Source organism: Cupriavidus phytohabitans, assembly GCF_000426345.1.
Lineage (GTDB): Bacteria > Pseudomonadota > Gammaproteobacteria > Burkholderiales > Burkholderiaceae > Cupriavidus.
On record NZ_AUFE01000016.1, the window covers coordinates 56,086 to 113,756 of the forward strand.

Annotated in this window: 46 protein-coding genes and 1 pseudogene (2 of these 47 only partly in view); 22 read left to right on the forward strand and 25 right to left on the reverse strand. The window is 67.4% G+C overall.

Annotated features, from left to right (window positions below):
* From K309_RS0114355 to K309_RS0114365, 3 genes are all read left to right on the forward strand, one after another.
* Positions 1 to 391: the 3' portion of a tripartite tricarboxylate transporter TctB family protein gene (locus K309_RS0114355; protein ID WP_029047073.1), read on the forward strand. It extends 71 nt beyond the left edge of the window; 391 of the gene's 462 nt are visible here — the last part of the coding sequence; the start codon falls outside the window, past its left edge; it ends in the stop codon at positions 389 to 391.
* 10 nt (positions 392 to 401) lie between these two features.
* Entirely contained in the window at positions 402 to 1,904 is a 1,503-nt protein-coding gene (locus K309_RS0114360) for a tripartite tricarboxylate transporter permease (RefSeq protein ID WP_029047074.1), read from the forward strand.
* 302 nt (positions 1,905 to 2,206) lie between these two features.
* Positions 2,207 to 4,306 carry a catalase gene (locus K309_RS0114365; RefSeq protein ID WP_232232384.1) on the forward strand — a complete coding sequence of 700 codons (2,100 nt, stop codon included), beginning with the start codon at positions 2,207 to 2,209 and terminating at the stop codon, positions 4,304 to 4,306.
* 614 nt (positions 4,307 to 4,920) lie between these two features.
* Here K309_RS0114365 and K309_RS0114370 read toward each other — a convergent pair.
* The 4 genes from K309_RS0114370 to K309_RS0114385 all read right to left on the reverse strand — a co-directional run bounded on the left by K309_RS0114370 (position 4,921) and on the right by K309_RS0114385 (position 8,385).
* Positions 4,921 to 6,300, reverse strand: a complete 1,380-nt coding sequence (locus K309_RS0114370) for a DUF1329 domain-containing protein (RefSeq protein WP_029047076.1) — start codon at positions 6,298 to 6,300, stop codon at positions 4,921 to 4,923.
* 75 nt (positions 6,301 to 6,375) lie between these two features.
* Positions 6,376 to 7,362, reverse strand: coding sequence for an NADP-dependent oxidoreductase (locus K309_RS0114375; protein WP_029047077.1), 987 nt, complete (start codon positions 7,360 to 7,362; stop codon positions 6,376 to 6,378).
* 29 nt (positions 7,363 to 7,391) lie between these two features.
* Positions 7,392 to 8,051, reverse strand: a complete 660-nt coding sequence (locus tag K309_RS0114380) for a Dabb family protein (protein WP_029047078.1) — start codon at positions 8,049 to 8,051, stop codon at positions 7,392 to 7,394.
* On the reverse strand, positions 8,041 to 8,385 hold the full coding sequence (locus K309_RS0114385; RefSeq protein WP_029047079.1) for a hypothetical protein: 345 nt from the start codon (positions 8,383 to 8,385) through the stop codon (positions 8,041 to 8,043). Before K309_RS0114385 ends, K309_RS0114380 begins: the two co-directional genes overlap by 11 nt.
* 265 nt (positions 8,386 to 8,650) lie before the next feature.
* Here K309_RS0114385 and K309_RS0114390 point away from each other — a divergent pair, with 265 nt between their 5' ends.
* From K309_RS0114390 to K309_RS0114400, 3 genes are all read left to right on the forward strand, one after another.
* Complete coding sequence (locus tag K309_RS0114390; protein WP_232232385.1) at positions 8,651 to 9,661, forward strand: AraC family transcriptional regulator; 1,011 nt, start codon at positions 8,651 to 8,653, stop codon at positions 9,659 to 9,661.
* Positions 9,662 to 9,761: 100 nt separating this feature from the next.
* Positions 9,762 to 10,742 carry a threo-3-hydroxy-L-aspartate ammonia-lyase gene (locus tag K309_RS0114395; RefSeq protein ID WP_029047081.1) on the forward strand — a complete coding sequence of 327 codons (981 nt, stop codon included), beginning with the start codon at positions 9,762 to 9,764 and terminating at the stop codon, positions 10,740 to 10,742.
* A 75-nt stretch (positions 10,743 to 10,817) separates the two neighbouring features.
* Positions 10,818 to 12,047, forward strand: a complete 1,230-nt coding sequence (locus K309_RS0114400) for an RtcB family protein (RefSeq protein ID WP_029047082.1) — start codon at positions 10,818 to 10,820, stop codon at positions 12,045 to 12,047.
* A gap of 199 nt (positions 12,048 to 12,246) precedes the next feature.
* Here K309_RS0114400 and K309_RS0114405 read toward each other — a convergent pair whose 3' ends face one another.
* On the reverse strand, positions 12,247 to 13,239 hold the full coding sequence (locus tag K309_RS0114405) for a tripartite tricarboxylate transporter substrate binding protein (RefSeq protein WP_029047083.1): 993 nt from the start codon (positions 13,237 to 13,239) through the stop codon (positions 12,247 to 12,249).
* A gap of 43 nt (positions 13,240 to 13,282) precedes the next feature.
* Positions 13,283 to 15,088: a phosphonate metabolism protein/1,5-bisphosphokinase (PRPP-forming) PhnN gene (phnN, locus tag K309_RS0114410; protein ID WP_029047084.1), complete on the reverse strand. Its 1,806-nt coding sequence runs from the start codon at positions 15,086 to 15,088 to the stop codon at positions 13,283 to 13,285.
* A gap of 352 nt (positions 15,089 to 15,440) precedes the next feature.
* Between phnN and K309_RS0114415 the strand changes: the two genes are divergently transcribed.
* Positions 15,441 to 15,986 carry a MarR family winged helix-turn-helix transcriptional regulator gene (locus tag K309_RS0114415; protein WP_029047085.1) on the forward strand — a complete coding sequence of 182 codons (546 nt, stop codon included), beginning with the start codon at positions 15,441 to 15,443 and terminating at the stop codon, positions 15,984 to 15,986.
* Positions 15,987 to 16,097: 111 nt separating this feature from the next.
* Here K309_RS0114415 and nadC read toward each other — a convergent pair whose 3' ends face one another.
* From nadC to fliL, 8 genes are all read right to left on the reverse strand, one after another.
* A complete protein-coding gene (gene nadC / locus K309_RS0114420) occupies positions 16,098 to 16,931 on the reverse strand; it encodes a carboxylating nicotinate-nucleotide diphosphorylase (protein ID WP_029047086.1) in 834 nt (277 codons plus the stop codon).
* A 178-nt stretch (positions 16,932 to 17,109) separates the two neighbouring features.
* A complete protein-coding gene (gene fliR / locus K309_RS0114425; RefSeq protein ID WP_029047087.1) occupies positions 17,110 to 17,895 on the reverse strand; it encodes a flagellar biosynthetic protein FliR in 786 nt (261 codons plus the stop codon).
* Positions 17,896 to 17,938: 43 nt separating this feature from the next.
* Entirely contained in the window at positions 17,939 to 18,208 is a 270-nt protein-coding gene (fliQ, locus tag K309_RS0114430) for a flagellar biosynthesis protein FliQ (protein ID WP_029047088.1), read from the reverse strand.
* Between the two features lie 46 nt (positions 18,209 to 18,254).
* Positions 18,255 to 19,076: a flagellar type III secretion system pore protein FliP gene (gene fliP / locus K309_RS0114435; protein ID WP_029047089.1), complete on the reverse strand. Its 822-nt coding sequence runs from the start codon at positions 19,074 to 19,076 to the stop codon at positions 18,255 to 18,257.
* On the reverse strand, positions 19,073 to 19,561 hold the full coding sequence (gene fliO, locus K309_RS0114440) for a flagellar biosynthetic protein FliO (protein WP_084402431.1): 489 nt from the start codon (positions 19,559 to 19,561) through the stop codon (positions 19,073 to 19,075). The genes fliP and fliO overlap by 4 nt, the downstream gene beginning before the upstream one ends.
* A 2-nt stretch (positions 19,562 to 19,563) precedes the next feature.
* On the reverse strand, positions 19,564 to 20,010 hold the full coding sequence (gene fliN / locus K309_RS0114445) for a flagellar motor switch protein FliN (RefSeq protein WP_029047091.1): 447 nt from the start codon (positions 20,008 to 20,010) through the stop codon (positions 19,564 to 19,566).
* Positions 20,003 to 21,022 carry a flagellar motor switch protein FliM gene (gene fliM, locus K309_RS0114450; protein WP_029047092.1) on the reverse strand — a complete coding sequence of 340 codons (1,020 nt, stop codon included), beginning with the start codon at positions 21,020 to 21,022 and terminating at the stop codon, positions 20,003 to 20,005. The genes fliN and fliM overlap by 8 nt, the downstream gene beginning before the upstream one ends.
* A gap of 169 nt (positions 21,023 to 21,191) precedes the next feature.
* Complete coding sequence (gene fliL / locus K309_RS0114455; protein WP_029047093.1) at positions 21,192 to 21,686, reverse strand: flagellar basal body-associated protein FliL; 495 nt, start codon at positions 21,684 to 21,686, stop codon at positions 21,192 to 21,194.
* Between the two features lie 1,185 nt (positions 21,687 to 22,871).
* Between fliL and acnB the strand changes: the two genes are divergently transcribed.
* The 7 genes from acnB (at position 22,872) to K309_RS0114490 (ending at position 31,276) form a co-directional block, all read left to right on the forward strand.
* Positions 22,872 to 25,463: a bifunctional aconitate hydratase 2/2-methylisocitrate dehydratase gene (gene acnB, locus K309_RS0114460; protein ID WP_029047094.1), complete on the forward strand. Its 2,592-nt coding sequence runs from the start codon at positions 22,872 to 22,874 to the stop codon at positions 25,461 to 25,463.
* 158 nt (positions 25,464 to 25,621) lie between these two features.
* Positions 25,622 to 26,326: a glutathione S-transferase N-terminal domain-containing protein gene (locus K309_RS0114465; protein WP_029047095.1), complete on the forward strand. Its 705-nt coding sequence runs from the start codon at positions 25,622 to 25,624 to the stop codon at positions 26,324 to 26,326.
* 132 nt (positions 26,327 to 26,458) lie between these two features.
* Positions 26,459 to 27,814, forward strand: a complete 1,356-nt coding sequence (locus K309_RS0114470; protein ID WP_051320459.1) for a PQQ-dependent sugar dehydrogenase — start codon at positions 26,459 to 26,461, stop codon at positions 27,812 to 27,814.
* Between the two features lie 99 nt (positions 27,815 to 27,913).
* The gene (locus K309_RS0114475; protein WP_029047097.1) at positions 27,914 to 28,762 is read left to right on the forward strand and encodes an EamA family transporter; all 849 of its coding nucleotides are present in this window, start codon (positions 27,914 to 27,916) and stop codon (positions 28,760 to 28,762) included.
* 155 nt (positions 28,763 to 28,917) lie between these two features.
* Positions 28,918 to 29,742, forward strand: a complete 825-nt coding sequence (locus K309_RS0114480; RefSeq protein WP_029047098.1) for a class I SAM-dependent methyltransferase — start codon at positions 28,918 to 28,920, stop codon at positions 29,740 to 29,742.
* Positions 29,743 to 29,952: 210 nt separating this feature from the next.
* A complete protein-coding gene (locus tag K309_RS0114485; protein WP_029047099.1) occupies positions 29,953 to 30,315 on the forward strand; it encodes a hypothetical protein in 363 nt (120 codons plus the stop codon).
* Positions 30,316 to 30,415: 100 nt separating this feature from the next.
* The gene (locus tag K309_RS0114490; RefSeq protein WP_029047100.1) at positions 30,416 to 31,276 is read left to right on the forward strand and encodes a LysR family transcriptional regulator; all 861 of its coding nucleotides are present in this window, start codon (positions 30,416 to 30,418) and stop codon (positions 31,274 to 31,276) included.
* 15 nt (positions 31,277 to 31,291) lie between these two features.
* Here K309_RS0114490 and K309_RS0114495 read toward each other — a convergent pair whose 3' ends face one another.
* Entirely contained in the window at positions 31,292 to 31,546 is a 255-nt protein-coding gene (locus K309_RS0114495; RefSeq protein ID WP_029047101.1) for a hypothetical protein, read from the reverse strand.
* 236 nt (positions 31,547 to 31,782) lie between these two features.
* Here K309_RS0114495 and K309_RS0114500 point away from each other — a divergent pair, with 236 nt between their 5' ends.
* From K309_RS0114500 to K309_RS0114530, 7 genes are all read left to right on the forward strand, one after another.
* Positions 31,783 to 32,940, forward strand: coding sequence for an acyl-CoA dehydrogenase family protein (locus K309_RS0114500; RefSeq protein WP_029047102.1), 1,158 nt, complete (start codon positions 31,783 to 31,785; stop codon positions 32,938 to 32,940).
* Between the two features lie 375 nt (positions 32,941 to 33,315).
* Positions 33,316 to 34,704: a TolC family protein gene (locus K309_RS0114505; protein ID WP_029047103.1), complete on the forward strand. Its 1,389-nt coding sequence runs from the start codon at positions 33,316 to 33,318 to the stop codon at positions 34,702 to 34,704.
* A gap of 24 nt (positions 34,705 to 34,728) precedes the next feature.
* Entirely contained in the window at positions 34,729 to 35,961 is a 1,233-nt protein-coding gene (locus tag K309_RS0114510; protein ID WP_232232386.1) for an efflux RND transporter periplasmic adaptor subunit, read from the forward strand.
* A 13-nt stretch (positions 35,962 to 35,974) separates the two neighbouring features.
* Complete coding sequence (locus tag K309_RS0114515) at positions 35,975 to 39,097, forward strand: efflux RND transporter permease subunit (protein ID WP_029047105.1); 3,123 nt, start codon at positions 35,975 to 35,977, stop codon at positions 39,095 to 39,097.
* A 254-nt stretch (positions 39,098 to 39,351) separates the two neighbouring features.
* Positions 39,352 to 39,963: a hypothetical protein gene (locus K309_RS0114520; protein WP_029047106.1), complete on the forward strand. Its 612-nt coding sequence runs from the start codon at positions 39,352 to 39,354 to the stop codon at positions 39,961 to 39,963.
* Positions 39,964 to 40,100: 137 nt separating this feature from the next.
* The gene (locus tag K309_RS0114525; RefSeq protein ID WP_029047107.1) at positions 40,101 to 40,304 is read left to right on the forward strand and encodes a CsbD family protein; all 204 of its coding nucleotides are present in this window, start codon (positions 40,101 to 40,103) and stop codon (positions 40,302 to 40,304) included.
* Positions 40,305 to 40,590: 286 nt separating this feature from the next.
* The gene (locus K309_RS0114530) at positions 40,591 to 42,009 is read left to right on the forward strand and encodes a sensor histidine kinase (protein WP_029047108.1); all 1,419 of its coding nucleotides are present in this window, start codon (positions 40,591 to 40,593) and stop codon (positions 42,007 to 42,009) included.
* Between the two features lie 91 nt (positions 42,010 to 42,100).
* Here K309_RS0114530 and K309_RS0114535 read toward each other — a convergent pair whose 3' ends face one another.
* Complete coding sequence (locus K309_RS0114535; protein ID WP_029047109.1) at positions 42,101 to 42,598, reverse strand: acyl-CoA thioesterase; 498 nt, start codon at positions 42,596 to 42,598, stop codon at positions 42,101 to 42,103.
* A gap of 206 nt (positions 42,599 to 42,804) precedes the next feature.
* Here K309_RS0114535 and K309_RS39940 point away from each other — a divergent pair.
* Positions 42,805 to 43,123, forward strand: a pseudogene (locus tag K309_RS39940) (thiamine pyrophosphate-binding protein); the annotation flags it as partial.
* Positions 43,124 to 43,352: 229 nt separating this feature from the next.
* Here K309_RS39940 and bcsR read toward each other — a convergent pair.
* The 9 genes in view from bcsR to bcsB are tightly spaced (at most 42 nt apart) and all read right to left on the reverse strand, a layout consistent with a single transcriptional unit that may run on beyond the window.
* The gene (gene bcsR, locus K309_RS0114545) at positions 43,353 to 43,562 is read right to left on the reverse strand and encodes a BcsR/BcsP family cellulose biosynthesis protein (RefSeq protein WP_029047111.1); all 210 of its coding nucleotides are present in this window, start codon (positions 43,560 to 43,562) and stop codon (positions 43,353 to 43,355) included.
* Complete coding sequence (gene bcsG, locus K309_RS0114550; RefSeq protein WP_029047112.1) at positions 43,559 to 45,166, reverse strand: cellulose biosynthesis protein BcsG; 1,608 nt, start codon at positions 45,164 to 45,166, stop codon at positions 43,559 to 43,561. Before bcsG ends, bcsR begins: the two co-directional genes overlap by 4 nt.
* A 42-nt stretch (positions 45,167 to 45,208) precedes the next feature.
* Entirely contained in the window at positions 45,209 to 47,800 is a 2,592-nt protein-coding gene (gene bcsA / locus K309_RS0114555; RefSeq protein ID WP_084402430.1) for a UDP-forming cellulose synthase catalytic subunit, read from the reverse strand.
* Entirely contained in the window at positions 47,800 to 48,612 is an 813-nt protein-coding gene (bcsQ, locus tag K309_RS36560; RefSeq protein ID WP_051320460.1) for a cellulose biosynthesis protein BcsQ, read from the reverse strand. The genes bcsA and bcsQ overlap by 1 nt, the downstream gene beginning before the upstream one ends.
* Complete coding sequence (locus tag K309_RS0114565) at positions 48,609 to 48,812, reverse strand: hypothetical protein (RefSeq protein ID WP_029047114.1); 204 nt, start codon at positions 48,810 to 48,812, stop codon at positions 48,609 to 48,611. Before K309_RS0114565 ends, bcsQ begins: the two co-directional genes overlap by 4 nt.
* Positions 48,813 to 48,833: 21 nt before the next feature.
* Positions 48,834 to 50,570 carry a cellulose biosynthesis protein BcsE gene (gene bcsE, locus K309_RS0114570; RefSeq protein ID WP_029047115.1) on the reverse strand — a complete coding sequence of 579 codons (1,737 nt, stop codon included), beginning with the start codon at positions 50,568 to 50,570 and terminating at the stop codon, positions 48,834 to 48,836.
* A 16-nt stretch (positions 50,571 to 50,586) separates the two neighbouring features.
* Positions 50,587 to 54,450 (reverse strand): cellulose synthase subunit BcsC-related outer membrane protein, encoded by a 3,864-nt coding sequence (locus K309_RS0114575; RefSeq protein ID WP_029047116.1) that lies wholly within the window; start codon positions 54,448 to 54,450, stop codon positions 50,587 to 50,589.
* Positions 54,435 to 55,655, reverse strand: a complete 1,221-nt coding sequence (gene bcsZ, locus K309_RS0114580) for a cellulose synthase complex periplasmic endoglucanase BcsZ (protein WP_029047117.1) — start codon at positions 55,653 to 55,655, stop codon at positions 54,435 to 54,437. The genes K309_RS0114575 and bcsZ overlap by 16 nt, the downstream gene beginning before the upstream one ends.
* A 1-nt stretch (position 55,656) precedes the next feature.
* Positions 55,657 to 57,671, reverse strand: the 3' portion of a protein-coding gene (bcsB, locus tag K309_RS0114585) for a cellulose biosynthesis cyclic di-GMP-binding regulatory protein BcsB (RefSeq protein ID WP_084402432.1). Its footprint extends 319 nt past the window's final position; the window shows 2,015 of its 2,334 coding nt (coding positions 320–2,334); its start codon lies off the right edge, out of view — the gene reads right to left on this strand; it ends in the stop codon at positions 55,657 to 55,659.

Here is a 57,671-nt window from a genome sequence, read left to right on the forward strand (position 1 = left end):
CGTCGCCCGTGGCTACTCCATGGGCACCGCCGCCCGGATGGGCCCCGGATATTTCCCGTTCTGGCTCGGCATCGTGCTGGCGCTGCTCGGCGCCGTGGTGGCGTTCGGCGCCATGTCGAAAGAAGGCGATGCCGACCATATGGCCCGCTGGGACATCAAGACGCTGCTATGGATCCTCGGCTCGGTCGTGCTGTTCGGCCTCGTGCTCAAGCCGCTGGGCATGGTGCTGTCGGTGCTGGCCCTGGTGCTGGTGTCGTCGATGGCCAGCCATGAATTCACCTGGAAGGGCGCCATCCTGAACGCGGTGGTGCTGGTGGCGATCAGCACGGTTGCCTTCGTCTACGGCATCAACCTGCAGATGCCGGTGTGGCCGGCGATCTTCACCAACTAGGAAACCCCCGATGGAACTTCTCAGTCATCTCGCACTCGGGTTCTCTACCGCGCTGTCGCTGCAGAACCTTGCCTATGCCTTCCTCGGCTGCGTGCTGGGCACGCTGATCGGCGTGCTGCCGGGGCTGGGGCCGCTGGCCACCATCGCCATGCTGCTGCCGATCACCTACACGCTGCCGCCGGTGGCCGCGCTGATCATGCTGGCCGGCATCTACTACGGCGCGCAGTATGGCGGCTCGACCACCGCCATCCTGGTCAACCTGCCGGGCGAGTCCTCGGCGGTGGTGACCACGCTCGACGGCTACCAGATGGCGCGGCGCGGGCGGGCCGGCGTGGCGCTTGCCACCGCGGGCATCGGCTCGTTCTTCGCGGGCAGCGTGGCCACGCTGATCCTGGCCGCGTTCGCCACGCCGCTGTCGGAGCTGGCCTTCAAGTTCGGTCCCGCCGAGTATTTCTCGCTGATGGTGCTCGGGCTGATTGGCGCCGTGGTGCTGGCGTCGGGCTCGCTGGTCAAGGCGGTGGCGATGATCGTGCTGGGGCTGCTGCTGGGCCTGGTTGGCACCGACGTGAACTCGGGCGCGGCGCGCTTCTCGTTCGACGTGCCGGAACTGACCGATGGCATCAGCATCACCGCGCTCGCGATGGGCCTGTTCGGGTTTGCCGAGATCATCGCCAACCTGGAGCAAAGGGAGCACCGCGAGACCTTTACCGACCGCGTCACCGGCCTGTTTCCGAACAAGGAAGACTTCAGGCGCATGATCCCGGCCGTGCTGCGCGGCACCGTGCTGGGCTCGTCGCTGGGCATCCTGCCGGGCGGCGGCGCGTCGCTGGCATCCTTCGCCGCTTATTCGCTGGAGAAGAAGACGTCGAAGCATCCGCATGAATTCGGCAAGGGCGCGATCGAAGGCGTGGCCGGTCCGGAATCGGCCAACAATGCCGCGGCGCAGACCTCGTTCATTCCGCTGCTGACGCTGGGCATTCCGCCCAATGCGGTGATGGCGCTGATGGTGGGAGCGATGACGATCCACAACATCCAGCCGGGGCCGCAGGTCATGACCAGCAACCCGGCGCTGTTCTGGGGCCTGATCGCCTCGATGTGGATCGGCAACCTGATGCTGGTGGTGCTGAACCTGCCGCTGATCGGCATCTGGGTCAAGCTGCTGACCGTGCCGTATCGCTTCCTGTACCCGGCCATCCTGACGTTCTGCTGCATTGGCGTCTATTCGGTCAACAACACGGTCTTTGATGTCTTCGCCGCGGCCGCGTGCGGCCTGATCGGCTACATCTTCCACAAGCTGCGTTGCGAACCCGCGCCGCTGCTGCTGGGCTTCGTGCTTGGGCCGATGATGGAGGAGAACTTCCGCCGTACCTTGCTGCTGTCGCGAGGGGACTTCTCGGTGTTCACCACGCGCCCGCTGTCGCTGGGCTTGCTGGTGGCCGCCGCGGCGCTGGTGGCCGTGGTGGCGCTGCCGTCGATCAAGGCGAAGCGGGAGGAGGCTTTTCAGGAGGAGTAGGACAACGGTCCAGCCCTTCCTCACGCCGGCACGCGGGCATTGCGCCTCCCGTGCCGGTTTTTTTGCCAGTTAAGAAGGCTGACGCGAAGCACATTCGGCGTCCTTGGGTTTGCAGCCACGCGTTCCATATCGGCAGGCCCGGCAATTGCTGGCAGTTGGATGGCCATGTTATCGGCGTAAGGCACTCAATAGATATAAACTATCTGGCCGATAGCAAGCCCCGATCGCGAAGGTTCCCATTCCTCCCGTCCTCCAACTACCAGCGCAAGGAGATCGATATGGCCGACAAACAGGCAAAGCCCATGGCAAACAACGCTGCAGGCCAGCCGGCAGCAGGCACGCCGGCGGGCTACGGCGACGCCCGGCGCGGCACCGGCGGTGAACTGCACCAGACCGCCGGCGGCAGCCATCCGCCGCTGACCACCGCGCAAGGCATTCCCGTCCCGGACAACCAGAACTCGCTCAGGGCAAATCCGCGCGGCCCCACCTTGCTCGAAGATTTCATCCTGCGGGAAAAAATTACACACTTCGACCATGAGCGCATCCCGGAACGGATCGTCCATGCACGCGGTTCGGCCGCGCATGGCTACTTCGAGCTGACCGAGTCGCTTGCGCCTTACACCACTGCCCGGATGCTCACCGAAGTCGGGGAGAAGACGCCGGTCTTCACCCGCTTCTCCACCGTGGCCGGCGGCGCCGGTTCGGTCGACACGCCGCGTGACGTGCGCGGCTTCGCGGTCAAGTTCTATACCAAGGAAGGCAACTGGGACCTGGTCGGGAACAACATCCCGGTGTTCTTTATCCAGGACGCAATGAAATTCCCCGACGTGGTCCACTCGGTCAAGATGGAGCCGGACCGCGGCTTCCCGCAATCTGCCAGCGCGCACGACACCTTCTGGGATTTCATCTCGCTCACGCCCGAGTCGATGCACATGGTGATGTGGATCATGTCGGACCGCACCATCCCGCGCTCGCTGCGCATGATCGAAGGCTTTGGCGTGCACAGCTTCAGGCTGCTCGATGCGCAAGGCAACTCCACCTTCGTCAAGTTCCACTGGCGGCCCAAGCTGGGGCTGCAGTCGACGGTGTGGGACGAGGCGGTCAAGATCGCCGGCGCCGATCCCGACTTCCATCGCCGCGACCTGTTCAACGCGATCCAGTCGGGCAACTTTCCGGAATGGGAGCTCGGCGTGCAGCTGTTCACCGAGGACGACGCGGCGAAATTCCCGTTCGATCACCTGGATCCCACCAAGATCATCCCGGAAGAGACGGTGCCGCTGAAGATCATCGGCCGCATGGTGCTCGACCGCTGGCCCGACAACTTCTTTGCCGAGACCGAGCAGGTGGCGTTCTGCCCGGCCAACATCGTGCCGGGGGTGGACTTCTCCAACGACCCGCTGCTGCAGGGGCGGCTGTTCTCTTACCTCGACACGCAGTTGCTGCGGCTGGGCTCGCCGAACTTCCACCAGATCCCGGTCAACGCGCCCAAGTGCCCGTTCGCCCACCACCAGCGCGATGGCCATATGCAGATGGAGGTGCCGCGCGGACGCGTGGCCTACGATCCCAGCTCGCTCGACGACGCATCCCCGCGCGAGGCGCCCGACCTGGGCTTCCCCAGCGCGCGCGCGCCCGAGCAGGGCGACAAGGGCCGCATCCGCGCCGAGAGCTTTGCCGACCACTACAGCCAGGCGCGCATGTTCTTCCGCAGCCAGACCCGCGCAGAGCAGGCGCATATCGCCTCTGCGCTGGTGTTCGAATTGTCCAAGGTCGAGCATGTGCACGTGCGCGAGCGCATGGTGGCGCACCTGCGCAATATCGACGACGGATTGGGCCGGCGCGTCGCCGATGGCCTGGCGCTGGACCAGTTGCCCGATCCGCTGCCCGCCGCCGCACCGGTGCAGGATCTGCCGCCGTCGCCGGCACTGCAGATCATCGGCCGCATGAAAGACACGCTGGAGGGGCGCGAGGTCGGCATCCTGGTTGCCGATGGCTCCGATGGCGCCACCGTCGAGGCCATCCGGCAGGCAGCCATCGCCGCCGGCGCCACGGTCAAGATCGTCGCGCCCAGGGTTGGCGGCGCGGTGCTGGCCGACGGCACCAGGCTGGCCGCGGACGGCCAGCTTGCCGGTACCCCTTCTGTGATGTTCGATGCGGTGGCGGTGATACTGTCTGCCGACGGCGCGGCCCAGCTGGCGCAGGAAAGTGCGGCGCTGGACTTCGTTTGCTTTGCCTATGCGCACCTGAAGGCCATCGCGGCCGATGGCGGCGGCGAAGCGCTGCTGGCGCAGGCCAACCTCAAGCCCGACAACGGGGTGGTGCCGGCCAGCGATACGGCGCGCTTTATCGCGGTGGCCAAGACGCGGCAGTGGGACCGGGAGCCGTTGGTGCGGATGCTGGCGTAACGCCGGGCGGGACTGCAATACAACGCCGGCCGTCGCGCGCCGGCGTTGTATTGGCGCGCTGGCGATCATGGCAACGCCGCTCGGCACGTTGGAACCGTTGCCAGGACCGTGCGCTGATCGGGCCGGAGCGGCAGTCTCCGTGCCGCCCCGAAGTGCCGGATCGGTGCTTTGGCGCCTCTTGTCAGGCATTTCCTACGGACGATTCAGTGCATCCTGATGCGTATTGTTGTCCCTGACTGAAGGCGTTGGCGATGTTGCGCAACTAACCTTGAAATCAAGGACGTGCCGAATGCAGCGTGCGTTACCAGTGAGGCGTGCCTCGGAAGGAGTGACACGATGCGCAGGACAGCTAATTCGCTACACGCGTTGGTAGAAAAGTGGTTGTCGCCTACCAACGCCAGCCCGGCCCGGGTCGCCTGCTTCAGGCACCTTGCGAACCATAAGGGTTGCGTCGTGTGTGTGGAGTCGACCCAAACCACGCGGCGCCTGTCCATTGCCTTCTTCCGTCACCGCAATGGCGCGTGGTACGTGTTTCCGCCGATCACCGGCTAACGCACCTATGCAGGCCTCTTGAGCCGGCTCAGTCAGGTGCGTCAGCAATAGCAGTCTGGCAGTCAATGCCCCGACCCCCGGATCGAATCCGGGGAAAAATACGCTTCGCCAAACTGCGGACTGCTGTTCAGGCGTACCGGCTTCCCTTCATTGGTGAGCCGGTCCGCCAGATAGGAGCCCGCAGTGAGGTCATGGTAGAACGCCACCGCCGGGTAGTAGCGCCGCGCATCGTAGGCGTAAAGCGACGATTGCATATTGGTTCGCCATAGCTGGCCGCGGGCATCGTAGTTGTCGGCAAGGACTGCCATCCAGGTGTCTTCGTCCAGGTACAGGACACGCTTCGCATACTGATGCCGGAAGCCTTGCTTCAGTCTGGCTTCGAGTACCCAGACGCGGTGCAGTTCGTAGCGGATCAGTTCAGGGGCCGCATGGTTCGGGCCCAGCAGCTCGGCGTACTTGACGCCGGGATCGACCAGCTTGTAGTTGTGGTAGGGGATATAGATTTCCCGCTTGCCGACAATCTTCCAGTCGTAGCGTTCGCCAGAGCCATTGAACAGGCGATCGTCGTCCACCGTACGGAAGCCTCCCGGCCCCAACGGCTGGTCGAAGCCGAACTCGGGGGCCTGCCGCACGCGACGGGTACCGGGATTGTATTGCCAGGTTCTCGCCGTATCCGAGCCTTCACGATCCCAAAAGTTGTGGGAAACAATGATATTGCCGCGTTCGCGCAAGGGCAGTTCGGTTTCCACGCGAGCGAAGGTCCGGTTGACCAGCGGCGAGCCTTTCTCAAACGCGGTGCCGTTGACCGGTGACCAGATGTCATATTTCCACTTGCCCCATGCGATCTTGCCGTCGCGATACACAACTGCCTGGTCGTAGACGGCTGACTCTTCGGCAATGGCGGAAGAGAAGCGAAGATTCCACATCAGCTCCAGCCCACTCTTGGGGACAGGAAACGGCGCGGTAGGCGGATAGTCCTTGAGGCCGTTCGCGTCCGTCGTCAGCTGCGTTCTGGGGGCGTGGTGCTGGATCGCCTTGTAGACGCCATCGCCGTAGCGGAAGTCGCGATGGCTGGGATAGATCGCCATCTTGAATGTCGTCGGGTACAGCTTGAACATGGCGAGCTGGCCGTCGCTCAGGTGGGCACGGTACTGCTCCACGTTCTGCGCCGTGATCGTTGCGAGCGGTTGTTCCGACGCATAGGGATCAGGATAGGCGTCGCCCGGCCGGAAAGTCAGGCCCGCGGGCGCCGACTGCCATCTTCCGCTCCACGCGGGGATGCTGCCGTCCTTGTTGGCGGAACGTTCGGCGCCCATTGGCGTGAGCGGGCCGTCCAGGCGCCTGACTTCGTCAGGCGTCATCGCGGCAAAGGACGGTATGTTCAGCTGTGAGGCGGCTAGCACCGCACCGGCTATCGTGCACAGCAAGGCCTTGGTCTTCATTGTCTCTCCTCCGGTTTTCATGGTGTGATGGTCGTGCACCATCGGGCTGACAGGCTGGCGTTGCACCGCCTGCGATCAGGCATTGCTCAGCTCGGCGATGCGCAGCACCAGCTTGCCTGGCGCCTTGCCCGACTGGACCAGGTCGAGCGCGCGTCCGGCCTGTTCCAGCGGCAGGCACGCGATGCGAGGCGGTCGCACGCGCTCGCTTGCGATCAGCGAAGCGATCTCGCGCAGCCGCGCGCCGCCGGGCATCTTGCTGTACGCCACGGCGGTGCGCATGCCCCGCCGCGTGGCTTCGGCGGAATCCGGGCCGTTGTCGCCATTGACTAGGGTCAGGATGGCGACAAGGATGCCGCCGGGCCTGAGCAGGTCGATGCCGTTCGGCAGGGTGCCGCAGCCAACGCAGTCCAGGACCACGTCGACGCCAGCCGGCGCCCATGCCGCCAGGGAGCCAGCGATGTCGCTGGAACGGTAGTCAATGGCCCTGTCGCAGCCGAGCGCCATCAGTTCATCCTGGCGTGCTGTGCTGCAAGTGGCGGCAACGGAAGCGCCGGCTGCCGTTGCCAGTTGCACAGCAAACGTGCCAACCGCCCCGGCGCCACCATGCACCAGCACCGTCTGGCCCGGCTTGAGGCCGCCTTCGTCGAAGAGTCCCGTCCAGGCCGCCAGCGCCGGTGTCGGGACGGCGGCGGCTTCGGCAAATCCCAGGTTGTCTGGTATCGGCACCACGCAATCCTGCGAGACCGCAACGTACTCGGCATAGGAACCCCATTTGCCTGCGCCAACCTCCGTTTGCGCGAACACGCGCTGGCCCGGGACGAAGTCCTTGACGCAAGCCCCCACGGCTGCCACGACGCCACTGGCATCGAAGCCGATCACGAACGGGAAGCGGTATGGCATGAAGCGACTCAGATAGCCTTCACGGCATTTCCAGTCCGCGGGGTTCACACCCGCGCAGGCTACGCGGATCAGGATTTCGCCGGCAGCGGGTTCCGGCGTCGGGACGTCCGCAAGCCTGAGTACATCCGGCCCGCCGGTGCGGTCGATGACGACAGCGCGCATGTTCTTCTCCATCGGTTTCCCGTGTCCGTTCATGGCGCGTATTCCTCTCTGCGGTTGTGGTTGGCAATCAGGCTGGTTGCAAGTGGACAGAAAGCATGGGATATCGCCTGGACTGTCCATTCGGGAAACTCGGGATCGAACCATCGGTCGACGTGGCCCCAATGGAAGGGGTGCATCAGGTATTCGCCCAGGAGGTCCTCAGCGCTGGCGAACTCTTGCTGCCAGACGTGGGTCCATGTGCCGGGCGACACGACGCGGGCGAGCCGCCAGTTGAGGATGCCGGGCATGTACTCAGGCATGCGCAGCAGATCCTGCTCAAGGCTGCGGACCTGGCAGTCGGGTGCTTCGGGCCGGACTCGAAACATCAGCGTGCGCCAGATCCCCTGGCGCAGCTGAGGTGCCCGCAGTCCGTCCGAGATCGGGCTATAGGCGACGCGGTCTACTTGTGCCACGCCCTCCAGCGCGGCAGCCAGGCCGTCGTCGTGACCGGTCGAGCCGGATGGCGCCGGGTCGAATCGCAGGTCGAGCGTGTAGTCCCCGGCCCCCCAGCTTCCCGCCAGGTTCCGGCCAATCGCAACCTGGCGCAGGCCTGGCAGGGATTCGATCCTGGCAAGCAGTGCCTGCTCCTGGGTGCTCTTCCCGGTGCAGTGGTTGGTGTGAATCCGTATCTGGGCTGTCTCAAGCCGCATCGCAATACTCCTTGTGCCGGGACAGGCCACATGCCGCATCGGCCATTACATGGCGCCGGCGGGTATCACACAGCGTGTTGACGATTGACCAGAAGGCGAGGGCCGGAGCATCGATGCTGGCGCGCATGGCGTAGTAGGCTGGCGCATCCGCCACCTGCCACAGCAGCCATAACGTATTGGGCGCATCTTCTATCGCCACGGGCGGAGAAACCCAGCGCTGCAGCAGCACCAGGCCCCTGGTGGCGCTGCCGGGCAGGTATTGGCTTTCCAGCTGGGTCAGCACAGTGGGCAGGTGCTCGGGCGCGAGCACGATTTCATCGAGTATGTGGATCATGGCTGTGTCTCGCGCGGATCAGGCAGGGTGCAGCAAGGCTGCGAGATCGACGCCGGAGATTTGCGGGCGGAATGCGCGGTCATGGGTGTCCCGTGGGTTGTCCCGTATGGGCAAGGCGTTCATGGCGTGGCAACCTCCATGGCCCGGGCCGCGCGCATCTTTTTGCGTGGGCGGAAGTGCCTGGATGATTATGTGAGGCCCGGCCGCACGGGATCCCTACCCGGATGATCAACAACCGCTACCGAAGCAATCAGGACGAGCGCCCATGAATGCCTCCTACATACCCGGGAATCCCGTACCAGTTCCGCATGGCATGGTGCAGCGCCTGCTAGACGAACTGAAGCGGCAGGGCGTCGAGGTGCCTCCTGCCGCCGGCGCATCCGGGCAGGCGCCGCCCGCGCAGTTCACCGCGCTCTATCGCGCCGCGATCGAGCAGCTGGAAGCCCTGGTCGCAAAAGGCAATGGCCACCCTCCAATGCGCAAGCAGGAAGTGGACTTGCTGTGCCGTTGTGTGTTGAGCAGCCGGACGCTAAGGGAGGCGATCCGCTGCGCTGCGGACTTCTGCGCGATGCTGTATCCGCGCGCCGGGGCGCTCAGCCTGGGGCAAAGCGCAGGCCAGGCGGTGTTCCGCATGGACTCACTGCGGCGCGCAAAGAGTTCTGCGGCTTGTCTGGTGGACCTGACAGGGCTCTTCTTCTACATGCTCTTGTTCGGCTGGCTGATTGGCCAGCCGGTACGTCCGACCCACGTCTACCTGGCGCATCCCAGGCGTGAGGACGCCATGCCTTTCCTTGGCTTGTTCCATGCCGTTGTGACGTCCGGCGCTCAGACCTACGGGTTTGAATTCGATGAGGCATTGCTCGACCGGCCGGTTGTGCGCCAGGCGGCGGAACTCGATGCCTTTCTGGAAGATTTTCCTTACCGGCTGATCGGGGCGCCAGTCGAGGTCGTATCACTGAGCCAGCAGGTGCGCGGCATCCTGCATGCGGCGCTGGTACATGGGGCGCGGCTGCCAACATTGGCTGAGTTGGCCGAACGCTTTGATGTGAGTGAACCCACGCTGCGCCGCCGCCTCGCTGCCGACGGCAGCAGTTACCGGCTACTGCGCGAGCACAACCTGCAGGAGTACGCCGAACAATGCCTGTGTACGACCAACTGGTCGATCGGCAGGATCGCGGAGCAGCTTGGCTTTGCCAGTGAGGAAGCGTTTCGCCGGGCGTTTCAGCGCTGGACCGGGCATGCGCCGACGCGGTTCAGGCGGGAAAGCAGAGGGTGAGGCAAAACGCGGGCGGCAGATGCAGCGGGGGACCGGGACGGGTAGACTTGCCTGTTCCACGTCCCTTTCCACCGCCACCGCCACCGACACCGTCACCGCCATGCCCGACCTGCCGATTTCCTTCGAAGACATCGCCGCCGCCCACGAGCGTATCCGCGCCGCGGCCCACCGCACGCCCGTGCTGACTTCCTCGACCGCGGACGCGGCCACCGGCGCGCAGCTGTTCTTCAAGTGCGAAAATTTCCAGCGCATCGGCGCCTTCAAGTTCCGCGGCGCCTATAACGCCATCGCCCAGTTCACGCCGCAGCAGAAGGCCGGCGGGGTGCTGGCGTTCTCCTCCGGCAACCACGCGCAGGCAATTGCGCTGTCGGCCCGGCTGCTGGGCGTGCAGGCGGTGATCGTGATGCCGCAGGACGCGCCGGCGATCAAGATCGAGGCCACGCGCGGCTATGGCGCCGAGGTGGTGCTGTACGACCGCTACACCGAGGACCGCGAGGCCCTGGGCCGGCGCATTGCCGCCGAGCGCGGCATGACGCTGATTCCGCCGTACGACCATCCGCACGTGATGGCCGGGCAGGGCACCGCGGCCAAGGAGCTGCTGGAGGAAACCGGCCCGCTGGACGTGCTGGCGGTGTGCCTGGGAGGCGGCGGGCTGCTCTCGGGCTGTGCCGTGGCGGCGCATGCCATGTCGCCCGGCTGCGCGGTCTACGGCGTCGAGCCCGAAGCCGGCAACGACGGCCAGCGCAGCCTGCGCAGCGGCGAGATCGTCCGCATCGACACGCCGCGCACTATTGCCGACGGCGCCCAGACTCCCTTCCTCGGCCAGTACACCTTTGCCGTGATCCGCGAACGGGTGACCGATATTGTGACCGTTTCGGACGCCGAACTGGTCGAGACGATGAAATTCTTCGCTGGCCGCATGAAGATCGTGGTCGAGCCCACCGGCTGCCTGGCCGCCGCCGCCGTGCTGCACGGCAAGCTCGATGTGCGGGGCAAGCGCGTGGGCATCATCGTCTCCGGCGGCAATGTCGACCTGGGCAGCTTCGCCGGCTTTCTGCAGGGCCCTCAGGCTGAGCAGTGACCGCCTGGCGTTCTCCGGAATCCCTTCGGCAGCCGGCCGTCTAACCTGCAGCGCAACGCCAGAGCAGGACAGACCATGACGGCCAGGCAGCACTATGACGTTATCGAGACCGGCGCCGGCAAGCCGGTAAAGATGTGGACCCGCGGCGTCCCCGTGGAAGATGCCGCGCGCCAGCAGCTGGTCAATACCGCGCAGATGCCGTTTATCTACCGCCACCTGGCGGTGATGCCGGACGTGCACCTCGGCAAGGGTTCGACCATCGGCTCGGTGATCCCCACCGTGGGCGCGGTGATCCCGGCCGCGGTAGGCGTGGATATCGGCTGCGGCATGATGGCGGTAAAGACCTCGCTGACCGCCTCGGACCTGCCCGACAACCTCGGCCCGCTGCGCAGCGCGATCGAGCACGCGGTGCCGCACGGCCGCACCGCGCAGGGCGGGCGCCGCGACGAGGGCGCCTGGGGGTCTGTGCCCACGCACGTCGACGCCGCCTGGGCGGGCATGGCAGCGGATTTCCACCGCATTACCGAAAAATACCCGCAACTGGCGCGCACCAACCACCGCAACCACCTGGGCACGCTCGGCACCGGCAACCACTTTATCGAGGTCTGCCTGGACGAGTCGCAAGCGGTCTGGTTCATGCTGCACTCCGGCTCGCGCGGGGTGGGCAATGCCATCGGCACCACCTTCATCACGCTGGCCCAGCAGGACATGCGGCGCCACCTGGCCAACCTGCCGGATCGCGACCTGGCCTACCTTGTCGAAGGCTCGCAGCACTATGAGGACTATGTCTTCGCGGTGTCGTGGGCGCAGGCGTTCGCGCGCCGCAACCGCGAGCTGATGATGGAGGCGGTGCTGGCCGCGGCGCAGCGCGTGCTGCGCAAGCCGTTCCAGGCACGGCTGGAAGCGGTCAACTGCCACCACAACTATGTGCAGAAGGAACATCACTTCGGCAAGGAAGTGCTGGTGACACGAAAGGGCGCGGTCAGTGCGCGCGCTGGCGAGCTGGGCATCATCCCCGGCTCGATGGGCGCGCGCTCTTTCATCGTGCGCGGCAAAGGCAATCCGGAATCGTTCTGCTCATGCAGCCACGGCGCGGGCCGCACCATGAGCCGCACCGAAGCCAAGCGCCGCTTCACCGTGGCCGACCAGAAGCACGCCACCGAAGGGGTGGAATGCCGCAAGGACGCCGCGGTGATCGACGAGATCCCGATGGCGTACAAGGACATCGATGCGGTGATGGCGGCGCAGTCGGACCTGGTCGAGGTGGTGCATACGCTGCGGCAGGTGGTGTGCGTAAAGGGATAAGTGCAGGTGATCCTGGATGGGCCGGCCGCTATCGCGGCCGGTTTTCCTGACAGCCGCACGCGGCCAATGCCTGCCCGGCAGATTGAGGGCATAGGGACGAACGCGCTCTCACGGGGTCGGCTTGCGCCCGTGCGGCAACGATGAAATGCGGGAAGGTGAGGGGATCTGGCTGCTGTAGCCCGGCCGGTGCCCCGGGCGGTCAGTCGACGAGCAGATTGATCTTTGTCGCGAATTTCTGCCAGCGATCGATGTCGGAGTTCACCAGCTTCTGGAATTCGGCGGGGGTGCTGGTGGTCGTGGCAAAGCCGAGCTGCGTCAGCGAAGCCTTGATCTCGGGCTTGGCGACGGCCCTGGCGATTTCCGCGTTGAGCTTTTGCACGATCTCGGGCGGCGTGTTTGCCGGCGCGAGGATGCCGAACCACTGGTCGACGTCATAACCGGCCACGCCCAGCTCGCTCACGGTCGGTACGTCCGGCAGGAACGGCGAGCGCGCCTTTGACGTGACGGCCAGCGCGCGCAGCTTGTTGCTCTTCAGGTAGGGGATGGTGTTGGTAAGCGTATTGACGCTGACATCGGCCTGGTTCCCCAGCACGTCAGCGATGGCGGGGGCGCAACCCTTGTACGGCACATGGAGCATGTCCATCTTCGCCGAGACCTTCAGCAGTTCGCCAGCCAGGTGTTGCGGCGTGCCGTTGCCGCAGGACGCGTAGCTGGGAGGGGTGCCGCTCTTGCCAGCCGCCATCAGGTCGCTGAAGTTGCGGATCTTCGAATGCGAGGGCACGGCGATCACCGATGGCACCGAAGCGAAGGTGATTACCGCGCTGAAATCGGACTTTGGATTGAACTGGAGCTTCTTGAAGACACTCGGGTTGATGGCAAAGCTGCTGTTGACGATCAGCAGCGTGTAGCCGTCGGCCGGGCTCTTGGCGACGAACTCGGCACCGATATTGCCGCTGGCGCCGGGGCGGTTGTCGACCACCACCGGCTGCCCCAATGATTTGCTGATGTCGGTTCCGATCAGCCGCGCCAGCGAATCGGTCCCTCCTCCGGCCGGGAACGTCACCACCATGCGGATGGGCTTCTGCGGGAAGGTACTTGCTATGTTCGCTTCGGCGCGTGCTGGCATGGTTGCCAGGCTGCCTGCGACAAAGAGCAGCGATGCCAGGCTGCTGACGACGGATAGGGGTCTCATTGATTTGCCTCGTCGGTTAGGGTGAAGGAAGGGGAAAAGCCAGTCAATCGGGATCTATACGCACCGCGTCGCTGTACTCGCCGCCGACGCGCGTCAGTGCCGCGGCCGCCTCAAGTGCCGCATCGCAGCCTGCGTGGATACGGTAAAGTGGTTGCCCTTGCGCCACCTTTGCGCCGATCGTGCACAGCAGGTCGACCCCTGCACCGGCGTCGCGCGGAGCCCCGGCGGCGCGCGCGACGCCGGAGATCTGCAGTCCTTCGATGGCCCCCACGCGGCCCTGCGTGGCGGCGCACACCACATGCGTATGCGCTCCCGGCGCCACGGGGTCCGGGCGAACGCCCTGCGCGGCGGCAATGCGATCGAATGCTTGCCTTGCCTTGCCTTCGTTCAGCAGGGCGGTTGCAATTCGCATGCCTTGGTCGGGCGAACCCACGCGCGGATCGAATGCGATGATTTCTCCGGCAAAGCGCAGTGCTTTCTCCCGCAGGTCCGCTGGCGCCTGCGGGTCGTTGCCGAGCACCAGCCGGACGTCGCGCACTTCCAGTGCGGGCCCGATGCCGCGGCCGATCGGGCGGCTGCCGTCCGTGACCAGCGCGCGCACGTGCAGGCCGAGTCCCTTGCCGACGTGCTCGAACATGGCGCCCAGCGTCTCGGCGTCAGTGCGGGTCGCCAGCTTGGTTTGCGGGCCATAAGGCAGGTCGACGATGACGTGGGTGGCGCCGGCGGTGTATTTCTTTGACAGGATCGATGCAACGGACCAGCGGCGGGAATCCAGGCGCAGCGGCCGCGTGATCGCGTTCATCACATCGTCGACCACGGAATGGTTCAGGCGGCCGTTCCACGCGATGCAGGCACGCGCCTGGCCCACGCAGCGGCGCACGTCCTCGTGCGCCAGGTCGACGCGCGCGACGGTCTCCATGGCGTCGGCCGTGCCGGCGGCGGAGGTGATGGCACGCGACGATGTCTTGGGCATAGCCAGCCCGTACGCCGCGACAATCGGCACCACGATCAGCGTGATGCGGCTGCCGGGCACGCCCCCGATGGAGTGCTTGTCGACGACGACCGGCTCGTCCCAGTCGATGCGGGGCGTAAATGCCGTACGCGCACGTGCCAGTGCCACGACTTCGTCGTCGGTCAGCGTGCGGGTGGCGGCAACCAGGAACTCGGTCAGTTCTGCCTCGGTGTACCGTCCGGCAATGGCATCCTGCAGTATGCCAACGTAGGCAGCTTCGTCGAGCGGCTCGCCGCGCAGCTTCGCCATCAGGTTGGTGCGGCTTGCCGGAGACCCGTTGCCGGTTGCCTGGGTGCCATGCCGCAGCGCTTCCACAAAGCGCGCCATGCCCACCTCGAGTGTGCTGTCATTCGACACCGTGATGCATCGGACATCCGGCGGCACCTCTGCGCCGGTCCGCGCCACGCGCCGGGCAACCTGGTCGCCCGATTCACGGCCGCGCGCGGCAATGCGCCGGGCCAGCACATCATGCGGCGCCGTCACCAGGACCACCACGAAGCGCGGCAATCGTCCGGCGAGTTCTGCGATGACGGCACGCGAGCCATTGGCGACGACGTTGCGCCCGCGTTCCAGCTCCGCCATCAGGGACTGGGGCAATCCGTAGCGCAGATCGTGCGCATCCCAGGTGACCAGGAACTCGCCGCCGCGCTGGCGCCGTGCGAACTCGATCTCCGAGACACCCTCGTGCGCTTCGCCGACGGAGCCATCGGGTCGGGTGATGACGCGTCGCGCAAATACATAGCTGTCATCAAGCGCTGCACGCGCACCGTCCATCAGCGAATCCTTGCCCGCGCCGCTGGGTCCTACAACAAAGAAGAATGTGCCGGTCGTGTCCATGACAAATACCTTAGATGTCGAAGTTATGTGGCAATGCTAGCACCGGCAAAGGGGGTGTCAAGATAAGTTCGATGTCTAAGGTAATGCAAACAACGGGCCAGTTCCCGCAAAACCAGTGTGTACGCGGGATTCGCGTTCTCGTAGGGGAAAACACGGGTAAGCGGCGTGCGCGCTCGCGGTGCTTCATGCATTGGTTGCGCGCATCGTGCACTGATGGAGTGAGCGCTACATGGGAGGAGGTGGCGCCGGCGTGCGGCGTCGCCGTGTGCACGCCGGAGGCGCTATCATGTGCGTTGTCGCCGGCACTGCTCGCCTGGGGCTGCAGGCATACGTTTTACTTTCCGTCACGATTATGGCCACAAAGAAGCCGGATGCTCCGGTCAACATCACGCCACCGGATGAAGCCGATGAAGAGCGGCTTGCCCACCTGGTGAAGGACGCCGCGCGCGCCTATATCCGCGCGCTGCAGCTGCGGCTGGCGGAACACTCGGTGTCATACGGCCACTGGACCATCCTGCGCATCCTGTGGCGCCATGACGGCCTGTCGCAGCGCGAGCTGAGCGAGCGGGCCGGCGTGACCGAGCCGACCACGTTTGCGGCAGTCAAGGCGCTGGAAGCGCTGGGCTATGTCGAGCGCACGCATCTTCCCGGCAACAAGAAGAAGGTGCATGTGTTCCTCAGCAAGACCGGGCGTGCGCTGCGCCGCAAGCTCGAGCCGCTGGCGACCGAAGTGAACGAACTCAGCGTGGAAGGGCTGAGCGAAACAGATGTGCTGACCACGCGCCGCGTGCTGATCACGATCGCCAAGCGGCTGGTCGCCGACGAAGTCGCCTCTGCCGAGCATGGCCGGCGGGTTCCGTCCACGCAGGAGGTGGGGCGGTTGCTCTCCGACCTGTAGCGGCTGCGCAAACGAAAAGGCCCTCGCCGGGCGAGACCGGCGAGGGTGAATGCCTCGGGTAGAAGGCGTGAATCGCTATGGATCGCTATAGAGAGACTGGCCTGGCAGGTGTCAGGCTTCGTCGAGCCCGATATCGACCGCCGGGGCAGACTGGGTAATCTTGCTTGTGGAGATGTAGTCCACGCCCGTTTCCGCCACCGGCCGGATCGTCTCCAGGCGGATGCCGCCCGACGCCTCGACCTTGGTCCGGCCATTGACGATCTGTACGGCTTCCTTCATGTCAGGCACCGACATGTTGTCCAGCATGATCACGTCGACACCGGCTGCCAGTGCCTCGTGTACCTGCTCCAGCCGGTCGCATTCCACTTCCAGCTTGGTCAGCACCGGCAGCTTGCGGCGCACGCGTTCCACCGCGGCTGCGATGCTGCCGCACACGGCGATGTGGTTGTCCTTGATCATCACGCCGTTGTCCAGGCTCAGCCGGTGGTTCAGGCCACCTCCGCAGGTCACGGCATGTTTTTCCAGTGCGCGCAGCCCGGGCGTGGTCTTGCGGCTGTCGATCAGGCGCGCCTTGGTATGCGCAATGGCCTGGGCATAGGTGGCCGTGTGGTTGGCGATGCCGCACAACCGCTGCATGATGTTCAGCGCGGTGCGCTCGGCGGTCAGCACGCTGCGTGCATTGCCGCTCACGTTCAGCAGCACCGCGCCTTTGCCGACCTTGTCACCGTCCGCGACGCGCACATCGACTGTCAGCGTGGGGTCGTAGCGCGCGAAGATGCGGGCCGCCACGTCGATGCCGGCAATGATCATCGGCTCGCGGGCGTTCATGCAGAAGGTACCGGTCTCGCCCGGCTCGATCATGGTGTGGACAGTCAAGTCGCAGATGCCGATGTCTTCGGTCAGCCAGAGGTCGATCAGCTTGTCGGTGGCAAAGAGGTCGTACATGTAAGGGCTCCTGAGCGGTGGTTGCGGTACCTCAATAATCTTAGAGATCGAAGTTCATAGCGTAATACTAGCGCCTCGCCGCTTCGTGTCAAGAAATATTCGACATCTAAGATAATGCCAGCAACGTGCTGGCAGGAACCAAGGCCTGCTCGGCGCTGCGGCGCGCCGTCGGGGCGCGCTAGCGCCCGAACTGCCCCAGCACCGTTTCGATCGACTCCAGCCCGGCCTCGATCATGTGTTGCATGTAGGTGCCCATCTGCGGCATCACCAGCATCAGCACCAGGAAACCCCCCGACAGCGTCACCGGGAAGCCCACCGCGAAGATCGACAGCTGCGGCGAGGCGCGGTTCAGGATGCCCATGGCCAGGTTCAGCGTCAGCAGCGCGGCGATCATCGGCAGTGCCAGCAGCAGCCCCGATGCGAACACCATGCCGCCGGCGCGCGCCACCGCCATGGCACCACCCGCCGACAACGGCGTTCCTCCGATCGGCAATCCGTTGAAGCTGTCGACCAGCGCGCCCAGCATCATCAGGTGGCCGTCCAGCGCCAGGAACAGCAGCACCGCGATGATATTGAGGAAACGCGACAGCACCATGGTCTGGCCACCAGCCGCACGGTCGAAGAAGGAGGCGAACGACAGGCCCATCTGCAGGCCGATGATTTCGCCTGCCTGCTGCACGGTGGCGAAGACCAGCCGCATGACAAAGCCGGTGGCCAGGCCGATGCCGACCTCGTTGAGGATGATCAGCAGCCCGTCGAAGGAGTACACCGGCGCCGCCGGCAGCTGCGCGATGGTGGGCGACACCACCATCGCGATCATCGCCGACAGCGCGATCTTGGCGCGCCGCGGGATGGTCGATTCACCGAACAGCGGCGCGGTGCCGATCAGCGCCAGGATGCGGAAGAACGGCCACAGGAATGCCGCGAGCCAGCCGTAGAGCTGGGCTGAAGTGAATTCGACCACGGCAGTCTGCCGGCAGGCGGAAAGCGGAAAGGAGGGGAGAGCGTCAGTGCGCCAGCGCGGGAATGCTCTGGAACACCTCGCGCATATAGTCGACCATGGTGTTGATCATCCATGGGCCGGCCAGCACCATGGTGGCAAACAGCGCGATCAGCTTGGGGATGAAGGTCAGCGTCATCTCGTTGATCTGCGTCGCGGCCTGGAACAGGCTCACCACCAGGCCGGCCGCGAGCGCCACCAGCAGCAGCGGCGCGGCCAGCAGCAGGGTCATCTTCATCGCCTGGGTGGCGATGGTCATTACGGTTTCCGGGGTCATGGCTCGGATCCTGCGGATAGGAATGCGAAGGGCGAGGCAACTGGCCTCAGTTCATGAAGCTCTGCGCCAGCGATCCCAGCAGCAGCTGCCAGCCATCCACCAGCACGAACAGCATCAGCTTGAACGGCAGCGAGATGGTGGCCGGCGGCACCATCATCATGCCCATTGCCATCAGCACGCTGGCGACCACAAGGTCGATGATCAGGAACGGGATAAAGATGGTGAAGCCGATCTGGAACGCGGTCTTGAGCTCGCTGGTGACGAAGGCGGGCACGAGGATGCTCAGCGGCACCTCTTCCGGGCCCTGCATCTCCGGTGCCTTGGCCATCTGCGCGAACATCGCCAGGTCCTTTTCGCGGGTCTGGCGCAGCATGAAGGCCTTGAGCGGTTCGGCAGCCCTGGCGGCAGCGGTTTCCAGGCTGATCCTGTTTTCCGACAGCGGCTTGTAGGCGTCGTTGTAGACGCGGTCGAACACCGGCGCCATCACGAAGAAGGTCAGGAACAGCGACAGGCCCACCAGCACCTGGTTGGGCGGCGAGGTGGCCGTGCCCAGCGCGTTGCGCAGCAGCCCCAGCACGATGATGATGCGGGTGAAGCCGGTCATCATCAGCATCGCCGCCGGCAGGAACGACAGCGAGGTCAGCAGCACCAGCGTCTGGATCGGCAGCGACCAGATCTGGCCGCCGCCCGGAGCGGGCTTGCTGACCACGCCGGGCAGTTGCTGCGCCCAGGCAGACGCGGGCGCCAATGCCAGTACGGCGGCGAAAAGCGTCAGGACCAAGGCAATCGACAATGGGCAATGGCGCGCGGCCACGGGGGGGCGCGCGGGCCGCAAGCGGCGCCGCCATGCGGCACGCAGGGAATTCATGACTTGAACTGGGATTGCAGCGAACGCAGCAGCTTCTCGGCGAAGGTGCCGCCGGTCGGCGGTTGCGGCATGCCGGTGGCGCGTGCCGGGGTCAGCGGGTCGGTGGAGGTACTGCCAGTGGCGTTCGCCGGCATGCTGTGCAGCGGGCGGATTTCGCCGGGGCTGACGCCCAGCACCAGCCAGGTGTCGCCGACTTCCACCAGCACCAGCCGCTGGCGCGCGCCCAGCATGGTGCTGCCGACCACCTTCATCACGCCGCCGGTGGCATGGCGCACCAGCCCGGCACGCCGGGCCAGCCAGGCCATGCCGAGGATCAGCGCGATCACGGCAAACAGACCCAGCCCGGCCTGCGCCAGGCTGCCCGCGCCGCTGATGGCCGGTGCCGGCTTGTCGCCGGCGGCCAGTGCGAGCGCCGGGGTCAGCGTGGCAAGGCTGGCGCCGGTGGCCCAGGGGCGGCCAGCACCGCGTGCGGGGTACTTCCGCATGATCATTTGTTCAGCTTGCGGATGCGTTCGGACGGCGTAATGATGTCCGTCAGGCGGATGCCGAACTTGTCGTTCACCACCACCACCTCGCCCTGCGCGATCAGGTAGCCGTTGACCAGCACGTCCATCGGCTCGCCTGCCAGCCCGTCCAGTTCGACCACCGAACCCTGCGCCAGCTGCAGCAGGTTCTTGATGGGCACCTTGGTGCGGCCGAGCTCCACCGTCAGCTGCACCGGGATATCGAGGATCATCTCGATATCGTTGTGGAAGCCGCTGGTCGCTTCCTTGGCCAGCGGCTGGAAGACGGTGGCGGCGGCCGGCGTGGCCGCGGAGGAGGCCGAAGGGGCCGCAGTGGGCACCTCGGCAGCTGTAGCGCTGGTCTGCTCCGCCAGTGCGCTGGCCCAGTCGTCCATCGGATCGACCGGCTTGTCCTCGAAGCCGTCACTCATAATCGGTGTCCTCGGTATCCAGGTGGGAATCGCCGTCCTGGTGATTGATCATTCGTTCTACCCGCAGCGCGTACTGGCCATTCATGGTGCCGAAACCGCACTGCATCACGGGCACGCCGTCCACCTTGCCGAAGATCTTCTCCGGCAGCTCGATCGGCAGCACGTCGCCGGCGCGCAGCGCCAGCACTTCGGCCACCGTGCTCTGCAGGTGCGCGAACTCGGCGACCAGTTCCACTTCGGCCGCGCGCAGCTGCCTTGACAGCTGGTTGACCCAGCCCTTGTCGACTTCCTTCTCGTCCTGCAGCGGATTCATCAGCAGGTCCTTGAGCGGCTCGATCATCGCGTACGGCAGGCACACGTGGAGCTGCCCGCCGACGGCGCCCAGTTCGATATGGAAGGCGGTGGTCACCACGGCTTCGTTCTGCGTGGCGACATTGGCAAACTTGGTGTGCATCTCCGAGCGGATGTACTCGGTCTCGATCGGATGCACGGTGCGCCAGGCGCTGCCATAGCTGGCCAGCGTCAGCTCCAGCATGCGCTGGATGATGCGCTGCTCGGTCTGGGTGAAGTCGCGGCCTTCCACGCGCGTGTGGAAGCGGCCGTCGCCGCCGAACAGGTTGTCCACCACCAGGAACACCAGGTTCGGGTCGTAGACGAACAGCGCCGTGCCGCGCAGCGGCTTCAGGTGGACCAGGTTCAGGTTGGTCGGCATCGGCAGGTTGCGGGCGAAATCGCCGAACTTCTCGATCCTGATGCTGCCGACCGAAATATCCGCGCCGCGGCGGATGAAATTGAACAGCGCCGAGCGCAGCGAACGCGCGAAGCGCTCGTTGATGATCTCCAGCGTGTGCAGGCGGCCGCGGATGATGCGTTCCTGCGTCGCCAGGTTGTACGGGCGGACCCCGCTGTCGTCCAGCGCCGGTTCGCTCGCCTTGGGCGTATCGGCCTCGCCGGATACGCCCTTGAGCAGCTCGTCGACCTCGTCTTGCGAGAGGAACTTGTCGTAGGCCATCTGGTGTCCTGCCCCTTGTGCGGCTTTATGCGGCGTTATGGATGAAACCGTTGCGGCATGGCCAGGCGCGCATCACCATGCCCGGCGGCATGCGGGGGCAGAGCGGAGCTTTGTGGCGGCGGACGGTTTCATATCGGTTGGCGGGCGGGGCAGGGGCGCAAGCGGGCGCTTACTGCACCACGAAAGAGGTGAACAACACATCCAGCACGCGCTGGGCCGGCAGGCCGGTGGCGAAAGGCTGGGCGATGGTGGTGCGGATGTCATCGGCCAGCTTGCGCTTGCCTTCGACCGTGGCCAGGTCCGCGGGCTGGCGTGCCGACAGCAGCAGCAGGATGCGGCTGCGAGCCTCGGGCAGGTACTGCGCCAGGCGCGCCTGCGTCTCGGCATCCGCCACTTTCAGCGACAGGCCGGTATGCAGGAAACGGTCGCCGTCCTCGCTCTTCAGGTTGACGGTGAACGCATCCAGCGGCACGAAGATCGGCGGCGGAATGACCGGGGCGGCCGGCGCGGCGGGCGCCGCCGGCTGGCGGTTGCTCAGCACGCTGCCCAGCACGAAGCCTCCGGCACCCAGTGACAGGACAAGCACGCCGCCGCCGATCAGCAGCAGCCGACCGCGCTTGCCTGTGTTGCTGCCAGTCCGGGAAGGGGAAGCCGTGTTCGCCATGAGAAGCCTGTGTCGGAATGCCTGCCATTCTTCCGGAATCGCAGGCCAGCAAAGGGCCGAAAAAAAGGGGGAAACCCTTTCAGCTTGGCCGTTTGAGCGGAAAGGGGGCAGGCATGGCTACGCTAGCGGGCGCTTTGTGGTGCGCGCCTGCAGGGGGGTTAACGATTGTTGGTGGGGGAACTTGAGGTTTGGGGGGGGAGGGGGCTATGGGGCAGCTCTCTTCGCTGCGGCTGTGCATCCGGTAGATGTTGATATGCCCCGGTTTCGCCCCTAAAGGGGCGACCTACTTTTGCCCGAGCGGCAAAAGTAGGCAAAAGCGCGTCGCCTGGGCGGCTGGCCTGATCAATTAAGCGGTGTTGGTGGTATGGGCGGTGGTGATTTCCGTTTTGGCGTGGGTGCCCGTTCGAACCTGCTAACGCTATGTGATTCAGGACCAGTGCCTGGCGTTACCCGGCTATTGAACGATCCCCATGCCGGGCGTAGGCCGCCTGCTGATAGCGATATCGGTGGGACGCCTTCGGCTGCGCTGTGCGCGGGCCCAAATGTGGCAGAGCTGCCGATATCGGTCCTGCCTGCGGTTTTCAGGGAATCTCTCCAGCGATAACGCCGTGCGAGCGCAGCGACGCAGTCCTGCCCCAGCCGCCTCCCCCGCGATACTGAGCCGCGCGCAGCGCAGCCGAAGGCGATGATGCGAGAGCGCCGGCAGCAGGCGGCCTACGTCCGTCCTGGGGATCGTTCAAAAGTGGGAATTCGCCAGGCACCCACACTCACTCACCTGGCGTAGCAGGGTCGAACCGGGACCACGCGTCACTGAGACCAAAGCCGCCCATATGACCAGAAGCGCCAAATTGGCTCAGCCAGCCGCAGGCGACGCGCTTTTGCCTACTTTTGCCGCTCGGGCAAAAGTAGGTCGCCCCTTTAGGGGCGAAACCGGGGCATATCAACATCTACCAGATGCCAAGCCGCAGGCATAAACCAGCCCCCCACCCCCATTCCCTACTACGCTACTCAGGTAGCCCCCATGCAACTCCCCACGGTCTTACATCCAAAAACCCATTGATTTACTTAAGTTTTCCAACCACAACTCTTATATAAGATATAAGACATTTGACCAGAACCCGACGAAGGACTACAATCGCGACGTCAACAGAAGATTTTCTAAACCTAATTACTCAGCAGGTTCCCATGCTTGAAAACTATCGCGCACATGTGGCCGAGCGCGCCGCGCTTGGTATCCCTCCTCTGCCCCTGACCGCCAAGCAGACGGCCGAGCTGATCGAACTGCTGAAGAACCCGCCCGCCGGCGAAGAGCAGAACCTGGTCGAGCTGATCACCAACCGCGTCCCCGCCGGCGTGGATGACGCCGCCAAGGTCAAGGCCTCTTACCTGGCCGCTGTCGCCCTGGGCAAGGAAACGTGCGCGCTGATCTCCCGCGCCAAGGCCACCGAACTGCTCGGCACCATGCTGGGCGGCTACAACATCTCGCCGCTGATCGAGCTGCTGGACGACGCCGAAGTCGGCACCGTCGCCGCCGACGCGCTGAAGAAGACCCTGCTGATGTTCGACGCCTTCCACGACGTGAAGGAAAAGGCCGACAAGGGCAACGCCAATGCCAAGGCCGTGCTGCAGAGCTGGGCCGACGCCGAGTGGTTCACCAGCCGCCCGGAAGTCCCGCAAAGCCTGACCATCACCGTGTTCAAGGTGCCGGGCGAAACCAACACCGACGACCTGTCGCCGGCCCCGGACGCCACCACCCGCCCGGACATCCCGATGCACGCGCTGGCCATGCTGAAGAACAAGCGCGAAGGCGCGGCGTTCCAGCCGGAAGAAGACGGCAAGCGCGGCCCGGTCAAGTTCATTGAATCGCTGAAGGAAAAGGGCCACCTGGTCGCCTACGTGGGCGACGTGGTCGGTACCGGTTCCAGCCGCAAGTCGGCCACCAACTCGGTGCTGTGGTTCACCGGCGAAGACATCCCCTTCATCCCGAACAAGCGCTTCGGCGGCGTGTGCCTGGGCAACAAGATCGCCCCGATCTTCTACAACACCATGGAAGACGCCGGCGCGCTGCCGATCGAGCTGGACGTGTCCCAGATGGAAATGGGCGACGTGGTCGAGCTGCGCCCGTATGAAGGCAAGGCCCTGAAGAACGGCGCCGTGATCGCCGAGTTCAAGGTCAAGTCGGACGTGCTGTTTGACGAAGTCCGCGCCGGTGGCCGCATTCCGCTGATCGTCGGCCGTGGCCTGACCGCCAAGGCGCGCGAGGCGCTGGGCCTGGCCCCGTCGACGCTGTTCCGCCTGCCGCAGAACCCGGCCGATACCGGCAAGGGCTTCACGCTGGCGCAGAAGATGGTCGGCCGCGCCTGCGGCCTGCCGGAAGGCAAGGGTATCCGCCCGAACACCTACTGCGAACCGAAGATGACCTCGGTGGGCTCGCAGGACACCACCGGCCCGATGACCCGCGACGAGCTGAAGGACCTGGCTTGCCTGGGCTTCTCGGCCGACCTGGTGATGCAGTCGTTCTGCCACACCGCCGCCTATCCGAAGCCGGTCGACGTCAAGACGCACCACACCCTGCCCGAGTTCATCAGCACCCGCGGCGGCATCTCGCTGCGCCCGGGCGACGGCGTGATCCACTCGTGGCTGAACCGCATGCTGCTGCCCGACACCGTCGGCACCGGCGGCGACTCGCACACCCGCTTCCCGATCGGCATCAGCTTCCCTGCAGGCTCGGGCCTGGTCGCCTTTGCCGCTGCCACCGGCGTGATGCCGCTGGACATGCCGGAATCGGTGCTGGTCCGCTTCAAGGGCCAGATGCAGCCGGGCGTGACCCTGCGCGACCTGGTCAACGCGATCCCGCTGTACGCGATCAAGCAAGGCCTGCTGACCGTGGCCAAGCAAGGCAAGAAGAACATCTTCTCGGGCCGCATCCTGGAAATCGAAGGCCTGCCCGACCTGAAGGTCGAGCAAGCGTTCGAACTGTCGGACGCCTCGGCTGAGCGTTCGGCCGCCGGTTGCACGGTGCGCCTGAACAAGGACCCGATCATCGAATACATCAACAGCAACATCACGCTGCTGAAGTGGATGATCGCCCAGGGTTATCAAGATCCGCGCAGCCTGCAGCGCCGTATCCAGGCGATGCAAGGCTGGCTGGCCGATCCGAAGCTGCTGGAGCCGGACGCCGACGCCGAATACGCCGCCGTGATCGAGATCGACCTGGCCGACGTGCATGAGCCGATCGTGGCCTGCCCGAACGACCCGGACGACGTCAAGACCCTGTCGGACGTGGCCGGCGCCAAGATCGATGAAGTCTTCATCGGTTCGTGCATGACCAACATCGGCCACTTCCGCGCAGCCTCCAAGCTGCTGGAAGGCAAGCGCGACATCCCGGTCAAGCTGTGGGTGGCTCCGCCGACCAAGATGGACCAGAAGCAGCTGACCGAGGAAGGCCACTACGGCGTGTTCGGCACCGCCGGTGCCCGCACCGAAATGCCGGGCTGCTCGCTGTGCATGGGCAACCAGGCACAGGTGCGCGAAGGCGCGACGGTGATGTCGACCAGCACCCGCAACTTCCCGAACCGCCTGGGCAAGAACACCAACGTGTACCTGGGTTCCGCCGAACTGGCGGCGATCTGCTCGCGTCTGGGCCGCATCCCGACCAAGGACGAGTACATGGCCGATATTGGCGTCATCAACCAGAATGGCGACAAGATCTACAAGTACATGAACTTTGACCAGATCGAGGACTTCAAGGAAGTGGCTGACCAGGTGACGGTGTAAGCCGGGTAGCCAGATTGGCATGAAGAAGAAGGGGCCCTGCGGGGCCCCTTTTGTGTCTGGAGCGGGGCGCCGGCACGGATTGCGCCGGCGGGCTATCATCCTCCGTTTCCGCCATCCGTTGCCCGCCGTGCTGCGGGCAGCGCGCCACTGGAGCCCACGTGCCAGAGCCTTCCGACTTCCCGATCACCCGCAAATGGCCGGCGCAGCACCCCGACCGCATCCAGCTCTATTCGCTGCCGACGCCCAACGGCGTCAAGGCATCGATCATGCTCGAAGAGACCGGCCTGCCGTATGAACCGCACCTGGTGCGCTTCGACACCGACGACCAGCTCTCGCCGGAATTCCTGTCGCTGAACCCGAACAACAAGATCCCCGCGATCCTCGATCCCAACGGCCCGGGCGGCAAGCCGCTGCCGCTGTTCGAATCGGGCGCGATCCTGCTGTACCTTGCCGAGAAGTCGGGCAAGCTGATTCCGGCCGATCCCGCGCGGCGCTACGAGACCATCCAGTGGCTGATGTTCCAGATGGGCGGCATCGGGCCGATGTTCGGGCAGGTCGGCTTCTTCCACAAGTTCGCCGGCAAGGCCTATGAAGACAAGCGTCCGCGCGACCGCTACGTGGCGGAAAGCCGGCGCCTGCTCAACGTGCTCGAGCAGCGCCTGGCCGGCCGCGCGTGGATCATGGGCGACGAGTACACCATTGCGGACATCGCCACCTTCCCATGGGTGCGCAACCTGGTCGGCTTCTATGAGGCAGGCGACCTGGTCGGCTTCAAGGACTTCGCCAACGTGCGGCGCGCGCTGGACGCGTTCGTGCAGCGTCCGGCGGTGGTGAAGGGGCTGGATACGCCGCATCGGGGCTGAGCGCCGCCGCAAGCGGGGCGGGCGTGGGCATTGTCCTACGCCGGGGCTTCCCGGACGCCTACAGAGGGGCTGCCGGCCCGCTCCTATAGTCCAGAAGCGGGCGCATCCTGCCTTGCCCGAGGAGTCCGGACCATGCCGCTGCCCAAGCCCTTCCCGTCTTCGTTCCGCTGGTTTTCCCGCTGGTGCGGCGCAGCGCTGCTGGCGGGTGCCGCCGTGGCGCTGGGCGCGTGCGGCGAATCGGCCAAGCTGCCCTCCGAGGCGGGCTTCGGACCCACGCCGCAGCTGCCGCCGCCGGACCAGACAGCCATCCCCACCGTCAAGATCGCGCCCGCCGTCGGCTGGGCCGAAGGCCAGCGCCCGGTGCCGGCCGAGGGCATGGCGGTGACCGCCTTCGCCGACAAGCTCGATCATCCGCGCTGGGTCTACGTGCTGCCCAATGGCGACGTGCTGGTGGCCGAGAGCAATGCCCCGCCCAAGCCCGACGACGGCAAGGGCATCAAGGGCTGGATCAAGAAGAAGATGATGAAGCGCGCCGGCGCCGGCACGCCCAGCGCCAACCGCATCACGCTGCTGCGCGACAGCAACGGCGACGGCGTTGCCGACCAGCGCTCGATATTCCTGAAGGACATCAACTCGCCGTTCGGCATGGCGCTGGTCGGCAATGATTTCTACGTGGCTGCCACCGACGCGGTGCTGCGCTTCCCGTACCAGCCCGGCCAGACGCAGATTGCCGCGGCGCCACAGAAGGTGGTGGACCTGCCCGGCGGGCCGCTCAACCACCACTGGACCAAGAACATCATCGCCAGCCGCGACGGCCGCAAGCTCTATGTGACGGTGGGCTCGAACAGCAACGTGGCCGAGAATGGCATGGACAAGGAAGCAGGCCGCGCCGCGATCTGGGAGGTCGATCCCAGGAACGGATCGCACCGCATTTTTGCCAGCGGCCTGCGCAATCCCAATGGCATGGCGTGGGAGCCGGTCACCGGCGCGCTGTGGACCGCGGTCAATGAGCGCGACGAGATCGGCAGCGACCTGGTGCCCGACTACATTACCTCGGTGCGCGACGGCGGCTTCTATGGCTGGCCGTACAGCTACTTCGGCCAGCATGTCGATAAGCGCGTCAAGCCGCCGGCGCCGGACCTGGTGGCCAGGGCCATCGTGCCTGACTACGCCGTCGGCGCGCACACCGCGGCGCTCGGACTCGCGGCGGCCAGCGGCAACAGCCTGCCGGCGCGCTTCAACGAGGGCATGTTCGTGGGCCAGCATGGGTCCTGGAACCGGCGGCCGCTGGCGGGTTACAAGGTCATCTTCGTGCCGTTCAACAACGGCCGCCCGCACGGCGCGCCCTTCGACGTGCTGACCGGTTTTGTCGACGGCGAGGGCAATGCGCGCGGCCGGCCCGTGGGCGTGGCGATCGACAAGCGCGGCGGGCTGCTGGTGGCGGATGACGTCGGCAATGTCGTCTGGCGTGTGAGCGGAGCGAAGTAAAGGCCGTGCCCATGCCGGCCAGCGCCGGCGCGGCCGCGCCACTAGAATGGGCCGGGTCCCCGTTCGCTCCGATCCCGCGCGGCTGCGCGCGTCCGTGCCATGTCCCTGACCGTCTTCGCCGTCGTCCTGCTTGCCGCCTTCCTCCATGCCGCCTGGAATGCGGTGGTCAAGGGCGGCGGCGACAAGATGCTGTCGACCGTGATGGTCGCCATGGCGGCCGGCTTGCTCGCCGCCGTGGCTTTGCCCGCGCTGCCGCAGCCCGCCCCTGTCAGCTGGCCCTTTATCGCGGCTTCTGTCGGCGTGCATGTGGTCTATTTCGCGCTGGTGGCGCGCATCTACCACGTCGCCGACATGAGCCAGACCTATCCGCTGATGCGCGGCTCGGCGCCGCTGCTGGTGGCCGTGGCCAGCGTGGCCTGGCTGGGCGAGCACCTGTCGGCGCTGGCCTGGTGCGGCATCGCGGTGATCAGCGCCGGCATCCTGGCGATGGCGGTGCTGCCGGCCGCGCGCGCGCGTACCGGGGCCAGCCGTGAAGGCATCTGGCTGGCGCTGCTGAACGCGGTGGTGATCGCCGGCTACACGCTGATCGACGGCACCGGCGTGCGGCGCTCCGGTGCGCCGGTTGCCTATGCCTTCTGGATCTTCGTGCTGACCGCGCTGCCGCTGGCGGCGTGGGCGCTGATGTCTCGCCGTGCGGCGCTGGCCGGCTATGTGCGGTGCAACTGGGTCTTCGCGCTGGTCGGCGGTGGCGGCACGCTGGCTTCGTACGGACTGTCGCTGTGGGCGATGACGCGCGCGCCGGTAGCGTCGGTCGCCGCGCTGCGCGAGACCTCGATCCTGTTCGGCGCGTTGATTTCCGGGCTGTTGCTCAAGGAGCGGGTGGGGCCGGCGCGGCTGGGCGCCGCCTGCCTGATCGCTGCCGGGGTCGCTACGCTGCGCTTCGCGTGAGCGCGGCCCATTGCCTGGCCATTTCCTGGCCATAGCCTGGCAATGGGCACCGCCGCGCTGACTATACTTCGCCTGGAGGGGGCGCGGCGCATCAATCGTGCCCGCTTCGTCCCCGCGCAAACCGCAGCCTGGACACCGACGCCTGGGAGGGGGGCATGGATCACACCGGAGATTCGTTTCGCGCCTTTGAGCTGGCTGGCTGGGAAGACCCCGAAGTCGTCAGCCGCTACCAGGAGCACCTGTCGCACGTGACCCGGCAATCGATCGGGGCGTTGCTGGACGAGGCGCGCGCCGGCAGCGGGCTGCGCGTGCTCGATGTCGCCAGCGGTTCGGGGCATATCGCCGCGGCGGCGGCGCGGCGCGGCGCCGAGGCCATTGGCATCGATTTCTCGATGGCGCAGGTGCAACTGGCGCGCAAGCTTTATCCCGACATCGATTACCAGCAGGCCGACGCGCAGGCGCTGCCCTTTGGCGACGCCAGCTTCGATGTCGTGGTCAACGGGTTCGGCATGTGCCACCTGTCCGATCCCGATGCCGCGCTGCGCGAAGCCTTCCGCGTGCTGCGTCCCGGCGGGCGCATCGCTTTCACGGTGTGGGATGCCCCCGAGCGCGCGGTGGGTTTCGGCGCGGTCTATGCCGCCATCCGCGCCTATGGCTCGATGGAGGTCGACCTGCCGGCGGGACCCAATTTCTTTCTCTTCAGCGATCCCAACCAGTGCCGCAGCGCCTTGCAGCAGGCCGGCTTTGTCGCCGCGTCGTGCCGGCACGTGCACCAGGTGTGGCGCTTTTCCACGCCGGACCAGCTGTTCGATGCGCTGGCGCAGGGCACCGTGCGCGCAGCCGCCACGCTGCGCGCGCAGACCCCGCGGGCGCGCGACGAAATCCGGGCCGTGCTGCGCGGTACGGTCGCCGGCTATATGCGCGGCAGCGGCTTCGAGGTGCCGATGCCGGCGGTGCTGGCCGCGGCCGTGAAGCCCTGAACTGCGGGCGGTGTTGGAGGGATACCGACAGCTTTTCGCTGGTCGTCGGTCCGGTCCCAACGGGTGATCGTGGGAAAGGCCCGGGAAAGTGCACCACACCCCGCTGCAGGCGGCGCAGTGGTGGTGGCACGGTCATTGCGGAATGGACAGCGAGCGCGGCGCCGATGCTCGTTGTCCCACCCGCCAGCAATGGCTTCCCGGAGAACACCGATGAACCCCCAATCCCCCTGCCAACGCGGGCAGGCCGCATCGCGCCCGCAAAAGACATTGCTGCACCGCCCGCGCCGCGCCATCGCGCTGCTGCGCATACTGGGGCTGTGCCTGAACAGCGTCGCCTGCGCACAGGCCGAAGCGCCGCAGCCCGCCACCCCGGTGGTCGTGGCTGTCACCCCTGAACAGAAATTCGCCCCCGGATACCTCGAGGCCGTGTCCACTGGCTATGACAATGGCGTGGCATGGCAGGAGCCGGAAGGCATTGCGCCACTGCGGCAGCCGCGCGAGGCGCGTGGGCCGGCTAGCGGAGATGCCGGCGCGGCGGTGCGACCGGTGTCGGCAAAGCCGCCAGTCCGTTGAGCGGGGTCCGAGGAAGTCATCGAGAGATTTCCGATTCTCGGTTGGGATCTGCCTACAATGCGTCACATCGGCCTCACATCGGCCCAATGCAGCCCCGACCATGGACATCGAACTCGCCCGCACCTTCCTGCAAGTCGTGCGTACCGGCAGCCTGCTGGCGGCCGCCGACAAGCTGCACGTCACGCAAACCGCGGTCACGGCCCGTATCAAGAGCCTGGAGTCACAGCTGAACTGCCGGCTGTTCGACCGCAACAAGGCCGGCGCGCGCCTGACTGCCGACGGCCAGCGCTTCCTGGGCTATGCCAGCCAGCTGGTACAGACCTGGGAGGCGGCGTGCCGCGAGCTGCCGCTGCCGGCGGGGCTGGAAAGCCTGTTCCGCTTCGGCGCGGAGATCAGCCTGGGCAATCCGCTGGTATTGCTGTGGGCCACGCGCCTGCGCCAGCAGATGCCGGCGCTGGCGGTGCGCGCTGAAGTGGGTGAGGGTGAGGCGCTGCAGTACAAGCTGCAGTCGGGCACGCTCGATGCGGCGCTGGTCTACCAGCCGGAGTATGCGCCCGGCATGCACGTCGAGGCGCTGATGGAAGAAACGCTGATCCTGATCCGCTCGACCCAGCGCGACGGTCCCTATGTCTACGTCGACTGGGGGCCGGAGTTCCGGCGCCAGCATGACAGCGTGCTGCCCCAGCATGCGCGCGCATCGCTGTACTTCAACCTGGGGCCGCTGGCGTTGCAGTACATCCTGCAGTTCGGCGGCAGCGGCTATTTTCGGACGCGGGTCGTGCAGAGTTACCTGGACACCGGCGTGCTGGAGCGCGTCGACAGCGCATCGGAATTCTCGTATCCGGTGTTCCTGGTCTGCGCCAGGAAGCCAGCCGGCACGACGCAGGAGGCCGTGCGCATCCTGCGCGATATCGTGCGCGAAGAATCTGACTGGTCGCAGCGCTGGGACGTGCCGCTGTAGCAGGCGCCACTGGCATCAGGCGCGTACCGGCGCGGGCTGTGCCGCCAGCCCCGCCCAGCCGGGCATGTCTGCAGGCACCAGCCGGTATTGCCGCACGCGCTTGCCGCCGCGCGGGCGGCGGGGCGGCCTCGGTTCCAGGCCGGCGAAACGGCCATGACGCTGCGCGCGCTCGAATACCGGCTCCGGTACCCGCGTGCCGACCAGCCAGGTGACGGTGCCTCCCAGCGCCACCAGCATCAGCGCCAGCGCAATCCAGAGGATGGCTTCCATGCTTTCCCGCTCCATCGAATAGGTGTCTGAGCTTCCAGTATCGACACAAAGCATGCCCGTGGGTAAATGAAAGTTATCGTAGGTTCATATCAATAAAATTGCATTGAATGGCCTGTCCCGGCAATCCCGGCGCGGGCACGGGTTGTAGAAAAATCATCTTTTCCGACGAACCTCAGACAAGCGGCACGGCAGACACTCAACCGATCCGCACATCAAACCAGAAGGGGACGCCAGCCATGCAACGCCTGATCTTCGAAGCCGAACACGACGCCTTCCGCGAATCCGCCCGCCGCTTCTACCAGCGCGAGGTCGGGCCGCACGGCGAGCGCTGGCGCGAGCAGGGCTGTGTCGACCGCGAGGTGTTCCGCAAGGCCGGCGAGCAGGGCTACCTGCTGATGTGGGCCGACGAGAAATATGGCGGCGCCGGCGTCGACGACTTCCGCTATGAGCAAATCCTGATCGAGGAAAACGCGCGCCATGGCGACTCCGGTTTTTTCGGCACGCTCCATTCGCGCCTGGTGGCGCCGTATATCGGCCGCATCGGCAACGAAGAGCAGCGCCTGCGCCTGCTTCCGGCCGCGGCGCGCGGCGAGGCCATCTTCGCCATCGCCATGACCGAGCCGCAGACCGGTTCCGACCTGGCCGGCATCCGCACTCGCGCCGAGGATCGCGGCGACCACTGGGTGCTGAACGGCGCCAAGACCTATATTTCGAACGGCCAGCTGGCCGACTACGTGGTGGTGGTGGCGCGCACCGACCCCGAGCGCAGCCACGGCCTGACGCTGTTTATCGTCGAGCGCGGCATGCCGGGCTTCGAGCGCGGCCGCAAGCTGCGCAAGATGGGCCTGCATTCGCAGGACACCTCGGAGCTGTTCTTCGACAACGTCAAGGTGCCCAAGGCCAACGTGCTGGGCGAGCCCGGCCAGGCCTTCCGCTACCTGACCCGCCACCTGGCCGAGGAACGGCTGATTGGCGCCTGTGGCTACATGGCGTCGGCGCAGGTGGCGTTCGACCTGACACTGGATTACGTCAAGGAGCGCAAGGCCTTCGGCCGGCCGATCGGCACCTTCCAGAATTCGCGCTTCAAGCTGGCCGAGCTGCGTGCCCAGATCGACGCGATCCAGACCTTTGTCGACCAGTGCGTGCTGCAGCATAACGCCGGCACGCTGACGGTGGAGACGGCGGCGTCGGCCAAGCTGCTGACCTCCGAGCTGCAAGGGCGCGTGGTGGACGAGGGCGTGCAGCTGCACGGCGGCGCCGGCTATATGGAGGAGTACCGCATCTGCCGGATGTACGCGGATGCGCGGATCTCGCGTATCTACGCCGGCAGCAGCGAGATCATGAAAGAGATCATCGGGCGCAGCCTGGGGCTGGACGACCGCGTCAAGGCGTAGGCCCCGCCACAATAGCCAAAGCTGAATAACGGCCCGGAAGCCGCTGACCCATGCGTCGGCGATTCCCGGGCCGTTTGCTTTTTTGATCGAAGTCGCACGGGAATGGAGTTTTCACGCAGTTAAAGGCTTTTGTCAGCTATATGAAAGCCGTTTGTAAAGCGATTCGGTTTGAATGCCGTCGGGAGATCGTGTCCGGGTGGCGTTTCGAACATCGGGACAACGGGCGAGGGTGCGGCAAGACGGCCCAGCCGGGCGGCCGCGGAGACAGCCGCCTCGACGGATGAAAACTCGTCCGTCGGTGCACCGCTTGGCGGGCACGGTCGTTTACCGCAGACCGTTGACCGCAAACCGCTTTCGAACCGAGCCTGACTGACCGTGCCTGTCGTCTTTACCCGTGCCGCCGCGGGAACCCTGTTCCTGCTGGGCATTCTCGCCACACCCGCGGCCAGCATTGCCGCCGAACCCCAGCCTTCAGCCGATACCGCCGATTCGGCCGGTCCCTGCACGCCACCGCCCGCGGGCGCCACGCTGACGCTGGCCCAGGTGCGCCTCGACGCGCTGCGCTGCAACCGCACCATCATTGCCGCGCGGCGCGGCGTGGAAGCCAGCCAGGCCGATGTGCAGATCGCGTCGCAGCGGCCCAACCCGGTGCTGAGCCTGGGTGTCGAGAACATCAACCCGCACGCCGGCGTCGGCTCCGGCAACCTGCGCAGCAAGACAGTGGACTCCAAGCTGCGCGTCGACCAGCTCATCGAAACCGCCAACAAGGGCAACCTGCGCGTCGATGCCGCGCAAAAGGCCAGCGCCGCGGCGGGCGAGGCGGTGCAGGCCGTGGTGGCGCAGCAGACCGCGGCGGTCGAGCAGGCCTTCTTCGAGGCGCTGGTCAGCCAGGAACGCGTGGCGGTGCTCCGGGAAACGCTGGGTTTGTACGAGCGCACGCGCCAGGCCAGCGAGACGCGCCTGAAGGCCGGCGACGTGGCGCGCGCCGACGTGAACAAGCTGCAGCTCGACGTGTTGCGCGCGCAGAACGACATGCGCCAGGCCATGACCGACCACTACAGCGACAAGGCAGCGCTGGCGCAGGCGATGGGGGTTCCCGGCACGCTGTCGGATAACCGGCTGGTCGCCGACTGGCCGGCGTTCGATGCGCCGGCGCCGCAACCCGATCCCTACCTGCTCGAGCGCCGCCCCGACGTGACTGCCGCCGAGGCGCGCCTGGCCGCGGCGGCCGCCTCGCGCGACCTGGCCCGCGCGGGACGCGTGCCCGACGTGACCATTGGCGCGCAGGCCGAGCACTATCCGGTCTCCCCCACCAACTCCTATGGCACCGGCAACAGCTTCGGCGTGTTCCTGTCGATCCCGCTGTTCGTGCGCCACCGCAACGGCGGCGAGGCGCGCCGCGCCGAGGTTGACTACTACGCCGCGCTGGATGACCGCAACCGCGTGATGCTGGAGGCCGGCAACGAAATCGACCGGCTGCGCAGCCAGCTCGAAACCGCGCGCCAGTCGCTGCGCCAGATGCGCGACGAGGTGCTGCCCGCCGCGGAAAGCGTCGCCGGCAGCGCCGAGTTCGCCTACAGCAAGGGCGCCACCGGCGTGCTCGACCTGCTCGACGCGCGCCGCGCGCTGCGCCAGACCCGGCTCGATGCCGTCGAAGCGCAGGGTGCATACGCCAAGGCGTTGTCGGCCTACCGCGCCGCTTTACAGACCTCCGAGACCTCTGCCACCACGGGCGCACCCGTGGCCTCACAGGCACGTCCCTGAACCCGCAGTTCCCGCGCATTCTTCATGTCTCACTTGTCACGCATGTTCCGCCGCACGTCCTGCACCCGTCGTTCAGTTTTCCCCGCCGATTCCGCACGGCTGTCTTCCGTCTGCGCCGTGGCGCTGTGCGCGCTGGTGCTCGCCGCGTGCGGCAAGTCCGAGCCGCCCAAGCCCGATGACGATCCCAAGGTCAGCGGCAACACCATCCAGTTCCCGGCCAGCGTGAAATCGCTGCCCGGCATTGCCGGCGAACCCGCCAAGTCCGGCGGCGAGCGCATGCTGAACCTGCCGGGCCGGCTGGTGTGGAACGAAGACAAGACCGTGCGCGTGTCCACGCCCTTCGCCGGCCGCGTGACCGAGGTCCTGGTGCAGCCGGGCGCCACCGTCAAGGCCGGCCAGCCGCTGGCCAGCCTGACCTCGCCGGACTTCGGCGTGGCCCAGTCCGATGCGCGCAAGGCCGCCGCCGACAGCGCGGTCGCGGCCAAGGCGCTGGCGCGCCAGCGCGAGCTGTACGGCGCCGGCGTCATCGCGCAGAAGGAGCTGGAACAGTCGCAGGCCGACGCGGCGCGCGCTGCCGCCGACCTGCAGCGCACCCAGGCGGCACTGCGCCAGTACGGCGCTGCGGCAGGCAGCGACGGCGTGAACCAGCGCTTCGCGCTGCGCAGCCCGATCGATGGCCTGGTGGTCGAGCGCAACATCAACCAGGGCATGGAGCTGCGCCCCGACCAGCCGCCAGCCGCGCCGCTGTTCCTGATCACCGACCCGACCACGCTGTGGGCGCAGGTCGATGCGGCGGAGTCCGACCTCAGCCTGTTCCGCGACGGCGTCATGGTGCAGGTAGTCACCGCCGCCTACCCCGGCGAAACCTTCACCGGCACCGTGGTCAAGATCGCCGACTATGTCGACCCGACCGCACGCAGCATCAAGGTCCGGCTGAGTGTGCCCAATCCCGGGCGCCGCCTGAAGGCCGAGATGTTCGTCACGGCGCGCATGCCCGCGGCATCGTTCGAAGGCATCGCGGTGCCTTCCAAGGCCGTGTTCCTGGCCGACAACCGCAACTATGTCTTCGTGCGCACCGCCGCCAACACCTTCGAGCGCCGCCAGGTGCGCGTGGGCGTGACCATGCCGGGCACCACCGAACTGCTGGAAGGCGTGAAGGAAGGCGAGACCGTGGTGACCGAGGGCAACCTCTACCTGCAGGACATCCTGCGCGATGCCACCGCTGTCAATGCGGCGCGCGCGGCCGACAAGAAGTGAGGACGGCCGCCACATGATCTCGCGCATCGTCAGCTTTGCCCTGCACCAGAAGCTCTTTGTCTGGCTGGGGCTGCTAATCTTCGTCGGCGGCGGCCTGGCCGCGTTCAAGAACCTGCCCATCGAGGCCTTCCCCGACGTTTCCGACATCCAGGTCAACGTCATCACGCTGTACCCCGGCCGCGCCGCGGAAGAAGTCGAGCGGCAGGTCACCATCCCGATCGAGACCGCGCTGGCCGGCACGCCCAACGCGGTGCGGGTGTTCTCGCACACCCAGTTCGGCCTGTCGTTCATGATGGTGACCTTCAATGACCGCGCCACCGACGTGACCGCGCGCCAGCAGATCCTGGAGCGGCTGCGCAGCGTCGACCTGCCCGACGGCGTGCATCCCGACCTGGCGCCGCTGTCGACCGCGATCGGCGAGATCTTCCGCTTCCGCCTCACCGGCAAGGGCTATACGCCGCAGGAGCTGCGCACGCTGCAGGACTGGGTGGTCGAGAAGAACCTGCGCCAGGTGCCGGGCGTGGCCGACCTCGTGACGATCGGCGGCACCATCAAGCAGTACGAAGTCAACCCCAACCTCGCACGCATGCGCGACGCCAGGATCTCGCTGTCGCAGCTGTTCACCGCGCTGCAGCGCGCCAACGCCAACGCCGGCGGCGGCGCCGTGGCGCACGGGCGCCAGCAGTTCCTGCTGCGCTCGCTGGGCAGCTTCCGCACCTCGGCCGACATCGCCAACGTGGTGGTGGCCGAGAACAACGGCACGCCGATCCTGGTCAAGGACATCGCCGAGGTCAAGGTCGGCAGCGCGCCGCCGCAGGGCCTGATGGGCCAGGACGACGAAGAAGACATCGTCTCGGGCATCGTGGTGATGCGCAAGGGCGAGAACCCGTCGGCGGTGCTGGAGGCACTGAAGGCGAAGATCGACCTGCTTGACGACCAGATCCTGCCCAAGGGCGTGAAGATCGTGCCGTACTACGACCGCTCCACGCTGATCGACAAGACCCTGCACACGGTGTTCGGCAACCTGGTCGAGGGCGCGCTGCTGGTAATGGCGGTGCTGTACCTGTTCCTGGCCAACGTGCGCGCCGCCGCGATCGTGGCGCTGGTGATCCCGCTGGCGCTGCTGTCGACCTTCATCGGGCTGACCTGGGTCGGCATCCCGGCCAACCTGCTGTCACTGGGGGCGATGGACTTCGGTATCATCGTCGATGGCGCGGTGATCGTGGTCGAGAACATCTTCAAGCGGCTGGGCGAACTCAAGGAGCAGCAGATCCGCGACAGCAAGGCGCGGCTGCACGCGATCCTGCAGGCCACCACCGAGGTGGGCCGCCCGACCGTGTTCTCGATGGTCATCATCATCGCCGCGCACATCCCGATCTTCACGCTGCAGCGGCACGAGGGCAAGATCTTCGCCCCGATGGCCTATACCGTGACGGGCGCACTGATCGGTTCGCTGATCATCTCGCTGACGCTGGTGCCGCTGCTGTGCCACCTGCTGCTGACGAAGAACATCGCGCACGACGACAACTTCATCGTTCGCCATTGCAAGCGGCTGTACGAGCCCATGCTGGGCTGGGCGCTGGACCACAAGAAGCTGGTGATTGGCGCTGCGCTGGGCCTGCTGCTGGTGACGGTGGGCGTGGGCAAGTTCCTCGGCAGCGAGTTCCTGCCGGAACTGGACGAAGGCTCGATGTGGGTCAGCTTCGACCTGCCGGCCTCGGTCTCGATCGACGAGGCGCGCGACCAGGCGCGGCTGCTGCGCAGCGTCATCCGCAAGACGCCGGAGGTCAACAGCACCATCTCCAAGGTGGGCCGCCCCGATGACGGCACCGATCCCAAGCTGATCAACACCGTCGAGATCCTGGTCGACCTCAAGCCCGAGAAGCAGTGGCGCGATGGCTTCAACAAGCGCGCCATCATCGGCGAGATCGACAGGAACCTGCGCCAGCTGCCCGGCATCGAGCCCAATTTCTCGCAGCCGGTGCGCGACAACATCCTGGAAAGCATCTCGCAGATCAAGGGCCAGATCGTCATCAAGGTGCAGAGCGACAGCCTCGAGCAGAACAAGAAGGTGGCCGACCAGATCCTGGCCAACGTGCAGTCGGTCAAGGGCGTGATGCGCGCCTTCATCGACCGCGACGGCGAGCTGCCGCAGTACGTGCTGGAGTTCGACCGCGCCCAGGCGGCGCGCTACGGCATCAACGTGGCCGACGTGCAGGACCTGATGGAAACCGCGCTGGCCGGCAAGGCCGCCACCGAGCTGTGGGAAGGCGAGCGCCACTTCAGCGTGGCGGTGCGCCTGAAGCCGTCCGAGCGCGAGTTGCCCAACCTGCCCCATATCTTCATGCAGACCGCCGATGGCGCGCAGGTGCCGCTGTCGCAGCTGGTGACCTTCCGCGCGGCGTCGGGCGCGATGAACATCAGCCGCGAGAACGGCCAGCGCACCACCTCGATCGGCATCTTCATCCGCGACCGCGACATGGGCAGCGTGGTCAAGGACATGCAGGCGCTGGTGAAGAAGAACGTCAAGGCCGACGACGTCAAGATCAGCTGGTCGGGCGAGTTCGAGAACCAGGAGCGCGCCATGGCGCGGCTGGCGATCGTGGTGCCGCTGTCGGTGCTGATGATCTTCCTGCTGCTGTTCAACGCGTTCAAGTCATTCAAGAGCGCGACGCTGATCATCTCGAACATCCCGTTCGCGCTGATCGGCGGCGTGTTCGCGCTGTTCCTGACTGGCATCCCGCTGTCGGTATCGGCGGCGATCGGCTTTATCGCGCTGTTCGGCCAGGCGGTGCTGAACGGCGTGGTGATGGTGACCTACTTCAACCAGCTGCGCGATGAGGGCATGCCGGTGCGCCAGGCCGTGCTGACCGGTTCGATGGACCGGCTGCGCACGGTGCTGATGACCGCGCTGCTGGCAATGCTGGGCCTGTTCCCGATGGCGATCTCGCGCGCGATCGGTTCGGAGACCCAGCGCCCGCTGGCCATCGTCATCATCGGTGGCCTGATCACCGCCACGGTGCTGACGCTGATCGTGCTGCCGACGCTGTATGAATGGATGGTCGGCCGCAACTGGCCGGACGAAGAAGGCGAAGCGCCTGACGAGAACAAGCTGACGCCGTCGATCTCGGGCTGAAGTTTTCAGGTTGGTGTGCCCCCTGTTCCGCGAGCGGTACAGGGCAGCCTTCTTCACGCTCGATCTCCCGCAAGTGCCGCTCCCGGACCCTGATGTCGGAATAGTCTGACGCGCCTTTCGGAGCCCAACGCCTGCTTGCCATCACCCCTGCAGCCTACGCTGTACATACGGCGTGGCCAGCAGCGCATCGCCGCCGGCCCCTTATGCGTACGACTATGCGTACGACTACGCATTCAACTGGAAAGGAGCTCGACATGATGAAGAAATGGCTGACAGCAGCAGTATGTTCGATGATGGTCGCGGCCCCCGCGGGCTATGCCCTGGCGCAAGCGACGGCACCTGGCACGCCGCCATCCACCACGGCCGCCACCGGCACCCGCGCCGACTACGACGCCGCGGCCAAGCAGGCTGACGCGGACTACAAGGCTGCCACCGCCAAGTGCGACGGCATGAAGGACAACGCCAAGGACGTTTGCAAGGCAGAGGCCAAGCGCGACCGCGACGTGACCAAGGCCCAGGCCGAAGCCCGGCGCGACGGCACGCAGAAGTCCATGGCCAAGGCCGAGAAAGTGAAGGCCGATCGTGACTATGACGTGGCCAAGGAAATGTGCGACGACAAGAAGGGCAATGACAAGGACGTTTGCAAGAAGGACGCCAAGACTGCCCACGAAAAAGCCCTGACCGCCGCCAAGGTCGACAAGGCCGCGGCGACCGGCTCGCGCACCGATGTGGCGGAAGCCCGCGCTGATGCCAAGAAGGACACCATGGACGCCGCTTACAAGGCCGACAAGGAACGTTGCGATGCGATGTCCGGCGATACCAAGGACAAGTGCCAGGCTGACGTAAAGGCTAAGTACGGCAAGTAAGCCGCAAGCAAGCACATGCCGGCGTCTTCGCCGGCATGGCCCAGCCGGGCCGCCCGCCAGCCGTTGGCGGACTCATCGACGCAAAGACGGGCGGGCACCGCGCGCGGCGCCGTCCGCCCCGCATGAAGGAGCACACCATGAACTGGGACCAGATTGAAGGCAAGTGGGAGCAGGCCAAGGGCAAGATCAAGGAAAAGTGGGGCAAGCTCACCGACGATGACATCGCGCAGATCAATGGCAAGCGCGACCAGCTCGCCGGCCGTATCCAGGAGCGCTATGGCTACTCCAAGGAGCGCGCCGAGGAAGAGATGAAGGCGTGGGAGAACGACACGCGCTGGTAAGCCGGTTTGTCACGGCAGCAAAAGGCGGGACGCCCCAGGGCGTCCCGCCTTGGTTTTTGCAGGGGTAGAGCTTGGATACCCCCATGATGTGGGGAGTGGTCCACGTGGCATTAAGCAGACGTTAGCTCTGTATGCAAAGAAATGAAGCACGCATCACGCACAGGCGTCATAACATGTCGCCTCGCGGCAGCGTGCGAGGGACAGGCGCAAACCTCCCGCCGCACACCTGCTGACTTGTCCGGCTTGTCCGGCTGTCTTTCCTGTCCGGCCTGTACCCGCATTGCGCATGTACGCTGCCCTGCCTGCCTTCGTCTCGTCCACCTTCCTCGGTTACGGCCTCTACGTGCTGGTGACCAAGGGCGTCACGCGCGTGTCGGCATCGTTCTTCCTGCTGTGCGTGACCACCTTTGCCTGGCAGGGAACGTGGGTCTTCCTGTACCAGGCCACGCACCCCGACGTGGCGCTGTTGCTGGCCCGCCTGGGTTACCTGTTCATCCTGTTCCTGCCGACGACGTTCTACCATTTCATCGCCGAAGTGACCGAGCGCCGCCAGGAGCGGCCGCTGCTGCTGGCGTCCTATGGGGTCAGCCTGGTGCTGGCGGTGCTGCTGCTGACCACCGGGCAGGTGGTGTCGGGCTACTACACCTATTTCTTCGGCGACTATCCCAAGGCCGGGCCGTTGCATCCGCTGCACCTGGCGCAGACCATGCTGGTGGCGATCCGCAGCGCGTGGATCCTGGCCGAGGCCCGCCGCAACGCCGCCGCCGAACGCCGCAAGCGCTACAACCTGTGCCTGGTGGCGGTGGCGCTGTATTCGCTGGCGGCGGTCGACTACCTGGTCAACTACGGCGTGGCCTTCTACCCGCCTGGCGTGGTGTTCGTGGCGGCGAGCCTGGGCATGCTGGCCGTCAGCGTGGTGCGCTACGACCTGATGCATCCGTATTCGCTGGCGGCCACGGTCGCGCATGAAGTGCGCACGCCGCTGGCGACCATCCGCATGCAAGCGCAGGAGCTGGCGCGCACCTGGCCACAGGTGCTGCAGGGCTACCAGCTGGCGGTCGAGCAGGGCCTGTGCGAAGACCGCATGCGCCCGGGGCAGCTCGAGCGCGTGTCGAGCCTGGTCGGCGCGATCACGCGCGAGGTCGACGGCACCAGCACGGTGATCGACATGGCGCTGGCCTCGGTCACGCTCGAGCGGCTGGACCGCAGCACCTTCGCGCCGCACGGCATTGCCGACTGTGTCCATGCGGCGCTGGACCGCTACCCGTTCCAGGGCGACGAACGCGGCTGCGTGCATGTGCGCGGCATCGATGCCGGCTGGCGCTTTGTCGGCTCCGACACGCTGCTGGTCTACGTGCTGTTCAACCTGCTCAAGAATGCGCTGCACGCGATCCGCGCCACCGGCGGTGGGCGCATCGACATCACGGGCGCGACCGAAGGGCAGCACCATGTGATCCGCTTCCGCGATACCGGCCCGGGCATCGCGGCCGACGTGCTGCCGCGCATCTTCGAGCCGTTTTTCTCGACCAAGGCGCATGGCCTCGGCGCCGGCCTCGGGCTGGCCTTCTGCCGCCGCGTGATCGAGGCCTTCGGCGGCCGCATCGAGTGCGAATCGATCCCTGCTGTGCATACCACCTTCACGCTGCGGCTGCCGCGCTTCATCCCGATGGCCGACAGCCGGCTGCGCACCCGCACCGCCGGCTGAACCACACCGGCGGTACGGGTCTTGCAGCAACGCCTTACCGCGGTTCAGCGGATATCAGGCGGACACTGGCGCAGGCCGCGCCGCCACGGCTTCAGCTGGCAAACTCAGGCAACGCCAGCTCGTATTCCTTCACCCGTTCGATGATCCCCGCCGGGAAGCGCGATATGCGCTTCTTCCGGTCGGCAAACACGATCTGCTGGTAACCCAGCGATACCGGCTTGCCACCCACGCAGAAGCGGAACAGCAGGTAGGCGGAGCACCGGCGCACCTGGAAGGTGTTCAGGTAGCAGTCCACGCGCTGGAACGGGAAGGTCTCCTCGACATACTCCTGATGCGCGCGCTTGGTCACGAAGACGCCGCCCGCGGCAAGCAGGTTGTCGTGGATGCATTCATGGAACCACCTTTCGCGGCAGATGCCCTGCCATTCGAAATAGCGCGCGAAGTACGTATTCATGAAGGCATTGGAATCCTTGAGGTAGATGTCGATTGCATGGTGGAAGGTCTTGTGTCCGCCCGCATCGAGCGAGCCTGGCTCCGGCATCGCCGTTGCGTGGTTCAGGACTTGGGGGATCACGTCTCGCATCAACATGTGTTGACTCCTTGAAAGGGCTGCAGGCGGCAGCCGCGCCTGCCCCGGGGAGGTTGGGGCATGGTGGCATTCTGGCCGGATGCGCAGCGCTGAGGTGCATGGTGTGACATGCGGCGGAGCTGCCCTGTGACATGCGGCGTACGCTGATATCGTCGGCGGTGACAACCCGCCAGCCCGCACACCGAGGCATGGACAATCAACAAGCGATGAACGGCGCCGAAAGCCTGGTCAAGACCCTGCTGGCCAACGGCGTGGACACCTGTTTTGCCAACCCCGGCACCAGCGAGATGCATTTCGTCGCGGCGCTCGACCGCATCCCGGGCATGCGCTGCGTCCTGGGCCTGTTCGAAGGCGTGGTCACCCGGCGCCGCCGATGGCTATGCACGCATGGCCGACAAGCCCGCCGCGACGCTGCAGCATTGCGGCCCAGGCCTCGCCAACGGCCTGGCCAACCTGCACAACGCGCGCCGGGCGCAAACGCCGGTGGTCAACATCATCGGCGACCAGGCCACCTACCACCGGCCGCTCGCATGTGCTGGCAGGGCCCGAAGAGGTCTGCGCTCGACATGCTGGACATCGGCAACCCGGACCTGGACTGGGTCAAGCTGGCCAACGGCATGGGTGTGGAAGGCGCGCGGGCGAAGGATATGGAGACGTTCGCAGACCTGTTCCGGGCGGCAAACGGGCGCAAGGGGCCGTTCCTGATCGAGCTGGTGATCTGACGGCGCCACGTGCAAGACGCTGGCCGCGGCGTTCAGCGCCGGTCAGGCGCGTCGCGCCGCGGCGCCTCCGCGTCATACCCCAGCAGGCTCGCCAGCAGCGGCCAGCGCCGCGCCGCCGCCCGCGCGGCGCGCAGTTCCTGGTGGTCGAAGTAGCGGCGCGGGTCGAAGCCGTCGACCTCGCTGCCCAGGACGTCGATATCGCTGCGCGCCAGCGGCAGCCCGCGTGCATTGGCCGGCTTCATGGCTTGCCCTCGATCCAGACCCCGTCCGGCGTGCGCACGACATAGCCGTTGCCTTCGCGCATGGTCACGGTGGCTTCGTTCTCGCCGACCATCTGCGTCTGCGGGAGGTCGCTGGCGTAGCTGGCCAGAGCCGGCGCCTGCGCGGCGAACGGGTTCCCGGCAATCAGATTGGACAGCAGCTGCGACAGGCCCAGGTAGCTGGTCGGTGCATCGATGGTGACGGTACGGTCGTTGGGCCTGGGCAGCCCCACCAGCTTGACGCCCACCGGCACGTTGATGATGCGCGGGGTCGGGATCTCGCGCATGCCGGCGATCTGGTTGGCGTCGCCGCGCAAGGCCGCGCCATGCTCGGGCACGAACACGATCACCGCGCGCCGGCCCGACTGCGCCACCATCTCGATGACCTTGTCGATGTCGCCCAGCAGCCGCGACAGCCGCAGCGGATAGGACTCCAGGCTGGACAGCCGGTTGTCGGTCATGCGGTTGCCGTCGTGCAGCGTCACGGAGTTGTAGTACAGCGCTTGCGGCCCGCCGCCGGCCTGCTGGCGATCGCGGAACCAGCGCTGCAGCACGTCGAAATCGCCGATGACGGGCGAGTTGTCGAACGAGCGCATCGCCACCGGCAGGCCGGTGTTGGGAGGCGGCGCGACGCCGTCGACGCCGATCTCCTTCTGCACCTCCTTCAGGAAGTTGTCGAAGTGGCCATCGTGGTTGAGCAGCATGCGGGTGGAGAAGCCCGCATGCGCCAGCGCCTGGAACAGGTGGCACTGGCCAGGCGCCGGGTCGTACAGCGCCTCGTGCTCGGGCTGGCCACAGGCCGCGCGCAATACGCGGATCGCCGCCGGGCCGCTGTAGCTGGCCGCGGAGCTGAAATTGGTGAACAGGAAATCGAAGCGCTGCAGCAGCGGGTTGTCGCGCGCGCGCGCGGTGTCGAGGTCGTCCCATGACAGCGAGCAGATATGCAGCACGATCACGTCGTACTGCGGGTTGGACGCGTCGGACTTGTCGGGCGTGGCCGCCAGCCGCGGGAAGCTGACCTGGCGCAGCGCTTCCTGGTTGCGGAACGCGGCCAGCCGGGCATCCGGGCCGCTTGCGGCGACCTCGGCGCCGCCACCGGCCAGCGCCGCGCCTGTGGTCAGTGCCGCGGTCGCGGTGCCGGCGCGGGCGCCTGCGATGCCGCCCGGGTCGCCGGCACCGTCCAGCGCCTGCCACAGCGGCACCGCCACCAGCGCGCCCAGCACCAGCGTGGTGACCCGCACCCAGCGGTTCACGAGCCAGAAGATCACCAGCGCCGCCAGCGCAACCAGCAGCATCTCGCGCGTGACGACGCGCTGCGCCAGTTCCAGCATGTACGCGGGCGTAAACGCCTGCAGGTTGGTGAACTGCGAAACCACGCGCGAGAACGGCGGCAGGTCCGATTCACGGTACATCAGCGCGGCGCCCGCCACCACCGCCAGCACATGCCGCAGCGCGGACAGCGCCGGATGGCGGATGCGCACCAGCAGCACCAGCGCGAACAGCAGGTTCAGCAGCCATTGCGGGTGCAGCCGGCCGATAAAGAACAGGTACAGCTTGGCGATGAAGTAGAGGTTCCAGATACCCATTGTCCGAAGCGTGGCGTTGCCGCGTTTCCGTTGTGTTTGAGGTCAGAGCCGGCGCGGGCGCACGCGCCCGGCCAGCGCCGTGGCGGCGCCGCGGAACGCATCGACCAGCCGCAGAAGCCCCTGGTAACCCATCTCGATGACTTCCTTGAGGCCGCGCAGCGGCACGTCCACCGGCTGTTCGTCGATCCAGTGGATCCAGGCGTCGGCGCGGCCAAAGGTGCACTGGATCAGTTGCTGCTCGGTGCGCGCGTCCATGCCGTCGAAGCGCACACCCATCTGCCGCTCGACATTGCGCGTCACCACCGCCGGGAAATGGTAGCTACGGGTGCCGCGCGACAGGCACACGCCCACGTGCGTCCCGGGCTCGACCTTCGCTTCCACCGGCAGCGCCAGGCCCAGTCCGCCGAGCGAATAGTTCTCGGTCTTGCAGGCGAGCGTGCGGCCGTCGGGGAGCAGCAGCGTCGCCGGCACGCGCATCGGGATGCGGTGCGACACGCGCACCTGGCGCGCCTCGCGCGCCACGCCGATGGCCGCGCCCAGCATCACCAGGTTGGCCAGCGCCCAGCCCAGGTTCATGATGATCGCCGAGGGCTCGAAGGCAGGATCGAGCAGGATGCGCCCGAAGCCCAGCAGCAGCGCGATCGTATTCAGCGCCAGCAGCACCAGGTAAGGCTTGGAAATGGTCCAGTCCAGGTATTCCTCGCGGATCTGTCCGCCCTTGGCCGTGACATTGAACTTGCCCAGCTTCGGGTTGATGAACGCCATCGTGGTCGGCAGCACGATGTACCACGCCAGCACCGATTCATAGACCTCTGCCCAGAACGAATGCCGGTAGCGTCCCTGCAGGCGCGAGTTGGTGACGTTGGCGACGAACAGGTAGGGCAGCACGTAGGCCATGATCAGCACCGCCGAGGTGTGGATCACATGCAGCCCGAAATACAGGTACGCGATCGGCATGGTCAGGAAGATCAGCCGCGGTATGCCATAGAAGAAATGCAGCATCGCGTTGGTGTAGCACAGGCGCTGGAACAGGTGCAGGCCCTTGCCGAACATCGGATTGTCGATGCGGAAGATCTGCGCCATGCCGCGCGCCCAGCGGATGCGCTGGCCGATATGGCCGGCCAGGTTCTCGGTGGCGAGTCCGGCGGCCTGCACGATGCGGATGTAGGCGCTGTTGTAGCCGCGGCGATGCAGTTTCAGCGCGGTGTGGGCATCCTCGGTCACGGTCTCCACCGCGATGCCGCCGACTTCTTCCAGCGGCGCGCGCTTGATCACCGCGCACGAACCGCAGAAGAAGGTGGCATTCCAGAAATCGTTGCCGTCCTGGATCAGCCCGTAGAACAGGCTGCCTTCATTGGGCACGCGACGGAAGGTGTCGAAGTTGCGCTCGAACGGGTCCGGCGAGAAGAAATGGTGCGGCGTCTGCACCATTGCGCATTTGGGGTCCGCGATGAACTCGCCCATCGTCATCTGCAGGAAGGAGCGCACCGGCATGTGGTCGCAATCGAAGATCGCGACGTACTCGCCCTGCGTGTGGCGCAGTGCCGAATTGATATTGCCGGCCTTGGCGTGGGCGTGCTCGGTGCGCGCCAGGTAGCCAACGCCGGCGTCGCGCGCGAAGTCGCGCACTTCGTCGCGGGCGCCGTCGTCGAGGATGTAGATGCGCAGCTTTTCCTGCGGCCAGTCCAGTCCCAGCGCGGCGTAGACGGTCGGCTGCAGCACCCGCAACGGTTCGTTGTAGGTAGGGATCAGGACGTCGACAGTGGGCCAGGTGGCGGGATCGGGCGGCAGCTGCGCCGGCTGTCGGTTGAGCGGCCAGATGGTCTGCACGTAGCCGAGGAACAGCACGATCCAGGTATAGAGCTCGGCCGCGAACAGCAGGTAGCCAAACACGGCTTCCGGCACGTTCTCGAACTGCAGCGTGGTGGTGATGCGCCACCAGATATAGCGGCCGGCCATCAATACCGCCAGCGCGGCCATGGTCAGCGTGGCGGCGCGTCCGGGGATGCGGCGCAGCACCAGCAGGCCGACGATGATCAGCATGGCCAGCAGGAACTGGTCGCGCAGTGGCAGCGGCGTGGTGCACATCAGGATGCCCGCGGCGGCGGCCAGCGACAGCAGTGCCGGCATCAGCCACGGCACGCCGGACAAGGTGGGCGACAGCGACTCGAGACGCTGTCCCACGCGTTTCCAGTCGATGCCCGGCAGCCGCGCCAGGATCCGCCGGCGCAGCCGCTTGGCGCGGAAGTAGACCGGTTCGAGCCAGCTGCGGAACCAGCGCCGCAGCGCGCTGGGCTCGGGCTGCGGCTGCGGCTTGCGGCGCTGGTGCACGTCGGCGGCGAGCGGTGCCAGCGCGCCTGGCGGCCGCAGCAGCGCGCGGCGCAGCCAGATGCCCGCGCCGTGCTGGTGGCTCGGGATGTCCAGGCGCTGGCGCAGGCGCCGCCGCGCCCAGCTGGCGGTGAGAAGCGCCACGTCAGGGCGCCCGCGCGGCGGGGTGCGGAAGAACACCCGCAGCAGCCACAGGCTGACCGGAGCCTCGGCGGCCACGCCCAGCTCGCGCGCGAGCGCGTGGCGCAGCGCCTGGAGCCAGTCGGCCGCGCGCCGGCGCAACGGCAGGGGCAGCAGCGCGCGCATCATGTCTGGCCGGCCTCGGTGGCCATGGAGCGGGCGCCCATGTCGCGCACGCTGTCGGGGCCGGCCTTTCCGCGCGCGGCGAGCAGGCTCCAGCCCGATACCCACGAGGCCAGCCCCTGCAGGTCATGCGCCGCCTGCGAGTAGGGCGTGCTGCGGCAAAAGCTCTCGCCGCGGGCAAAGGCTTCGGGCACGGCGGCGTCCTCGTGCACTTCATACGGCAGCAGGTCGCCGTCCAGCGTGGCGCGCAGCAGCACCGAGATATCGGTATGGAGCTGGCGCGCCGGCTGCAGCCGCGTGACCGCCCAGGCCACTGCGGCGCCGGTCTCGCGCAGCGCCGCGCGCAGCGGCGGCAGCGTGGCGCAGGTCTGCGGCTGGGGCGGCACCAGCACCAGCACGAGATCCGCCGCCGCGATGGCCTGGCGCGCATACGGCGACGGCCACGGCGCGCTGTCGACCAGCGCCAGCGCATTGGCGGGCAGGTCTACCTGGGCCAGCAGGCCGCGCAGCCAGTGCGGATCGCGCTCCATCCGCTCGGCCATGCGCCCTTGCTCGGCGGCGCTGCCGGGATCGCCCCACGGCACGAACAGCACGCCGTCGTCGCTGCGCTGCCCCGCTTCATTCCAGTTGGCGGTGTTGCACAAGCCCGCCCCGGCCGGCGCGCGCAGGCCAAAGTGGAAGCCAAGCACCCCGCGCGGGTCGCATTCGACCGCCAGTGCCGGATGGCCGTGCCAGGCCAGCAGCGTGGCGAGCTCGGCGGTGACGGTGGTGCGGCCCGCGCCGCCAACGGTCGAGACGATGGCTACGGTCTTCATTCGCGCTCTCCGCTTGCTTCGCGCCAGCGCCGGCCGCGGATCACCACCGGCTGCAGCTGGGGCGGCAGCCGCACCGCGCGGCGCGCGCGCGGCAGGCGCCAGCGCGGCAGCAGGCGCAGCAGCCGGAAGTGCCAGACGACCCAGGCCACCGGCACTGCCAGGATCAGTCCCCAGATGAAATAGCCGAGAAACAAGTCCATGGTGGTTTCCTGTCGGGTTGCCTAGCGTTGCCGCTTCAGCGGGATGGCAAAAGCCTGCGGCTGCGCGCGCCGGCCGCGGCGCGCGCGCGAGGTCGCTGGCAGCGGGATCGGCGCGTCCTGCGGCGGCAGTTCTGCCGGCGCCGCCACCGGCGACGGCCCGGGCTGGCTGGCGAGCCAGCCGCTGTAGTCCTGCACCGGGCGCTGCGCGATATCGGCTTCGAGCCGCTTGAGCGAGCCCAGGATCGATTCGGGATCGCCGCAGCGCAGCTCGCCGCCGAACAGCTCGGACATCGGCCGCACGAACACATGGCGGCACGCGGTCTCGACGTTCTCCATGCGGCAGGCGAAGAAGAAGGCGTAGACCGCGTTGCTGCCGGCGGTACAGAGGTCGCCGGCATCCTGCATCTGGCACGCGCGCAGCGCGTCGACATGTGCCACCTCGGGCAGCAGCGGCAGCTCCAGCAGTATGTGCGGCAGCCGGATCACGCTGCTGCGCTCGAGCGTGGTGCGCACCAGCGAGATAAAGTCGGCGGGCGGCACGTAGCCCGTGGCGGCGGTGGCCACCACCGCGGACAGCGCGCTCTTGTAGTCGGGCAGGATCGGGCGCGAAAACACCTGGCCCTGGATCGCCTCGATCATGGTCTGCACGCGCGCGAACGGCGTGTTGCGGTGGATCACCAGGCTGGCACCCAGCGTCATCATCAGCAGCTCGTAACGCTGGCGCAGGATCTCATGGTCCTCGCGCACCACGATCTTGAGCGCCTTGCCGCCGTCGTGGCGCAGCTGGTGCACCTGGCCGGCCAGGGTCTCGAGCTCGGCAATCTGGCCGTAGTGCAGCACCACGGTGGCAGCGACCGCACCGGCGGCGGCGGCCACCGCGGCGGCGTTGTCGTCGACCACCTGCCAGTGCGCGGGGATCCAGCGTTCGCGCAGCACGGCTGCGCGGCTGACGATGATGCGGTCCTCGTCGGGGGCCAGCAGCGTGGGCGCCTCGCCGGGCGCGATGGCGTCGTCGGCGCCGCTGCCGGCCACCAGGCCATGGTCGGCCGGCGAGAAGCGCAGCGGCACCACCTCAGGCGGCAGGATCGCGTCCTTGTGGCGCCAGAAGCCGACTTCCCAGACAAAGTGCCCATACTGCTGCGCCAGCCGCGCCACGCCGGCGAAATGGCGGTGGAACCCGGCCAGCGACGGCAGCTGCAGCGCCGCCGCGCCGCCGGGCGGCTCGAGCACCAGCAGCACGCCGCAGCTGTTGCTCGTGCACCATTGCGCCAGCAGCTCGCCATCATCGGCCAGCGCGACCGGGTCGTTCCAGCGGAAATACCCCTGCGCGCCTTCCACCAGGAACTGGCTGCCCTGTGCGCCGCACTGGTCCACCACGGCCTGCAGCGCTTCGGTCAGCACGCCGATGCCGGAACGGTCGGGCACGCCGCGCAGCGTGCAGACATTGGCGCGCGGATGCAGCGTGCGCGAGCGTTCGATGTCGAGCCCGTGCGCGCGCAGCATGTCGGCGATTTCGGCCGGCTCGCGCGGCGACAGCACCGTGGTGCGCGCGCGCAGCAGCCGTGCCGCGCTCTGCCAGAACAGCGCGTCGCAGGCGGGCGTGGCGTCGGCATAGACCACGTGCACGGCGGCGGGCTCGAGTGCCGCCAGCGCCGGCGGCAGCGCATCGATGGCCAGCGCCGGACGCGCCTGCAGCCAGGCGCGCGGCTTCTTGCGCGAGCGCGGCGGCGGGGCGGTGGAGCGGCTGGCGTCGTTCATGGCGTGGCTATGTGGCTCAGTAGGTGGAGTATGGCCGCACCGTGGTGGGCGGGTAGGGCACGGGCCCCTGCTGCCTGTCGAAGACATAGCGCACGTAGGCCTGCGCGCGGTTTGGCGCGTAGTCGCGCGAGCGGTCGATCTCGAACACCGCGCCGGCGACCCAGTGCGGCGCGAAGCGGTACTCGATCGCCGCGCCGATGGTGTAGCTGAAGCCGCCGCCGGAGCCGCCGCCATAGGTGGCATTGCCGGAGAGTTCCTGCAGCCGGGAATCCGTCGGGTAGTACGGCATTGACTTCTCATACGTGCTCGACAGCCCCACCGAGCCGCGCACGCGCCAGGACAGCTTGTCGCGCCGCCCGGTCCAGTCCAGCGGGATGCCGAACGACAGGTAGCGCTGCGGGCTGTAGTAGCCGCCGTGGCCGAAGCTGTAGTAGCGCTCGTTCTCGCTGTAGCGCCAGTAGTTCAGCACCAGGCCGCTGATGAGGCGCTGGTCGCGCCGCACGAAGACGGGCACGTCGAAGCCGGTGCGCACGGTGAACTCGCGGTTGGTCAGGACATTGTGACCAGTGTAGATGCCGTAACCGAGATCGGCGAACAGGCCGAAGCGCCCCACGTCGCGCGCATAGCGCACATGCACGCCGTTGCGCACCACGCCGCCCCAGGTGGCAGCGGGCGTGACTACGCCGGTGGCCGGGTCGACATGGGCGGGATCGGTGGCGCCCGCGTACGACACCAGGCTGCTGGTGACGGCGCGCCGCGATACGTCGATGGTGGTCGATGCCGGCCCCATTTCTCCGCGCCAGCGCAGCCCGCCGACGATGTTCTGCCGCAAGAAGCCCAGCGGCGTGGTGCCGATGTCGGCACGCCAGCTGTTGTAGGCGCCGTTGAACTCGTAGCCGGCGGCCAGCGCGACGCCGCGGTCGTTCTGGCCGATGGGGCCGAGGCCGGTATTGCCGAGCGCGCGGATGCGCCCGAAGTCGCGCGAGGCGGACAGGTTGTCGGCGGGCAGCGTGCCGGCTTCGAGCAGCACCGTGTCGGCATGGAAGAAGGTGTGGCCGGTGTAGCCGTGCGGGATGCGCACGTACAGCGGGATCTCGGTCGCCAGCAGGCGCGAGATGCCAGGATCGCCGGTCTTGTGCGAGAACAGCACCGCCGAGGCCACCTGGCCTTCGCGCCGGGCTTCGAGCGAGGCGAGCGCGCGGCCGGCCGCGGTGCCCTCGGCAGGGTCGTCCAAACGCGGGCTGACGCCCTCGCGTTGTTCCATCACGCGCGCCTCGCGGTACAGCGCCGCGGCCTCGTCGAAATCGCCGCGCGACTGCGCGATGCGCCCGGCCTGCACCGCGATGTCGGCGCGCTCGGGATAGCGCTGGCGCAACGGGGCGACCACCGCCAGCGCTTCGTCCTCACGCCGCATCGCGGTGAAGCGGCGCGCGATCGACAGGCGCGTGTCGATGTCGTCCTCGGCGGTGTCGGCGAGCACCGCGCGCACGATCTCCAGCGCCTGCTTCTCGTCGCCCTGGCGCTCCAGCATGTTGGCCACCATCAGCCGCGCGCCGGCGTCCCTGGGGTTGGCCGCGAGCACCTGGCGCGCAGCGTCGGCGGCGCCGGCATAGTCGCCCCGGGCCTCGCGCAGGTCGGCCAGCGCCAGCAGCCAGCGGCGCTCGCGCTGCTGCGCTTCGGGCACTGCCATCAGCGTGCGCTGGGCCCCGGAGAAATCGCCCTCGGCAATCAGGCGGTCGCTCGCGCGCACCGCCAGCCGCAGCGACTGGTCGTCGAGGTCGGCGCGCTGCGCGGCGTTCAGGCCGGGACGCGCGCGCACGTCTGCGATCCACGCGCGCAGCGCATCGTCGCGCTCGGCCGCGGCCAGCAGTTCGCCGTAGCGGATGCGCACGTCGATGGCGGGGTCGTCCGGGTGCGCGTCGAGCCAGTCCGTGACCAGCTTCAGGCCGGTGTCGGGCTGGCCCAGCGCGATCCATTCGCGCCCGACCGAGGCCAGCATCTGCGGATCGTCGGGCACCTCGGCCGCGGCGGCGCGCAACCTGGCCATCGCTTCGTCTTCGCGGCCCTGCGCGGAGAGCTGGCGCGCTTCGCGCAGCAGGCGCTGCGCGGCCAGGTTGCCGGAGAGGCGGCGCATGCCGTCGGAGCGCGCGGCGTCCGGTACGCCAGCCAGCAGCGCACTGGCGGCGTCGATGTCGTCGACCGAATTCAGGTACAGCGCCGCGGCATAGCGCATCTCGGCGCCCTGGGCGCTCTGGGCGCTCCCGGCAGCAGCCACCCCTTCGTCCATCACGCGCCGCCCCAGCACCGGCAGGCCCAGGTCGCGGTAGGCGCGCGCCAGCGTGAAGCGTGTCCAGGGATCCTGCGGCGCCAGCCGGATCGATTCTTCCAGCCGCGCCAGCGCCGGGCTTTGCTTGCGCTGCGCCAGCAGCTGTTCGCCCTGCAGCGCGAGCAGTTCGGCGCGCAGGCTGCGCAGTTCTTCGGACGAACCCTTGAGGCAGCTCGCGGTGCTGGCGATCAGCGGTCCGCTCTCGTCGCCGCGGCCGCTTTCGTTGAGCAGCTTCACCAGCGTGCGCAGGCTGCCGATGTCGGGCTCGGGGCCGGCCAGGTTGGCGCGCAGCAGGCGTTCGGCCTCGGCCGGCTGGTCCTGCGCGATCAGCGCGTCGGCAAGGATGGCGCGCGCATTGGCGTTGTCCGGCTGCTGCTGCAACGCCTGGCGCGCCAGCGCTTCGGCCTGCGCCGGCTTGCCCTGGGCGTTGGCCTCGCGCGCGCGCGCCAGCGTGCCCCAGAACGTGGCGGTGCCCTGCAGGCTGCGCCATTTGCCGCGGTTGCCGGTATCGAGCTCGGCGGCGCGCGTGAACAGCTCGCGCGCTTCGTCGTGACGTCCCTGGCGCAGGCGCACCAGCCCCAGGTTGCCAAGCGTTTCGCCTTCGTCGCGGCGCTTGCGGTTGGCGCTCTCCAGCGCGGTCTCGGCCTCGCGCACATTGCCCCGCGCCAGCTGCTTCTCGCCTTCGCGCCGCGCCTGGTAGGCCGGGCTGGCCTGCTCGCGCTGGCGCACAGTGGTGCGCTTGCCGAGCTCGGCAAGCGTCTGCCGCGCGGCGTCGTCGTCCGGCACTTCCTGCAGGTAGGCCTCGTACCACTTGTAGTACGCGGGATCGTCGCTGACGTTGTAGAGCGTGCGCCGCCACATCTCCAGCGCGCCCTTGCGGTCGCCGTCGGGCCGCCGGGCAATGCGCTGCAGGATGCCGAGCCCTTCCTGGCGCGTCGCCTCGCGGTCGGTCAGCAGGCTGGCCAAGGCCATCTGCAGGCGCAGGTCGTCCGGGCTCTGGCGCACGCGCGTGCGCAGCTCGGCGATGGTGGCCGTGCGCCCGGCGGGCGTGCCGGCCAGGATGCGGTAGTAGTCGATCGCCAGCTCGCCACGCGGGGCGCCACGCGGGGCGCCGCGCGGGAACAGCTGGCGCAGCCGGGCAATGGCCTCGTCGGACTTGCCGGCGCGCGCCAGCAGCCGGATGCGCGCCATCTCGGCCTTGTCGCGCGTGGCGATGCGCCAGGCGTCTTCGAGTTCGAGCGTGGCGGGGTGGCCGGGATTGGCCTGGCGCAGCCGGCGCAGGATCTTCTCGGCTTCGAGCGGGCGGTTGGAGCGCAGCTCGATCAGGCCCATCAGCATCAGCGCGTCGGGCTGGTTTGGATCGATCAGCAGCGCCTTGTCGAGGATGCCGCGCGCCACGTCGGTGCGGTTCTTGGCATCCCACATGCGCGCGGCGGACAGCAGCTGCGCCAGCTCGGGCGAGGGAGTGGCGGCCTGCTGGGCCAGTGCCAGCGGCGCTACCGCGGCGGCGCCGAACAGTGCCGGCATCAGCATCGGGTTCAGCGCGCGGGGCATCCGGTCTTCCAAGCAGGCAGCAGCGCGCCGTCCCTGGCGAAGCGGTACTGGCCCTCGAGATAGCCGAGCCCGAACAGCGTCAGCACCTGGGTGTAATAGCCGGCCTGGCCGCCGGGCTCGCGCAGCGCCAGCTCGCGCGTGCGGCGTGCCTGCGCGGCGGCCTGGTCGGCGCGGCCGAGCGCGGCCAGGTATGGCGCCACCGCGGCGCTGAAGCCGCCGTTGCCCGCGTTGGGGCCAGGCTGGCCGGTCTGGGTATCGATGCGCTCGGGCGGATAGCCCCGGGCGGCGACATAGTCGGCCAGCGGCGCGAAGGTGCTCAGCAGCGCGGCGCGCTGGGGCTCGTCGGCGGCCAGCGTGCCGGCCCAGAGGTAGACGCGGATCGCGTTGTAGGCGGATTCGGCGCGGGTTGCCGTGTCGGGCAGGAAGCCGCGGCCCGCTTCGTATTCGACCCAGTCGGGCGAGAAGCCGCGTGGCGCGGTGTCCAGCATCAGCCGCGCGGACGTGCCGATCATCTGCTGCCACGCCGGCTCTTCCGGCAGCGCCGCGGCCAGCCGGCGCATCACCTGCAGCGGCACGTAGCTGGGGTTCAGGCGCCAGCGCTTGTCGCCCAGCCTGAAGCCCTGCGGTCCCGGCAGCACGGTGCGGCCCAGGCCGGGCAGCACCGCGGTTTCCTCGCGCAGGATGCGTCGCGCCAGCAGGGTGCCGAGCGCGGTGAAGCGTCGCTCCTGCCACAGCCGTCCCGCTTCCAGCAGCGCGTAGGCGATCCACAGGTCCGCGTCGGATGCCGGGTTGCTGTCGATCACGCCCCAGCCGCTGTCCGGGTTGCCCCGGTTGTCAGCGTGGCCGGCGCTGGCTGCCTGCTCCGGCGTGAGCCTGCCCCAGATCCACGCGGGCAGGTGCGAGACCAGGTCGCCCTGCGCCAGGTTGTTCTCGGTCCAAGCCAGCAGCTTGTCGAAGCTGGCGCGGTCGTTGGCCACCAGCGCGAAGAACAGGCCGTAGGCCTGTCCTTCGGACACGGTGGCCTGCTTGTCCGAGCTGCGGTCGATCACGCGCCCGTCGGCGCTCATCAGGTGCTGGCGGAAGGCTTCCCAGTCGGCCCACTTGCAGGCCGGCGCGGGCGTGGGCGCAGCAGCGGCGGCCAGCGAGGCACAAGCCAGCGCACCGGCTGCCAGCCATCGGCCCAGGCCTGTCAGCATGCGCCGCATGTCAGCTCCCGCCGCGCCGCGCAGCCAGCCTGCCCAGTGTCCAGAACAGCGACAGTGCCACCACCAGCCCGGCCAGCAGCCCGCCGATCGCCAGCAGGCTCGGGAAGGCCGACACCCGCACCCAGATGCGCGCGTACCACGGCAGGTCGCCGACGTAGTAGCGCTCGCCCAGGCGCAGCCCATCGACCTGGTCCTGGCGGATCACGGTCAGGTCGCCGCGCATCTGCGCCACCTTGCCGGGGTTCTCGAGGGCGTCCAGCACGTCGGCCACGCGGCGGTCCTCGGTGGCGGTCAGCGCGACCACGGTGTTGCCGTCGGCCAGCGGCGATTCGAAGCCGACCAGCGCCGCTACCGGGCCATCGGCGGACAGGATGGCGCGCCCCACGGGCGCGACCGGGTCCTCGCGCACGCCGCCCAGCCAGTTCGACCGGATGCCGGTGCGCTGGTCGCGCAGCGAGATCTCGGTCTTGCCGCGCGCGATCAGCATCGGCAGCGACTTGCCCCATTTTTCCAGCGTGGCGGCGCCGCTGCCGGTGCCGATCAGCAGCAGGTTATGGTCGCGCACGCTGTCGATCTTCGACGTCGGCACCACCGTCACGCGCAGCGACGGCAGGCCCGTCCACTTGCCCATATGGCCCAGCAGCGACAGCAGCGCTTCCTGGTCCATCGCGGTCGGCGCGTCGGGCATGACCACGGCCGTGTCGGCGAGGTCGGCCAGCCGGGTGAAGGGATACCCGCTATTGGCGAAGTACGCCAGGTTGGGCAGCCCGGTGTAGTGCGAGAAGCGGCTGAAATCGATGGTCGAGTCGGGGTCGATCGCCGCGCGCGCCACATCGGTCGCCGTGCCGCCGCACAGCGCCGTCTTCTGCGAATCGATATGGAACTGGAACTGCATCTGGTTGTTGCTGCCGACGCGGAACGCCGGGATGCCGACCCGCTGCGATGCCGACGCGGTGGTGCCCGACAGCAGCGGCACGCTGACCACGTTGTGGTCGTCGGTGCTGGCCAGCGGGCGCAGGCGGTACGAGCGCACCAGCTGGTCGTTGATGTCGATGCTCAGTACCGAGTCGTTGTAGGTGGGCGGCGCGGTATAGCGGTAGCGCAGGTTCAGCGGCACGCTGCTGCGGGTCCAGTCGTACAGGTCCGCAGGCACGCGCAGGTTGACGCGGATCGGGTTCGGATCGCTGCCGGCCACCTGCAGGTCCTGCGGGTCCGGCACCAGTTCGCGGAACAGCACGGGGCGGTCGGTCGGCGCCCAAGCCGGCGCGTCATAGGGCCGGCGCGGCTTGCCGATGTCCACCGATTCCACGCGTGCGCTGTTGCCGGCCATGGCCGCCTTGCCCAGCACCAGGGCATTGACCGCGGTCTGCAGCTCCTGCGCATTGCGCCCGGCCACCACCAGCAGCTTGCGGTCCGGGCTGGCCGGGCTGGGCATGAGGCTGACGGTCGGGCCGGTGATGGCCGGCAGGTTCAGGCCCGCCGGCATGGTCTGCGGCGTGACGAAGGCGATGGCGTCGCTGCCCGCCGGCGCGGTCCGCGCCACCGGGAAGCGCGCCTCGCGCCAGGCGGCCAGCGCGCCCAGCCATGATGCCGCGACGCCGGCGGCGCGCAGCGTCGCGCCGTCGGCGCCGGCCGGCAGCACGAACGGCACGGTCACGCGGCGGTTGTCGCGGCGGTCGAAGAACGGTGCCGGCAGCAGCGCGAGGTTGTCCGGCAGCGTCACGCGCGAGGTCTTGAGCGTGACCGTGGTGGCCGGGCTGATATCGGCCCACAGGCTCGAGTGCAGCGGATCCTCGCAATGGTCCAGCGTGTAGTGCGCGATCAGCTGCACCCGCAGGTGGTTGAAGTCGGTGAAGAAGCGCGGGTCGATATCGACCTCGCGCGTGACCAGGCGCCCGGCTTCCTTTTCTTCCAGCGGCAGCGTGGCGATGACTTCGTCGTTCAGCGTCAGCTTGATATGCGACAGCGGGAACACCAGCGCCGGCGAATAGGTAAAGGCCAGCCTGAGCCTGGCCG

Coding starts and splice junctions, on each gene's coding strand:
- K309_RS0114360 (WP_029047074.1), top strand. CDS start 402: ATGGAACTTCTCAGTCATCTCGCACTCGGGTTCTCTACCGCGCTGTCG.
- K309_RS0114365 (WP_232232384.1), top strand. CDS start 2,207: ATGGCAAACAACGCTGCAGGCCAGCCGGCAGCAGGCACGCCGGCGGGC.
- K309_RS0114370 (WP_029047076.1), bottom strand. CDS start 6,300: ATGAAGACCAAGGCCTTGCTGTGCACGATAGCCGGTGCGGTGCTAGCC.
- K309_RS0114375 (WP_029047077.1), bottom strand. CDS start 7,362: ATGCGCGCTGTCGTCATCGACCGCACCGGCGGGCCGGATGTACTCAGG.
- K309_RS0114380 (WP_029047078.1), bottom strand. CDS start 8,051: ATGCGGCTTGAGACAGCCCAGATACGGATTCACACCAACCACTGCACC.
- K309_RS0114385 (WP_029047079.1), bottom strand. CDS start 8,385: ATGATCCACATACTCGATGAAATCGTGCTCGCGCCCGAGCACCTGCCC.
- K309_RS0114390 (WP_232232385.1), top strand. CDS start 8,651: ATGAATGCCTCCTACATACCCGGGAATCCCGTACCAGTTCCGCATGGC.
- K309_RS0114395 (WP_029047081.1), top strand. CDS start 9,762: ATGCCCGACCTGCCGATTTCCTTCGAAGACATCGCCGCCGCCCACGAG.
- K309_RS0114400 (WP_029047082.1), top strand. CDS start 10,818: ATGACGGCCAGGCAGCACTATGACGTTATCGAGACCGGCGCCGGCAAG.
- K309_RS0114405 (WP_029047083.1), bottom strand. CDS start 13,239: ATGAGACCCCTATCCGTCGTCAGCAGCCTGGCATCGCTGCTCTTTGTC.
- phnN (WP_029047084.1), bottom strand. CDS start 15,088: ATGGACACGACCGGCACATTCTTCTTTGTTGTAGGACCCAGCGGCGCG.
- K309_RS0114415 (WP_029047085.1), top strand. CDS start 15,441: ATGGCCACAAAGAAGCCGGATGCTCCGGTCAACATCACGCCACCGGAT.
- nadC (WP_029047086.1), bottom strand. CDS start 16,931: ATGTACGACCTCTTTGCCACCGACAAGCTGATCGACCTCTGGCTGACC.
- fliQ (WP_029047088.1), bottom strand. CDS start 18,208: ATGACCCCGGAAACCGTAATGACCATCGCCACCCAGGCGATGAAGATG.
- fliP (WP_029047089.1), bottom strand. CDS start 19,076: ATGAATTCCCTGCGTGCCGCATGGCGGCGCCGCTTGCGGCCCGCGCGC.
- fliO (WP_084402431.1), bottom strand. CDS start 19,561: ATGCGGAAGTACCCCGCACGCGGTGCTGGCCGCCCCTGGGCCACCGGC.
- fliN (WP_029047091.1), bottom strand. CDS start 20,010: ATGAGTGACGGCTTCGAGGACAAGCCGGTCGATCCGATGGACGACTGG.
- fliM (WP_029047092.1), bottom strand. CDS start 21,022: ATGGCCTACGACAAGTTCCTCTCGCAAGACGAGGTCGACGAGCTGCTC.
- fliL (WP_029047093.1), bottom strand. CDS start 21,686: ATGGCGAACACGGCTTCCCCTTCCCGGACTGGCAGCAACACAGGCAAG.
- acnB (WP_029047094.1), top strand. CDS start 22,872: ATGCTTGAAAACTATCGCGCACATGTGGCCGAGCGCGCCGCGCTTGGT.
- K309_RS0114470 (WP_051320459.1), top strand. CDS start 26,459: ATGCCGCTGCCCAAGCCCTTCCCGTCTTCGTTCCGCTGGTTTTCCCGC.
- K309_RS0114475 (WP_029047097.1), top strand. CDS start 27,914: ATGTCCCTGACCGTCTTCGCCGTCGTCCTGCTTGCCGCCTTCCTCCAT.
- K309_RS0114480 (WP_029047098.1), top strand. CDS start 28,918: ATGGATCACACCGGAGATTCGTTTCGCGCCTTTGAGCTGGCTGGCTGG.
- K309_RS0114485 (WP_029047099.1), top strand. CDS start 29,953: ATGAACCCCCAATCCCCCTGCCAACGCGGGCAGGCCGCATCGCGCCCG.
- K309_RS0114490 (WP_029047100.1), top strand. CDS start 30,416: ATGGACATCGAACTCGCCCGCACCTTCCTGCAAGTCGTGCGTACCGGC.
- K309_RS0114495 (WP_029047101.1), bottom strand. CDS start 31,546: ATGGAAGCCATCCTCTGGATTGCGCTGGCGCTGATGCTGGTGGCGCTG.
- K309_RS0114500 (WP_029047102.1), top strand. CDS start 31,783: ATGCAACGCCTGATCTTCGAAGCCGAACACGACGCCTTCCGCGAATCC.
- K309_RS0114510 (WP_232232386.1), top strand. CDS start 34,729: ATGTCTCACTTGTCACGCATGTTCCGCCGCACGTCCTGCACCCGTCGT.
- K309_RS0114515 (WP_029047105.1), top strand. CDS start 35,975: ATGATCTCGCGCATCGTCAGCTTTGCCCTGCACCAGAAGCTCTTTGTC.
- K309_RS0114520 (WP_029047106.1), top strand. CDS start 39,352: ATGATGAAGAAATGGCTGACAGCAGCAGTATGTTCGATGATGGTCGCG.
- K309_RS0114525 (WP_029047107.1), top strand. CDS start 40,101: ATGAACTGGGACCAGATTGAAGGCAAGTGGGAGCAGGCCAAGGGCAAG.
- K309_RS0114530 (WP_029047108.1), top strand. CDS start 40,591: ATGTACGCTGCCCTGCCTGCCTTCGTCTCGTCCACCTTCCTCGGTTAC.
- K309_RS0114535 (WP_029047109.1), bottom strand. CDS start 42,598: ATGTTGATGCGAGACGTGATCCCCCAAGTCCTGAACCACGCAACGGCG.
- bcsR (WP_029047111.1), bottom strand. CDS start 43,562: ATGAAGCCGGCCAATGCACGCGGGCTGCCGCTGGCGCGCAGCGATATC.
- bcsG (WP_029047112.1), bottom strand. CDS start 45,166: ATGGGTATCTGGAACCTCTACTTCATCGCCAAGCTGTACCTGTTCTTT.
- bcsA (WP_084402430.1), bottom strand. CDS start 47,800: ATGCGCGCGCTGCTGCCCCTGCCGTTGCGCCGGCGCGCGGCCGACTGG.
- bcsQ (WP_051320460.1), bottom strand. CDS start 48,612: ATGAAGACCGTAGCCATCGTCTCGACCGTTGGCGGCGCGGGCCGCACC.
- K309_RS0114565 (WP_029047114.1), bottom strand. CDS start 48,812: ATGGACTTGTTTCTCGGCTATTTCATCTGGGGACTGATCCTGGCAGTG.
- bcsE (WP_029047115.1), bottom strand. CDS start 50,570: ATGAACGACGCCAGCCGCTCCACCGCCCCGCCGCCGCGCTCGCGCAAG.
- K309_RS0114575 (WP_029047116.1), bottom strand. CDS start 54,450: ATGCCCCGCGCGCTGAACCCGATGCTGATGCCGGCACTGTTCGGCGCC.
- bcsZ (WP_029047117.1), bottom strand. CDS start 55,655: ATGCGGCGCATGCTGACAGGCCTGGGCCGATGGCTGGCAGCCGGTGCG.